57 protein-coding genes (1 of these 57 cut by a window edge) are annotated in these 56257 nt (G+C 62.2%); 26 read left to right on the forward strand and 31 right to left on the reverse strand.

Annotated elements, in window-relative coordinates; translation table 11 throughout:
• The first annotated feature begins 255 nt into the window (after positions 1-255).
• The gene (locus tag ACVWZA_RS18790; RefSeq protein ID WP_457312887.1) at positions 256-915 is read left to right on the forward strand and encodes a TMEM175 family protein; all 660 of its coding nucleotides are present in this window, start codon (positions 256-258) and stop codon (positions 913-915) included.
• A gap of 7 nt (positions 916-922) precedes the next feature.
• Entirely contained in the window at positions 923-1513 is a 591-nt protein-coding gene (locus ACVWZA_RS18795; protein WP_457312888.1) for a DUF4126 domain-containing protein, read from the forward strand.
• A 161-nt stretch (positions 1514-1674) separates the two neighbouring features.
• On the opposite strand, the gene ACVWZA_RS18800 is transcribed toward ACVWZA_RS18795, so the two are convergent.
• The 3 genes from ACVWZA_RS18800 to ACVWZA_RS18810 all read right to left on the reverse strand — a co-directional run bounded on the left by ACVWZA_RS18800 (position 1675) and on the right by ACVWZA_RS18810 (position 2881).
• Positions 1675-2097 carry a glycine zipper 2TM domain-containing protein gene (locus tag ACVWZA_RS18800; protein WP_457312890.1) on the reverse strand — a complete coding sequence of 141 codons (423 nt, stop codon included), beginning with the start codon at positions 2095-2097 and terminating at the stop codon, positions 1675-1677.
• Positions 2098-2204: 107 nt separating this feature from the next.
• Positions 2205-2597 carry a hypothetical protein gene (locus ACVWZA_RS18805; protein WP_457312891.1) on the reverse strand — a complete coding sequence of 131 codons (393 nt, stop codon included), beginning with the start codon at positions 2595-2597 and terminating at the stop codon, positions 2205-2207.
• A 32-nt stretch (positions 2598-2629) separates the two neighbouring features.
• The gene (locus ACVWZA_RS18810; protein ID WP_457312892.1) at positions 2630-2881 is read right to left on the reverse strand and encodes a hypothetical protein; all 252 of its coding nucleotides are present in this window, start codon (positions 2879-2881) and stop codon (positions 2630-2632) included.
• Positions 2882-2959: 78 nt separating this feature from the next.
• Here ACVWZA_RS18810 and ACVWZA_RS18815 point away from each other — a divergent pair, with 78 nt between their 5' ends.
• Positions 2960-4066: a phosphatidylinositol-specific phospholipase C1-like protein gene (locus ACVWZA_RS18815; protein ID WP_457312893.1), complete on the forward strand. Its 1107-nt coding sequence runs from the start codon at positions 2960-2962 to the stop codon at positions 4064-4066.
• Between the two features lie 89 nt (positions 4067-4155).
• Here the strand turns inward: ACVWZA_RS18815 and ACVWZA_RS18820 are convergent, their stop codons facing one another.
• Positions 4156-4668 (reverse strand): hypothetical protein, encoded by a 513-nt coding sequence (locus ACVWZA_RS18820; protein WP_457312894.1) that lies wholly within the window; start codon positions 4666-4668, stop codon positions 4156-4158.
• Complete coding sequence (locus ACVWZA_RS18825; protein ID WP_457312895.1) at positions 4643-6046, reverse strand: hypothetical protein; 1404 nt, start codon at positions 6044-6046, stop codon at positions 4643-4645. The genes ACVWZA_RS18820 and ACVWZA_RS18825 overlap by 26 nt, the downstream gene beginning before the upstream one ends.
• A gap of 631 nt (positions 6047-6677) precedes the next feature.
• On the opposite strand from ACVWZA_RS18825, the gene ACVWZA_RS18830 reads away from it, so the two are divergent.
• Entirely contained in the window at positions 6678-7193 is a 516-nt protein-coding gene (locus tag ACVWZA_RS18830; RefSeq protein ID WP_457312896.1) for a hypothetical protein, read from the forward strand.
• A gap of 129 nt (positions 7194-7322) precedes the next feature.
• Here ACVWZA_RS18830 and ACVWZA_RS18835 read toward each other — a convergent pair whose 3' ends face one another.
• On the reverse strand, positions 7323-7781 hold the full coding sequence (locus ACVWZA_RS18835; RefSeq protein ID WP_457312897.1) for a PA2169 family four-helix-bundle protein: 459 nt from the start codon (positions 7779-7781) through the stop codon (positions 7323-7325).
• 191 nt (positions 7782-7972) lie between these two features.
• Between ACVWZA_RS18835 and ACVWZA_RS18840 the strand changes: the two genes are divergently transcribed.
• Positions 7973-8314, forward strand: a complete 342-nt coding sequence (locus tag ACVWZA_RS18840) for a hypothetical protein (RefSeq protein ID WP_457312898.1) — start codon at positions 7973-7975, stop codon at positions 8312-8314.
• Between the two features lie 76 nt (positions 8315-8390).
• On the opposite strand, the gene ACVWZA_RS18845 is transcribed toward ACVWZA_RS18840, so the two are convergent.
• Positions 8391-8987: a hypothetical protein gene (locus ACVWZA_RS18845; RefSeq protein ID WP_457312899.1), complete on the reverse strand. Its 597-nt coding sequence runs from the start codon at positions 8985-8987 to the stop codon at positions 8391-8393.
• Between the two features lie 350 nt (positions 8988-9337).
• On the opposite strand from ACVWZA_RS18845, the gene ACVWZA_RS18850 reads away from it, so the two are divergent.
• Together ACVWZA_RS18850 and ACVWZA_RS18855 are read left to right on the forward strand one after the other, a co-directional pair.
• Entirely contained in the window at positions 9338-10003 is a 666-nt protein-coding gene (locus ACVWZA_RS18850) for a hypothetical protein (RefSeq protein ID WP_457312901.1), read from the forward strand.
• A gap of 15 nt (positions 10004-10018) precedes the next feature.
• Positions 10019-11050, forward strand: a complete 1032-nt coding sequence (locus tag ACVWZA_RS18855; RefSeq protein WP_457312902.1) for a RelA/SpoT domain-containing protein — start codon at positions 10019-10021, stop codon at positions 11048-11050.
• A gap of 321 nt (positions 11051-11371) precedes the next feature.
• On the opposite strand, the gene ACVWZA_RS18860 is transcribed toward ACVWZA_RS18855, so the two are convergent.
• The 3 genes from ACVWZA_RS18860 to uvrA form a co-directional block, all read right to left on the reverse strand.
• Positions 11372-12055 (reverse strand): hypothetical protein, encoded by a 684-nt coding sequence (locus ACVWZA_RS18860; protein ID WP_457312903.1) that lies wholly within the window; start codon positions 12053-12055, stop codon positions 11372-11374.
• A 5-nt stretch (positions 12056-12060) separates the two neighbouring features.
• A complete protein-coding gene (locus ACVWZA_RS18865) occupies positions 12061-12924 on the reverse strand; it encodes a DUF4747 family protein (RefSeq protein WP_457312904.1) in 864 nt (287 codons plus the stop codon).
• Positions 12925-13001: 77 nt separating this feature from the next.
• A complete protein-coding gene (uvrA, locus tag ACVWZA_RS18870; RefSeq protein ID WP_457312905.1) occupies positions 13002-16082 on the reverse strand; it encodes an excinuclease ABC subunit UvrA in 3081 nt (1026 codons plus the stop codon).
• A gap of 209 nt (positions 16083-16291) precedes the next feature.
• On the opposite strand from uvrA, the gene ACVWZA_RS18875 reads away from it, so the two are divergent.
• Positions 16292-17158, forward strand: coding sequence for a hypothetical protein (locus tag ACVWZA_RS18875; protein ID WP_457312906.1), 867 nt, complete (start codon positions 16292-16294; stop codon positions 17156-17158).
• Positions 17159-17234: 76 nt separating this feature from the next.
• Positions 17235-17591 carry a hypothetical protein gene (locus ACVWZA_RS18880; RefSeq protein ID WP_457312907.1) on the forward strand — a complete coding sequence of 119 codons (357 nt, stop codon included), beginning with the start codon at positions 17235-17237 and terminating at the stop codon, positions 17589-17591.
• 266 nt (positions 17592-17857) lie between these two features.
• On the opposite strand, the gene ACVWZA_RS18885 is transcribed toward ACVWZA_RS18880, so the two are convergent.
• The 6 genes from ACVWZA_RS18885 to ACVWZA_RS18910 all read right to left on the reverse strand — a co-directional run bounded on the left by ACVWZA_RS18885 (position 17858) and on the right by ACVWZA_RS18910 (position 25842).
• Complete coding sequence (locus ACVWZA_RS18885) at positions 17858-18637, reverse strand: SapC family protein (protein ID WP_457312908.1); 780 nt, start codon at positions 18635-18637, stop codon at positions 17858-17860.
• A gap of 107 nt (positions 18638-18744) precedes the next feature.
• The gene (locus ACVWZA_RS18890; protein WP_457312909.1) at positions 18745-20217 is read right to left on the reverse strand and encodes an FAD-binding oxidoreductase; all 1473 of its coding nucleotides are present in this window, start codon (positions 20215-20217) and stop codon (positions 18745-18747) included.
• Between the two features lie 625 nt (positions 20218-20842).
• Positions 20843-21208 (reverse strand): hypothetical protein, encoded by a 366-nt coding sequence (locus ACVWZA_RS18895; RefSeq protein ID WP_457312910.1) that lies wholly within the window; start codon positions 21206-21208, stop codon positions 20843-20845.
• Positions 21209-21240: 32 nt separating this feature from the next.
• Positions 21241-21978, reverse strand: a complete 738-nt coding sequence (asd, locus tag ACVWZA_RS18900; RefSeq protein WP_457312911.1) for an archaetidylserine decarboxylase — start codon at positions 21976-21978, stop codon at positions 21241-21243.
• 508 nt (positions 21979-22486) lie between these two features.
• Entirely contained in the window at positions 22487-24613 is a 2127-nt protein-coding gene (locus ACVWZA_RS18905; protein WP_457312912.1) for a hypothetical protein, read from the reverse strand.
• Positions 24614-24840: 227 nt separating this feature from the next.
• Positions 24841-25842 (reverse strand): hypothetical protein, encoded by a 1002-nt coding sequence (locus tag ACVWZA_RS18910; RefSeq protein WP_457312913.1) that lies wholly within the window; start codon positions 25840-25842, stop codon positions 24841-24843.
• Between the two features lie 231 nt (positions 25843-26073).
• Between ACVWZA_RS18910 and ACVWZA_RS18915 the strand changes: the two genes are divergently transcribed.
• The 4 genes from ACVWZA_RS18915 (at position 26074) to ACVWZA_RS18930 (ending at position 30433) form a co-directional block, all read left to right on the forward strand.
• Positions 26074-27681, forward strand: a complete 1608-nt coding sequence (locus ACVWZA_RS18915) for a reverse transcriptase domain-containing protein (RefSeq protein WP_457312914.1) — start codon at positions 26074-26076, stop codon at positions 27679-27681.
• 429 nt (positions 27682-28110) lie between these two features.
• A complete protein-coding gene (locus ACVWZA_RS18920) occupies positions 28111-28575 on the forward strand; it encodes a hypothetical protein (RefSeq protein ID WP_457312915.1) in 465 nt (154 codons plus the stop codon).
• A 122-nt stretch (positions 28576-28697) separates the two neighbouring features.
• Positions 28698-30233: a DEAD/DEAH box helicase gene (locus tag ACVWZA_RS18925; protein ID WP_457312916.1), complete on the forward strand. Its 1536-nt coding sequence runs from the start codon at positions 28698-28700 to the stop codon at positions 30231-30233.
• Between the two features lie 32 nt (positions 30234-30265).
• Positions 30266-30433, forward strand: coding sequence for a DUF1289 domain-containing protein (locus ACVWZA_RS18930; protein ID WP_457312917.1), 168 nt, complete (start codon positions 30266-30268; stop codon positions 30431-30433).
• A gap of 170 nt (positions 30434-30603) precedes the next feature.
• Here ACVWZA_RS18930 and ACVWZA_RS18935 read toward each other — a convergent pair whose 3' ends face one another.
• From ACVWZA_RS18935 to ACVWZA_RS18950, 4 genes are all read right to left on the reverse strand, one after another.
• Positions 30604-31128: a TIGR00645 family protein gene (locus tag ACVWZA_RS18935; RefSeq protein ID WP_457312918.1), complete on the reverse strand. Its 525-nt coding sequence runs from the start codon at positions 31126-31128 to the stop codon at positions 30604-30606.
• 78 nt (positions 31129-31206) lie between these two features.
• Positions 31207-31899: a hypothetical protein gene (locus tag ACVWZA_RS18940; protein WP_457312919.1), complete on the reverse strand. Its 693-nt coding sequence runs from the start codon at positions 31897-31899 to the stop codon at positions 31207-31209.
• Complete coding sequence (locus ACVWZA_RS18945; RefSeq protein ID WP_457312920.1) at positions 31896-32519, reverse strand: glutathione S-transferase family protein; 624 nt, start codon at positions 32517-32519, stop codon at positions 31896-31898. The genes ACVWZA_RS18940 and ACVWZA_RS18945 overlap by 4 nt, the downstream gene beginning before the upstream one ends.
• A 207-nt stretch (positions 32520-32726) precedes the next feature.
• On the reverse strand, positions 32727-33602 hold the full coding sequence (locus ACVWZA_RS18950) for a dienelactone hydrolase family protein (protein WP_457312922.1): 876 nt from the start codon (positions 33600-33602) through the stop codon (positions 32727-32729).
• On the opposite strand from ACVWZA_RS18950, the gene ACVWZA_RS18955 reads away from it, so the two are divergent.
• Positions 33592-34110 (forward strand): type II toxin-antitoxin system RelE/ParE family toxin, encoded by a 519-nt coding sequence (locus ACVWZA_RS18955; protein WP_457312923.1) that lies wholly within the window; start codon positions 33592-33594, stop codon positions 34108-34110. The genes ACVWZA_RS18950 and ACVWZA_RS18955 overlap by 11 nt on opposite strands.
• On the forward strand, positions 34094-34417 hold the full coding sequence (locus ACVWZA_RS18960; RefSeq protein WP_457312925.1) for a helix-turn-helix domain-containing protein: 324 nt from the start codon (positions 34094-34096) through the stop codon (positions 34415-34417). The genes ACVWZA_RS18955 and ACVWZA_RS18960 overlap by 17 nt, the downstream gene beginning before the upstream one ends.
• A 27-nt stretch (positions 34418-34444) precedes the next feature.
• Here the strand turns inward: ACVWZA_RS18960 and ACVWZA_RS18965 are convergent, their stop codons facing one another.
• Entirely contained in the window at positions 34445-35548 is a 1104-nt protein-coding gene (locus ACVWZA_RS18965) for an MBL fold metallo-hydrolase (RefSeq protein ID WP_457312965.1), read from the reverse strand.
• A gap of 117 nt (positions 35549-35665) precedes the next feature.
• Positions 35666-36346, reverse strand: a complete 681-nt coding sequence (locus tag ACVWZA_RS18970) for a cell cycle transcriptional regulator TrcR (RefSeq protein WP_457312926.1) — start codon at positions 36344-36346, stop codon at positions 35666-35668.
• 376 nt (positions 36347-36722) lie between these two features.
• Here ACVWZA_RS18970 and ACVWZA_RS18975 point away from each other — a divergent pair, with 376 nt between their 5' ends.
• Positions 36723-37100: a VOC family protein gene (locus ACVWZA_RS18975; RefSeq protein ID WP_457312927.1), complete on the forward strand. Its 378-nt coding sequence runs from the start codon at positions 36723-36725 to the stop codon at positions 37098-37100.
• A gap of 12 nt (positions 37101-37112) precedes the next feature.
• Here the strand turns inward: ACVWZA_RS18975 and ACVWZA_RS18980 are convergent, their stop codons facing one another.
• The 4 genes from ACVWZA_RS18980 to ACVWZA_RS18995 form a co-directional block, all read right to left on the reverse strand.
• Entirely contained in the window at positions 37113-38138 is a 1026-nt protein-coding gene (locus ACVWZA_RS18980; protein ID WP_457312928.1) for a glycosyltransferase family 4 protein, read from the reverse strand.
• A 5-nt stretch (positions 38139-38143) separates the two neighbouring features.
• A complete protein-coding gene (locus tag ACVWZA_RS18985; protein WP_457312929.1) occupies positions 38144-39046 on the reverse strand; it encodes a UDP-2,3-diacylglucosamine diphosphatase in 903 nt (300 codons plus the stop codon).
• Positions 39047-39137: 91 nt separating this feature from the next.
• Positions 39138-39755, reverse strand: coding sequence for a glutathione S-transferase family protein (locus tag ACVWZA_RS18990; RefSeq protein ID WP_457312930.1), 618 nt, complete (start codon positions 39753-39755; stop codon positions 39138-39140).
• A gap of 137 nt (positions 39756-39892) precedes the next feature.
• Positions 39893-40462: a hypothetical protein gene (locus ACVWZA_RS18995; RefSeq protein WP_457312931.1), complete on the reverse strand. Its 570-nt coding sequence runs from the start codon at positions 40460-40462 to the stop codon at positions 39893-39895.
• Positions 40463-40571: 109 nt separating this feature from the next.
• Between ACVWZA_RS18995 and ACVWZA_RS19000 the strand changes: the two genes are divergently transcribed.
• Positions 40572-41630, forward strand: coding sequence for a helix-turn-helix transcriptional regulator (locus ACVWZA_RS19000; RefSeq protein WP_457312932.1), 1059 nt, complete (start codon positions 40572-40574; stop codon positions 41628-41630).
• Here ACVWZA_RS19000 and ACVWZA_RS19005 read toward each other — a convergent pair.
• The 4 genes from ACVWZA_RS19005 to ACVWZA_RS19020 form a co-directional block, all read right to left on the reverse strand.
• Positions 41627-42139, reverse strand: coding sequence for a hypothetical protein (locus ACVWZA_RS19005; RefSeq protein WP_457312933.1), 513 nt, complete (start codon positions 42137-42139; stop codon positions 41627-41629). The two genes, ACVWZA_RS19000 and ACVWZA_RS19005, sit on opposite strands and share 4 nt — an antisense overlap.
• On the reverse strand, positions 42136-43845 hold the full coding sequence (locus ACVWZA_RS19010; RefSeq protein ID WP_457312934.1) for a flotillin family protein: 1710 nt from the start codon (positions 43843-43845) through the stop codon (positions 42136-42138). The genes ACVWZA_RS19005 and ACVWZA_RS19010 overlap by 4 nt, the downstream gene beginning before the upstream one ends.
• A gap of 5 nt (positions 43846-43850) precedes the next feature.
• A complete protein-coding gene (locus tag ACVWZA_RS19015; RefSeq protein ID WP_457312935.1) occupies positions 43851-44462 on the reverse strand; it encodes a YqiJ family protein in 612 nt (203 codons plus the stop codon).
• 160 nt (positions 44463-44622) lie between these two features.
• Positions 44623-45627: an NAD(P)H-quinone oxidoreductase gene (locus ACVWZA_RS19020; protein WP_457312937.1), complete on the reverse strand. Its 1005-nt coding sequence runs from the start codon at positions 45625-45627 to the stop codon at positions 44623-44625.
• 87 nt (positions 45628-45714) lie between these two features.
• Between ACVWZA_RS19020 and ACVWZA_RS19025 the strand changes: the two genes are divergently transcribed.
• The 6 genes from ACVWZA_RS19025 to ACVWZA_RS19050 all read left to right on the forward strand — a co-directional run bounded on the left by ACVWZA_RS19025 (position 45715) and on the right by ACVWZA_RS19050 (position 53218).
• Entirely contained in the window at positions 45715-45912 is a 198-nt protein-coding gene (locus tag ACVWZA_RS19025; protein WP_457312938.1) for a DUF1192 domain-containing protein, read from the forward strand.
• 139 nt (positions 45913-46051) lie between these two features.
• Complete coding sequence (gene clpA, locus ACVWZA_RS19030; protein WP_457312939.1) at positions 46052-48370, forward strand: ATP-dependent Clp protease ATP-binding subunit ClpA; 2319 nt, start codon at positions 46052-46054, stop codon at positions 48368-48370.
• 204 nt (positions 48371-48574) lie between these two features.
• Positions 48575-50281: a GGDEF domain-containing protein gene (locus tag ACVWZA_RS19035; RefSeq protein WP_457312941.1), complete on the forward strand. Its 1707-nt coding sequence runs from the start codon at positions 48575-48577 to the stop codon at positions 50279-50281.
• A gap of 77 nt (positions 50282-50358) precedes the next feature.
• A complete protein-coding gene (locus ACVWZA_RS19040; RefSeq protein ID WP_457312942.1) occupies positions 50359-50568 on the forward strand; it encodes a hypothetical protein in 210 nt (69 codons plus the stop codon).
• A 39-nt stretch (positions 50569-50607) separates the two neighbouring features.
• Entirely contained in the window at positions 50608-52332 is a 1725-nt protein-coding gene (locus tag ACVWZA_RS19045) for an AMP-binding protein (protein ID WP_457312943.1), read from the forward strand.
• A 154-nt stretch (positions 52333-52486) separates the two neighbouring features.
• Positions 52487-53218, forward strand: a complete 732-nt coding sequence (locus ACVWZA_RS19050; RefSeq protein ID WP_457312944.1) for a class I SAM-dependent methyltransferase — start codon at positions 52487-52489, stop codon at positions 53216-53218.
• 152 nt (positions 53219-53370) lie between these two features.
• On the opposite strand, the gene ACVWZA_RS19055 is transcribed toward ACVWZA_RS19050, so the two are convergent.
• Positions 53371-54729: an NAD-dependent succinate-semialdehyde dehydrogenase gene (locus ACVWZA_RS19055; RefSeq protein ID WP_457312945.1), complete on the reverse strand. Its 1359-nt coding sequence runs from the start codon at positions 54727-54729 to the stop codon at positions 53371-53373.
• 138 nt (positions 54730-54867) lie between these two features.
• Between ACVWZA_RS19055 and ACVWZA_RS19060 the strand changes: the two genes are divergently transcribed.
• From ACVWZA_RS19060 to coaD, 3 genes are all read left to right on the forward strand, one after another.
• Positions 54868-55107 carry an exodeoxyribonuclease VII small subunit gene (locus tag ACVWZA_RS19060; RefSeq protein ID WP_457312946.1) on the forward strand — a complete coding sequence of 80 codons (240 nt, stop codon included), beginning with the start codon at positions 54868-54870 and terminating at the stop codon, positions 55105-55107.
• Positions 55108-55111: 4 nt separating this feature from the next.
• Complete coding sequence (locus tag ACVWZA_RS19065) at positions 55112-56011, forward strand: polyprenyl synthetase family protein (protein WP_457312947.1); 900 nt, start codon at positions 55112-55114, stop codon at positions 56009-56011.
• A 129-nt stretch (positions 56012-56140) separates the two neighbouring features.
• Positions 56141-56257, forward strand: partial view of a pantetheine-phosphate adenylyltransferase gene (gene coaD / locus ACVWZA_RS19070; protein WP_457312966.1) — the beginning only. Its footprint extends 384 nt past the window's final position; the window shows 117 of its 501 coding nt (coding positions 1-117); it begins with the start codon at positions 56141-56143; its stop codon lies beyond the right edge, outside the window.

The raw sequence follows: 56257 nt of genomic DNA on the forward strand, positions 1-56257 counted from the left end.
CGACATCGCCGCCGCGCCGGGGTGGGTGGCCACCCACCCCGGCGCTCAGTCGCTTCCAGCAGAAACGAGCCGTGCTCGTCTAGATACAAGGGGGTGGGCCGGCATCGTGACGCTGCTTGGCACGCCCCCTCCACCACACGCTGAAGGAGCGCGCGGTCCCCCTCCCCGTTCCGGGGAGGATTAGCTTGACCGCTTGCACCCTGTCCCGCCCCGGTTAAGTAATGCGAGCGACGCTCCCGGGGGAAAAAGCCGATCATGACCACACGTGCAAAGGGCGACCGGCCGAGCGGCCCCGAGCATTCGCTCGAACGGCTGATCTTCTTCTCCGACGCGGTGTTCGCGATCGCCATCACGCTGCTGATCATCGAAGTGCATGTCCCCGACCTGCCGTACGGCTCAACGGATCAAGCCTATCTCGAGGCGCTCTGGCATCTGATGCCGAACTTCTTCGGCTTCGTGGTCAGCTTCTTCGTGATCGGGGCCTTCTGGGCGGCGCATCATCGCATGTTCGGGCTCGCCGCGCATTATTCGGAGCGGCTGGTCGGCGCCAACCTGATGGTGTTGTGCACGATCGTCTTCATGCCGTTCGCGACCGCGTTCATGAGCGCCAATACCGGTACGCTGGTGCCCTCCGCGCTCTATGCGGCGACCTTGTTGCTGACCGGGCTGCTCAACCGGCGGTTGATGTTCATCGTGACCTCCGCGCCGGTCGTCGCGACCGATGCCTCGCCGGAGGTGATCGCTTATGTCCGGGCGCGTAGCGGGACGGTGATCTTCGGCGCGCTGTGTGCGCTGCTGATCGCGTTCATCGACCCGCGCTTCAGCCAGATGGGGTTGCTGACCATCCCGATCTGGCAGCGACTGTTCCTGCGCCGGGTCGATCGCCAGATCGCGCGCAAGGCGGCGGCGGCATGAGCCCCGCATGAGCATCATCGAAATCCTCGGCGTGGCGGCGAGCGTCAGCTTGCTCGCCGGGTGGCGGCTGTATCTGTGCGTGTTCGCGGTCGGCGTGGCGATGCGCAGTGGATGGGTCGCGCTGCCGGGTCATTTGATGCAGCTCGACGTGCTGGCAAATCCCTGGGTGCTCGGCGTCGCGGGCTTGCTGGCGGTGATCGAGTTCGCCGCCGACAAGGTGATGTGGATCGACAGCGCTTGGGACGCGGTGCACACGCTGGTGCGGCCGGTCGGCGGTGCGATGCTCGCGCTGGCGATCGTCGACCCGAGCAAGCCCGAATGGCAAGTGATTGCGGTGCTGCTAGGCGGCGGCGCGTCGCTGCTCACGCACAGCGCCAAGGCGGGCACGCGCGCGTTGGTCAACGCCAGCCCGGAACCGGTGAGCAACATCGTCGTATCGACCGGCGAGGATGTCGCAACCGGCGGGCTGCTGGTCCTCGCACTGGCCAATCCGATCGCGGCGGTGGTGATCGCGGTGGGAATATCGGGCGGCGCGGTGGCGGCGCTGGTCGTGCTCGGACGCATATTGAAGAGGGTGATGCGGCGAAGTTCTTCTTAGCCCCTCCCCTTTCAGCGCGGGGGGTTCGGGGCCGACAGCGAGCGATCCGCGATCCGCTGTCAGCGCTTGCCAAACGATCGCTCATAACCGCATTCCTGCCCTGCCCCGTCCTGCGAATATTACGGGACGGGGCGAGGGGTCAGAACGCGGCTAGTACTTTCTCAGCGGCAACGGGCGTTGCTGCCGTTCTTGTCGATCGCCTTGCCGGCGATCGCGCCGCCGATCGCGCCAAGCACGGTGCCGAGCACTTCCGAACCACCTGGCGCGATCACGTTGCCGAGCACGCCTCCGGCGACGCCGCCGACGATCAGGCCGGTCGTGCCATCGTTGCGGCGGCAATAATAACGGCCATCCTGACCGCGATAGACACGGTCGTTGCGGGTCAGGCGGCGTTCGCGATAGCGGCGATTGTCCTCGCGATAATAGCGCCCGGCGTCATAGCCGTTATAGGACGGATCGGGGCGGTTATAGTCGTACTGGCTGTAGCTGGAATAGCGGGGGTCGGCCCCGCCATCACCATAGGTTTCGCAGCCGGATACCAATGTGGCAGCCACCGCAACCAGGCCGAGGGTAAGTGCGCGCATTTCGTCTCTCCCGTTGTTATGAAGGCGTAATGCACGGAATTGGAATTCGTTGCGGGGGCGTTCATATTAGGCGCGACCGGCGGGTCGTACATGGGAAGGCGTTCCCGTCAGTTCGCCGCGCCGGTTTGCGAATTCATCCCTCCGCGGTCCTCGACCGGGCTCGGCGCGGGACGTAGCGCCTCGCGTTCGGCAGGGGACATTGGGGCGTCCATGTCGGGGCGGAAAGCGACCGGCGCGCGGTCTTCGCCATTCGGCCGGGGTCGATCGAGCGCAAGGTCGGGTGCTTCATGCTCGGCCGAGCCGGGCGCGGCCCAGGCGGCGATCTGACGCCGGGCCAGCCAGCCGGCAACCGCCGCGCCGACGGTCAGCACGGCGGCGCCGACCGACAATATCGTCGACGTATTGAGCGCCGATCCGCGCGGCGATACGGGCTTGCGCGGGGCGGGCTTGCGCGGGGCCTTTGCTGCGGCACGTGTAGGGGTGCGAGGTTTGGCGGCCATGGTCGGGCTCCGGATCGTTCGAGATTGTTGTCTCAACGGGCGGCGCGCGCGGCTGTTCCGGCAAAGTGCCAGGCTCGTCGCACCACAGGAGCGGGCGAGCCAAATCCCGCCTGACCGCCCGCCTGACCAATGGTCTGCACGACCTGGTCCTGGGCGTCCGCGATCAATGTCTGGCGGATATCCGAGCGTACCGAATCGAGGCCGGGCACGGTATAGGTGCCGGCGACGGGGCGCAGCGTCCCGCCAGTCAGGACCAGGCCGAGCTGTTGCTGCTCCGCCGTCACGGCGTTGGTCGCGCCTGTTGCTCGTCCCGCTGTAAAGGGGCAGTTATCCAGCACTGACCCGATCGGCGGAGAGAGCGGATGATTCTGTCCCTGATGGCATTGCTTGCGACGGGGCTTGCGACGGGTGCGGCGCAGGCCGCTACGACCCCAGCCGCTCCCGCCCCCGTCGCCATCCGCAAGGGGCCGTTGCGGTCGAACGACATCAGCGTCGTCGGCACGCATAACAGCTACAAGCTGGCGATGCCGGCCAGGACCATGGCGATGGTCCGCGCGGTCGATCCGGCGATCGCGGAGTCGCTCGATTACGCGCATCGCCCGCTGACCGAGCAGCTCGACGCTGGCGCGCGGCAGATCGAGATCGACGTCAATTACGATCCGAAGGGCGGCCATTACGCCAGGGGCTCGGCCGATCCCGTCTTGCGACGTCCCGGATTCAAGGTGCTGCACGTGCCCGGCATCGACAATTCGAGCAGCTGCGTGCTGCTGACCGAGTGCCTGACGATCCTTAAGCGCTGGTCGGACGCGCACCCCCGGCACGTGCCGATCCTGTTGCTGTTCAATGCCAAGGACGAACAGCTCGCGGCGCGCGGCGGGGTCGATGCGCTGCCGTTCGACGCGGCGGCGTGGGACGCGCTCGATGCCGAAATCCGCGCGGTGCTGCCGCCGGCCAAGCTGATCGTGCCCGACCAGGTGCAGGGCAGATATCCGACGCTGCGTGACGCGGTGCGCGCGAACAACTGGCCGACATTGGACAATGCGCGCGGCAAGTTCCTGTTCGCGCTGGACGAAACGCCGGCCAAGGTCGCGGCGTATCGCGGCGCGCGGAGGTCGCTCGAAGGCCGGGTGTTCTTCATCAACACCGACGAGGAATCGCCCGCCGCCGCCTATCTGACGATCAACGACTCGATCGCGGAAGGCGCACGCATCGCGCGCGACGTCGCGGCGGGTTACCTGGTGCGCACCCGCGCCGATGCCGACACCAAGGAAGCGCGCGTCAACGACACGCGGCGGCGCGAGGCAGCGCTGGCCAGCGGCGCGCAATATGTCTCGACCGATTATCTGTGGCCGGACGCGCGGTTCGCCGGAGGCTATGCGGTGCGGTTGCCGGGCGGGGTCGTAGCGCGGTGTAGTCCCGTACGGCGAAAGAACGGCTGTCCTCGCGGTGATCTGGACCGGACGCGGTAGCACATCGGCGGCCGCCAGCCGCCACCGCTCAAGATACTGGGGCCGGTAAGCAGGCGCCATTGGGATGCGCCAGGACCGGAGAGCGGCATTCACTGGCGCAACAAAGCGCGACATTTCGGGTCATTGGCAATGTCCTCAAGCACGTAGTTATTATACTGCTCGGAATATTTTTTCATATTCTCGTCCTGATCCCGGCAAACATACTCGTCCGGGCGCGCCATTTGGTAGAGTATTCCCTTCGCAGATCCGATGCCGGATATCTTGACATTGCATTGCTTCTTATATTCTTCGCTATTTCTATCGATACTCATCCACAGCTTGGAGTATTTATAATCGTGCAGTGCGTTGAATCCTTCGAGGTCGCTGGGGGTCAGGATCAACAGCCGTTTTCCGCGACGAATATGGTTTCTGGCATCTTCTTCCGCATTCCACGGCTTCCGCAAGTCCAGATATTGCTTCTCGTCAAACTGGAATAGTACCGGGCATTTTGCATTGGACTCTTCGATTTTTTGTTCGGACAATTTAGACGAATCCGCGCACGATATTAAAGACAGGGTGATTAACGCTGCACCAATGTTACATATCGTTGTTATATGCTTCATAGTATGGCCTCCATTCTTTTTCTCTCAGATATGAGGTCCTGGGAGCAACACCCAATTCGTGCCTGATGGCATTCTCTACATACCTGACGCTGTCGCCCATCGCGTTTGGAATTACGCGATCGAGAATGCCCTTCTGTGTCGACCTTGGCAATTTTCGAAAGACTTCCATATGAGGAGCGTGACGTCCTCCCATTTTTGCCGGATCCGAATATCCAAGAATGGAATGGCCCAGCTCATGTGCGAGAGCTATAGAGAAACGATAAATCGGATCTGTTCCGTCTGGTATGTCCCCAACTTCTCCAGCCTGTCGGAAGTTGAACAATATGTCGCTCCCCTGTCCAGAAATGGCCTGCGTCTCTCCAATGGTGCTCAGGATTATCTTCTGTCTCACTCCTTTATAAGCCATATTCATTATTATCCTCTTTCCGACACTGGTTCGGACAAGAAGCCTTAGGCTATCAATTAAATTCTTTTGCGCTTCCCTACGGAGTGGGTTTTCCGGGCTGAAATCGCGACCGATTACTATTTGAAAATATTTCGATATGATATCGTCCGTCTTATTATCTTTAAATAACCCTTCCAGCTCGGCCCTTCTTCGTCCGGAAGGAAGAAGGTGATTTTCGACAATGTCGTTATCGAACGGGATCAGGTTGTTTTGATAGGCCGTGTCTTTTGGCCCCAGCTTGACATCAGCAACCTCCTTTGCCGATCCCGCCAGCTGAGCATGGATACCGGCTGCATTCCCGTATCGTGAATTTCCAGGAGATTGGCCGTCGATGCCTGACTCCAGTGCACGGATCGGCGGACTGCCGAGCAGGCTGTCGGATTCAATTTGACCAACAGGCGTTCGGACATCCAGGAATGACTTGTTCAATACTGCCCGACGATCGCTCGAAAATACCGCTGCGTCACTCAACTGCGGTCGCGCGATTTCCCCATTTAGCTCATTGATCACCGGCTTGCGCCACACTGCGTCACGACGCGCCGGCTGCCACACACCCAGCGCCCGCACCGCGCGGTTCAGCGCCTCGTCGATCTCCGCGTCGGTCGCGAGGCGTTCGTCACCGGTCAGGACCTTCAGGTCGGTCATCATCCGCGAATAGAGCTGCATCGTGATGCGCCGCTGTGCCGCGCCGGCGTCGGGCGTAGCGGGCGACCTCATGGGCGGCGCGATCGCCTCGTCCGGCTGATCGGTTGATCGAGCGTCGACCGGCCCGCTGTCGACCGGCCCAATGTCGATCGGCCCGGTATCCACCGGCTCGTCGGCGACCGGGTCCTCGACCTGCGTCGGCGTGTCGGTTTGCGTTGCCGCCTGATCCGTCGGCTCGATCGGCGCGATCAAATCGGCCGGCATGTCGTGTTCGAATGGTATGCGCACCAGTGCCTCCTGCAACCCCATGCGCGAACGTGGCCGATCGGCTCATCCGGCAGGACAAGGCGCGGCTTTAGCGGCGGGGTGGAGATGTTGAATCGGCACGGAGAGCCGGGGCGGAGACCCGGGCGCGGCGGACGCGGTTGAATCGGGATGATCCGCCGCGATGCGGCAGCGCATTCGGTGGGCGTTGGCGTCGTTCGGATTCCCGTCGTTACGGGAATTTTTTCGGGAAAAGCTTTTTTGGCGGTCCTGCGGGAAACCACGGGAAAAACTGCGGGAAAAACGGTGTGACACCACGGGAAAATTACGGGCGCGCTGCGGGAATATCGGGAAGTGGCGGGGCTGATCATGATCTGCTTTATTCGGCCTGCTCGATTCAAACGGTCGGGTGGGATGCGCGGCATCGATCGCGTACGATGCGTGCTTCGCGGGTCAGGTGTGACGACGCCGGCGGGAGATTTGAATCACCGCTCCCCTAACGGCAGCGCCGACGAAACGGAGCCGCGACCTGATCTGTCGGCGTGCCGAACATCGATCGACCGGGCGTAGCCGGGCGATACGCGCCTCGCCCGAATGGCCGATTGCGGCAGAGGGCGATGCGCTTATCGTGGCCACGTCAGCCGGGGGAATATGAATGAAGAAAATGCTTGTCGTCGCGGTCGCCGCGGCCATGTGCGGCACCGCGCCAGTCCATGCGCAAGACACCAATCAGCAGATGATCGAGGCCGCGCGACAGATGCGCGACCTGGCCAATATGATGGAGGGGAGCGCCGCCGACGACATGCGCAAGACGGCGGACGATCTGGAAGCGTCGGCACGCGCCGAGATGGCGGAGGCCGCAAAGAAGCCGGCACCGGCAACCCCCGCGACGCCGGAGCCCGTTGCGATGCCGGGCAAGGGAGAGAATTGGCTTGCCGACAAGCCGTCATGCGCCGACTTCACGGTGAGCAATTACCAGACCTATCGCTTGTCCGGCCCGGGCGACGAGCAACTCCGTACGCTGTGTGCGGGCGCGTATAATTATTGGGCGATGTACGAACGTGCGCTGACCACCGGCTACACCGTCGAGACCGCGCGGCCGACATGGGAGGCCTATAACAAGGCGGCGCTGGTCGCGGATAATTTCTACGAGACGACGAAGACGCAATAGCGGTCATTCGGTGGTCGCTGGGTTCGGGGATCGACTGAGTCGATTCAGCAACGCCGAACGGGGCGGCGACAGGGCACCGACCGGCGGCATGGATGGACACCCATGCCGCCGATCCAGGCCGATCGTAACTTAGTTGGTACCCTGCAGCGAATGCTTCAGGTCGCGCATTTCGTCATGGCCCTGACGTACCGAACCATAGGCGGTGTCGATCGCCGAGCGGGTTTCCGGCGACAGGTCGTTATCGGCGCGGGCGTCCTCGAACTTGGCCTTGATATGATCCTCGCCGCGTTCGACTTCGCTGACGATCGCCTTGTCGTCATTGCCGGTGACGGCGGCCTTGAGGTTGAGGAACATGCGGTGCGCACCGGCCAGGATCGTGCCGTCATCCTCCGGGTTGCCGCCGAGCCGCGAGACTTCGCCCTGCAATGCGGTGACAACCTGACGGCGCTCGCCGGCGCGCGCGGTGAACATCTCGACATAGCGGCTATTCTCCGCGTCCTTTGCCGCCTCGGTATAGCCGTCCACGCTGTCGAGCGTGGTTGCGATCAGGCCGTTGAGGGTGCGGATGTCGTGGCTGGTATCGGTCATGGGGTACGCTCCTACATGCTGGGAGCGGGGATAACTGGCGGGCGGCGAAAAGGGTTCCGGAAGCTTTGTGATGGCTGAGATTGTGGGCTACCAACTTGGGGATTGTTGCGGGTGTCACCGTCACTCACCGTCACAATTGTGGCTGAAGTAACTGAAATCTCTCTCGCCATGAGCACGAAAGGACCAAGCAGATGATCTGTCGCACCTGGCATGGCTGGACGACGCGGGAAAACGCCGCCGCCTATGAGGATGTCGTGCGCAATATCGTCATCCCCGGGATCGAGCGGATGAAGATCAAGGGATTCCAGCACATCGACCTGATGAAGCGCGATTGCGGGGATGAGTTCGAGTTCCAGACCATCATGTGGTTCGACAGTTTGAAGTCGATCGTCGATTTTGTCGGGGAGGATCCCGAGCGGAGCCACGTTCCCGATCAGGCTCGCGCGGTGCTCTCGCGCTTCGATGCACGCGCGACGCATTACGAAGTGATCGATCGGCGCTCACAAGGTTTGGACAACGAGGACATCGAGTAAGGCGGCTCGTTAAACCGCGATATCTCCCGGGTGCGGCCGGAGTGGCGCTGACCGTGCGCCATGGGGTAATCGCCGCTCAGCCAAGCCGATCGTACCAGGCGAAGAAGAAGGCGAGCTGCGCGAGGATCGCGACATAGGCCAGGCCGATCTGGAAACGGCGCGCGGCGATCGCGGCGCCGAACGCGCAGGCGACGATCGAAAGCAGGGCGCGGGCGATATAGACCGGCCCGAGCGCGTGCGCATAGGCGGCCCCTTTGAGCAATGTATCGCCGATATCGAGCGCGAAGCTCAGCGCGACCAGCCCAAAGAACCATTTGCGCCGGGAGAGGAAATAGCCGGCATACCCGTCATAATCGTCGAGATTGCCGGGGAACAGCATCGCACAGATGAGGAAATAGCAGGACGCATAGGCGAAGATGAACAGATAGCGGCCGAAGGTCCAGTCGGTGATGTGGTTGAGGCTGAATTCCCACCACCAGTAACCGATGACCGAGAGCAGCGCCCAGATCACCCAACCGAGATGGATCGCGCTGACCCGGGGCTTGCCGGGATGCTCGATAAAACCGGCCAGACCCTGAAGCAGGCGGCCGATGCTCAGGCCGAGGATCACGCTGATGATGACGCGAACATGCAGGAAAAGGTCATTTGCCTGAGCGAGCGCCTGTGCCGTCACGATCGGATCCCCGAGTTGTTCGATGGGCCGTGAGTTGGTGATGGAGGGTGGCAGATGTGGTGGTGGCGGGCAACGGTGTGGGGCGGGGGCTGGGTTGTTGCGGGCGGCGGTGCGATTTGGGGAGGTGGCAGTTCCGTCTATTCGATCACGGAGAGGTAAAAATTGGTCGCAACCCGAGTTTAGGGGCTAAACAAGCTGCCGCAACACGTTGGCGACAGATTCAAGCGCTAATTTGGAACTGCCACACCACCCGATAGGGAATCCGCCGCGCATAACGCGCCATGTTGGGGCGCAAGGCACTTACCTCCGACCGTCATATGTTGTAGCATCTATGCCCACGGAGATGCAGAATGTCGTTGAAGATTATCCACCTCCGTAAGCTTTTAAAGATACTTTACCTTGAGCCCAACAAACGTACCTCCGCCTTGAGGAGCGAAATTCGCGAAGACGTTGCCAAAGAAGGTGGGGGTTTAGCTGGTGGAGGGGATTTTTACGGCCCCTTTTGGAAAGACGCCAAGGACCATGTTTTCGAAAAGACCGACCTGCGAGACACAACAAAGACCCGCATGGAGAGCAATGGCGGCCGGGCAAACCTTTACCCGCAGCTGAGAGATGGTTTTTTGCTCTGGTGGGAAAAACGTAGGCGCTGGACCAATGTTCCCTTCGAGCAAGCTCAAAGCATTAAGGCAAAGTTTGAGTTTCCCGGCTTGGATACGGTCGTCAAGATCGACAACGTCCTCTCGGTAAAAGACGCTCGCAACGAAGATCGTTTCATCTATCCATACTTCTCTCCTACGCCACAACTTTCTGAGGAAGCCGCTCGGTTAGGATTGTGGCTTCTTGGAAAAGCTTTGCCAAACATTCCTGCCGAGGAAATTAGAATCCTCGATGTCATCCGAGGGCGAACTTTTTCTATAGATCGCTATCCATTATCGGGAAATGAAGAACATTTATTTTACCAGAAATATGAATCAGCCCTGAAGCAATGGATCGACCTTCGCAAAGAATACTATTAAACTTGGATTCTTATCATGGTTAGTTGGGTATCTCCCGCATTCTCGAAGAATCGGGTCAATATAGCTGGGCACGCTATAAGCCAAGGGAGCCCAACCCAAGAAGATATCGAAGTGATGGAAAATTGGCGCGCTTCTCATGCATATATCTTAAACACTTTTCAGGCAAATCTACGAAACCGCTCCCGAGATACCACTGCAGCGGTAGGCACTAGACTGAAACGACGAGTCACAATAGAAAACAAGCTTGGCCGATTTCCTGATATGCAACTAGCTCGTATGCACGACATTGCAGGATGTCGAATAATATTCGAGACGATTGAGGAGCTTCTTTCATTTAGGCAGTCTTTTCATGGCGCCAGATTCAATCATAGAAGAAGAGGGGGTGACGACGACAAGCGCTGGAACTATTTAGTATACCCAAAAGGAGACGGATATCGCGGAATACATGAAGTATATGAGTATGATGTGCGATCTGAAGGTGGAAAAACGTGGAATGGCCTTCTTGTAGAGATTCAATTTAGAACTTATGCACAACACTCTTGGTCGACGGCGGTAGAAGTCGCCGGGCTACTCACGTTGAATAAACCAAAGTTTGGTCAAGGAAGCCCGGAGCTAATTGAGCAATTTAAAGCAGCGAGCGAGCTTATCGCTCGTCATTTTGAAGGAAGTAAATCCTGCCTTCCCAATCTTTCCCTTCGTGAGCTAAAAGATAAATTTCAAGCGTACGAATTGCGGACTCGCATTGTTGATCTATTTCGTAGAGTTAACACCAAAGTTGTAGACATTGATTTCCGAAAGAACAATGTTCTTGTTTTTCCTTATGTCCAGTCTGGGGATGAAAACTATAACGACCTGGAGATATACTCTTACGACAATATTTTTAGGGCGATTGATCGCTATAATGCGCTGGAAGAAAAATTTGCCAGCCAAGCTGACGTCGTACTCGTCAGAGCTGATTCTTTCGATAATATGAGAGTAACTTTCAGGAACTATTTTGCTGACACTACCGATTTTGTCGCAATGATCGATGAGGCACTAGCAGCTTAGTTACAATAGCGGCGGGCTACCCGGTCGGCTAATCTGCCAGGATGTTATCGTGGAGGTCCCACGCGTACGCACCGGCATAACGATGCCCGGAAGCTAAAGAAGCGGGTGCCTTGAAGACATCGATACCGCCATTATATCGTGAGGGCTGTCGTCTAAAGGTAGGACGCGCCGTTTGCACCGGTTCAATCTGGGTTCGATTCCGAGCAGCGCATCACCCAAATCGAGAGCGGTCGCCATAGGTACGCCGCAGCTCAAGGTGCGCGCTTCGCTCCAACTTAAGGTCATTGGACTTTTCGCCGTAATCGAAAAAGCGCTGCATAGTTAAGCCGGGAGGCGCAGGGCCCGCCTTATCAGTTTTAAAATGGTCTCGCGGATACCGGGGTGATCGGGCAGTTGGAGCACCACAGGAGTCTGTGTACTGGCCTCTGCGACAGGTTGTGGCGAAGCCGCAACAGCTGATGCCGAACCCGACAAGCGGCCCAGCCTGAGCATCGCTATGGCAATCGATAATAACAAACACACCGCATAAACGACGAGAAAACAACCTACAAAATTTGACAGCGACACAATAAATTTCGCAAGAAAAATAAAGCTCGACCTGTAGAAGCTAATAGTAGTCAAATTCCTGTATATGAAGTCTCCGCTGGTGATTATTGAGAATAGAAGTGCCAAGATTTGAAAAAATACCACATGAAAGAAAGTGACATTTACCATCTTATGCAGCGATATCCCCCGTTTTTCATTTATCGCCGAGCGTAAAGCAGTATGAAGGGTGCTGCCCATTAGCGTAAATGTAATTGTATAAGCAGCCAAGCTAAACCCCAGGATTGTCGGCAGTGATTCTCTTGCCAGAGATCTCCAATTAATGGAGATCACTTCCAGTAAATTTGCAACGCTAATTGCTAAACTAATATGAAAGAATGGCGATGAAGCCCAATCATACCAGCCGCCATACTCACGCCAGTAAGTTTTAATAGTATTATACAGGGCACGATATTGTTCCAAAAAAACTACCGCCTTCTGAATCTTTCTGCCAATTGCTCAAACATTTGGTTATCACTCATATCTTCCGGATTGAATCGATCCTGCATCACCTTGGGATACATATCAGTTGTCACGACTTCGTGACCATTAGGACCATAGCCTCTTGCGATCGTGCGGCCGTTTCGCACGCTCGTCCTGACCAAGGCACTCAAATCATCATCTCTAACAATTTGACCACCGCTCTCAGCCTTATATATGACCGTCATGCTGCGAGCGCCCTTCTCTTCTAGATGCTCCTCTGCCAATTCCTCAAATTCACCCTCCCATATATCGGCATTGGGACGTTCAATATAGACTTCAAGGCTTGTTATCCGGGGTATAGAAAACACCCGGTCCACACTCCCCCGAGATTGTAAGATTGTTACTTTTACGTCACCGAAATCTTTAATGATCTTTTTACGAGTGAACAGCTCCTTAAAAAAGATTAGTGCCGAATTATGCGTAAGCCTCTTACCATTACTGTAATTCTCAAATATGAGCTCATGATTCTGAACATCGAATCTAAAGTAGAAACTCATCATATTGGGACGTAAATTTTCCGGGATCCTCACACTTTCAACATCGTTTTCCGATGCGACCTCAAGCGTTTCTGTATTTAGCCAATTTCCATCAAGATCTATTTCAAGAAATGTAGTTATTACACCCCTTATGAAATCATCTTTAGGATTGATGCGAGATAGCGAGGTTACCATACCCGCGCGATCTCCCCTGATATTAACTATCTTCTTAAGAGCAAACGCCGTTTTGAATAACTCTCTGTATCGCTCCGGCGAATGTGGATGAATTCTAATGTTCAAACCACTCGCTTCTGACTTAACTCGTTGAACCATCAGCCCCTCCTGCTCAGTTGCAGGGACGAGGGAAAACTCGACATGTCAAGTAAGTCCAACCTATCTGGATACATCCCTCACTCCGCCGCCACCGTCTCCTCTCGCGCGCCGCCCTTCGCCAGCAACGGCGCCAGATAATGCCCTGTAAACGACCCCTTCGCCTTAGCGACCTGCTCCGGCGTGCCCTCGGCAACGATCTCGCCGCCCTTGACCCCGCCCTCGGGCCCAAGGTCGAGCACCCAGTCGGCGGTCTTGATCACGTCCAAGTTGTGCTCGATCACCACGACCGTATTGCCCTGCTCGACCAGCTGATGCAGCACCTCGAGCAGTTTGCGTACATCCTCGAAATGCAGGCCGGTGGTCGGTTCGTCGAGGATATATAAAGTCTGACCCGTCGCGCGGCGTGACAATTCCTTGGCGAGCTTGACGCGTTGCGCTTCGCCGCCGGACAGGGTCGTCGCCTGCTGGCCGACCTTGACGTAACCGAGACCAACCTCCGCCAGCATCGCCATCTTGTCGCGGATTGGCGGGACCGCCTTGAAGAATTCCACCGCGTCCTCGACATTCATGTCGAGCACGTCGGCGATCGATTTGCCCTTGAACTTCACCTCCAGCGTTTCGCGATTGTAGCGCGCGCCGTGGCACACGTCGCACGTCACATAGACGTCGGGCAGGAAGTGCATCTCGATCTTGAGCAGGCCGTCGCCCTGGCATGCCTCACACCGGCCGCCCTTGACGTTGAAGCTGAAGCGGCCGGGTTTGTAGCCGCGCGCCGCGCTTTCGGGCAGGCCGGCGAACCAGTCGCGGATCTGCGTGAAAGCGCCGGTATAGGTCGCCGGGTTGGAACGCGGGGTGCGGCCGATCGGCGACTGATCGATGTCGATCACCTTGTCGAGATATTGCAGGCCGGTGACCTTGTCGTGCTTGCCGGCGAGCATGCGTGCGCCGTTGAGGCTGCGCGCGGCGGCGGCGTAGAGCGTGTCGATGGTGAAGCTCGACTTGCCCGAGCCCGACACGCCGGTGATGCAGGTGAAGGTACCGAGCGGCAGGCTGGCCGTGACGCCGCGCAGATTGTTGGCGGTGGCGTTGTGCACGGTCAGTTTCTTGCCATTGCCCTTGCGGCGCTTGTCCGGGATCGGGACTTCGCGCGTGCCGTTGAGATAGTCGGCGGTGATGCTGCCTTTGGTCGCGAGCACCTCCGCCAGCGAGCCTTGCGCGACGACTTCGCCGCCATGCACGCCGGCGCCGGGGCCCATGTCGATGACGTAATCGGCGGTGCGGATCGCGTCCTCGTCATGTTCGACCACCAGCACGGTGTTGCCGAGATCGCGCAGGCGGCGCAGCGTCTTGAGCAGCATGTCGTTATCGCGTTGGTGCAAGCCGATGCTCGGTTCGTCGAGCACATAGAGCACGCCGGAGAGCCCTGAGCCGATCTGCGACGCGAGGCGGATGCGCTGGCTTTCGCCGCCCGACAAGGTGCCGCTGGTGCGGTTGAGGTTGAGATAGTCGAGCCCGACATTGTTGAGGAAGCCGAGCCGTTCGAGGATTTCCTTCAGGATGCGTTCGGCGATCGCGTTCTGCTGATCGGTCAGGTCGGCGGGGACATTCTGAAACCAGGTCAGCGCGTCGACCACCGACAGGCGGGTGACGCTGGAGATGTCGCGCATGCCGATCTTGACCGCCAGCGCCTCGGACTTGAGGCGCGCGCCGTGGCACACTTCGCACGCGGCGCTGCTCTGGTATTTGGACAGTTCCTCGCGCATCCACGCGCTTTCGGTCTGCAGCAGGCGGCGGTTGAGGTTGCCGATCACGCCCTCGAACGGCTTCTTGACGTCGTACGACTTGCGGCCGTCGACAAAGGTCAGCGTGACCGGACGCCCGCCGGTGCCGTGGAGGATGATCAGCTGCACCTCGCCGGGCAATTCCTCCCATGGCGTATCGAGGCTGAAGCCGAATTCGCGCGCGAGGCTGCCCAGCACCTGCATGTAGTAAGGCGATGGCGGATTGGACTTGGCCCAGGGCACGACCGCGCCCTTCTTGATGCTGAGCGCGTGGTTGGGGACGACGAGATCCTCGTCGAACAGCATCTTTTCACCCAGGCCGTCGCACGCCGGGCACGCGCCTTGTGGGGCATTGAAGGAGAACAGGCGCGGTTCGATCTCGGCGATGGTGAAGCCGCTGACCGGGCAGGCGAATTTTTCGCTGAACACGATGCGGTTTTCGGGGACGCCGGCGCCCTTCATCGCGCCGCCGTCGATAGCCCTCTCCCCTTGGGAGAGGGTTGGGTGAGGGTGACCGGAGGCGGCGGAGTTGGTCACCCTCACCTTCCCAGCCTGCGGCTGGGCCCCTTCCTCTCCCGAGGGGAGAGGAGACTGGCCTTCCGCGAGGAACTTCTGTGGGGCTTCCCTCACCCGGTTCGAAGACAGCTCCGCCACCGTGGTATCGACCAGATCGACATAGGCCAGCCCGTCCGCGAGCTTCAGCGCGGATTCGAAACTTTCCGCGAGGCGCGTGGCGATGCCCGTGCCGATCACCAGGCGATCGACCACGACTTCGATGTCGTGCTTGTATTTCTTATCGAGCGCGGGGGCTTCGTCGATCTCATGGATTTCGCCGTCGATGCGCACGCGGGTGAAGCCGGCCTTTTGCCATTCGGCCAGTTCCTTGCGGTATTCGCCCTTGCGGCCGCGCACCACCGGGGCGAGCAGATAGAGCCGCGTCCCCTCCGGCAGGGTCATCACGCGGTCGACCATCTGGCTGACGGTCTGCGCGGCGATCGGCAGGCCGGTGGCGGGCGAATAGGGAATGCCGACGCGCGCCCAGAGCAGGCGCATGTAATCGTAGATCTCGGTCACGGTCGCGACGGTCGAGCGCGGGTTGCGGCTGGTGGTCTTCTGCTCGATCGAAATCGCCGGCGACAGCCCTTCGATATGGTCGACGTCCGGCTTCTGCATCAGTTCGAGGAACTGGCGCGCATAGGCGCTGAGCGATTCGACGTAGCGGCGCTGACCCTCGGCATAGATGGTGTCGAAGGCGAGGCTCGATTTGCCCGATCCGGACAGGCCGGTAATCACCGTGAGCGTGTCGCGCGGGATGTCGACCGACACGTTCTTGAGGTTGTGTTCGCGCGCGCCGCGGACGCTTATGTGGGTCAGCATCGCGAACACGCGCGCTTGGGAATATGAGTCAGCATGCGGTGACGTGTTCCATATTTGTTCGGATTGGGCAAGGAGAAGCATGGCATGTGGGATGCCGGTGCGTGACTAGCAACATCGGGCGGATCACAGATGCGATCGGACGTGGAAAAGCACTTGCCCGCGATGGCCGCGGGCGCGAGACGGAGAGTCGCCGATCGAAGGAGCGCCGCATGAGCATGAGTCTGTTGACCATAATCCCATTGCTGCTTGCTGGTTCCGCTCCGACTGATTCTGCGGGGAGCGCCGCCATACAGACGGATCGGGCGGGCAACCGGATCGAGGCGTTCGCGGCGATCAAGCCGCAGCCTGGCGATAAGGTGGCGGGCAAGAAGGTGGTGGACGAGGCCAGCGCCAGTGCATCGGCGCTGCACTGTACCGCCGACCGGAAATATTGCGCGCAGTTGAGCCGCGACGTGGATGCCAATGTCTGGACGCTTCATGTGTTCGACCGCCTGCCCGCGCCGGACGGTGCGGTGCCGGTCGCAAGCTTCGCGATCCCCGACGAAAGCGGCGATGCGCGCGTCGCGATCTGGCCGCATATCGTGGTCGAGGCGTCGGCCGGGGCACGCGTGCTGATCGGTGTCGAGACGACCGCCTCGACCTCCTATTCCGGCGGCGGAGCCAGTGCGACGATGCTGCAGCTCATCGCGCTGAACTCCGCTGCCGGTATGAAGCCGGTGCTGAGCGTTCCGTCTGGCGGATGGGCGATGATCCGGGCGTGCTTCAGCGAGGCGGACATGGCGAAGCGCGCGGGCGCGTGTCATGACGAATATGCGTTCGACGGCGACCTGACGCTCGACCCGGCGGTGGCGAGCGGGCCGCCGCGTTTCCTGTTCACGACCAGCGCGAAGAGCTTCCCCGGCCGCGTGTCGCGCCAGGCGGATTCGCTGGCGGCGGCGCCCTTGCGCAAGAAGGATGTGAAATGGGCCGTCGATCCGCTGTGCAGTTACCGACGCACCCTGTCGTTCGATGCGGCGACGGGCAGCTATGCCCTCGATAACCCCCTGCCGACATGCGACGATTACCTCGTCCCATGAGTTATCCCCGCGCCGTCATGGACCTGCGGTGCGCTTTCGTGTATTAGATACGCAATACACATGGTAAGGACCGATGATGGCGAAGAAGGACAAGGCAGCAAAGGCGGCAAAGGCCGGCGGTGCGGCCAAGGCGGCGAAGCTGCCCAAGCGGATCGCCGGGATCAAGGTGCCCAGGGAATTGCGTAAATCGGGCGCGGCGCTGCTCGAAAAGGCCAACAGCCCGATCGGGCGCGAAGTGATCGCCGCCGGGATTACCGCGATCGTGGCCGCCGCCGCGCGCAGCCAGGCTGGACGCAAGGTCACAGCGAAGGCGACCGAGACGGCGAGCAACGCCGCCCAGACCGGGGTGGATGATGTCCGGCAGATCGCCGATGCGATCAGCGTCGCGGCGAGCGCGGTGATGCAGCGCCTGTTCGAGAAAAAGGCCGGTTGAGCGCAGCTTAACGGAGTCCGGGACGCCACCCAAATCCGTTCGGGCTGAGCCGGTCGAAGTCCCGGTGCCACAAGCGACGCCCGCTTATGGGCGCGCCCTTCGACAAGCTCCGGGCGAATGGTCCGTAGACGACGCCTTTAATCCCGGCCCCGCACCCAGGGCAGCATCCGCACCAGCGCGCCGTCGCGCAGCACCAAATGGTGGCGCAGCGCGCCCTTGCCGTAACGGTCGGTGCCGGCAAGGGCGCCGCGCATTCGCCTGTGTCGTCAGACCGTCAGTTGAGGGGCCGGCATCTTGCCGAGCTGTACCTGACGGGCGAAGATGTCACGCATCAGCGAGAGCGAGAAGAGGTGCGCATAAAGCAGCGGCAGCATACCGTTCTTCTGGATCTTGCGCAGTTGATCGCCGCGCATCTCGTTGAGCTTTTCCTCATTGACCATCTGGAAACCGCGATAGAGGAACGGCTGATCCGCGCCATCCGGCTGGATCGAGACTTCGCCCTCCATCAACAGGCCCAGTTCCTTCAGCTCGCGCATGAAGTTGTTGGTGCGCGCACCGGCCTGTTCGAACGATTCGTTGAACGCCAGGATGTCCTTGACGAAGGGGGTCGGCTGACCGTCCTCGAACATCGCCAGGCCGTCCTCGAAATTGCCGATCGCTTCCGACGTCGGATCGAAGCAAAGCGACAATTCCTGCGCATCGGGGCGCAACCGCGCGAGCATCCACGGGTAACGGCGGACATAGGCCGGCACGTAGAAATTATTCTCGATCAGCTTGCCTTCGTCGTCGATGAAGACGTTGACACCTTCGTTCAGGCCCATCAGCGCGATCGGGATCGAATCGTCACCGGCGGTGAACACGATCGGCATGAAGCGCTGCGCCAGCGGGAATTCGTCGACCGTGACCGGAATCGCGTGCTGGTTGATGAGGAACGGCGCGCGATCCATCTGCCGCGAATGGAACGCGGCATGGGCCTCCGACGACAGGGGCTCGAGCGCGTTGTAGAAAAGCGGCAGTTGCGATTGCTGTTGTGGCGCGCTGGCCATCGGACTCTCCATCGAAATTATCGGGCTGAATTGTACGCCCCGGACCCCCAAGGGCGATACCTTTCCCAAGACGATTCTGGGGCGCATGAAACGAATGGTTCGTGGCTCTATGATGTGGCGGGCGCGGGCGCAAGCGTCACGAGCTTTCCGGGGTTGAGCAACCCATGCGGATCGAGCGCGCGTTTGATCGCACGCAACGTCGCCATCCGCGCGGGCGAGGACAGGCGTTCGAGCTCACCCAGCTTCATCTGGCCGATGCCGTGTTCGGCCGAGATCGACCCGCCACTGGCGACGACCAGGTCGTTGACGAAACGCGTCACGCGCGGCGCGTCATCCGCATACCAGCGCGCCGCGTCGATCCCGACCGGCGCGCGGACATGGAAATGGACATTGCCGTCGCCGAGATGGCCAAAGGCGCTGGCATGGGTGCCGGGAAATGCCGCCTCGCTTTGCGCCGCGGCCTCGATCATGAAGCGCGGCATGGTCGCGACCGGCACCGATATGTCGTGCTGCACCGCGGGGCCGGCGGCGCGTTCGGCCTCCGATATCGAATCGCGGATGTGCCAGAAAGCCTCAGCCTGCGCCTCGCTCGCGGCGATCACCGCATCGGCGGCGAGCCCGTCGCCAAGCGCGGGCGCGAGCAGGCGTTCGAGCAAGGCGGCGGGCGGTTCGCCCCCCGCATCGCCCCCCGCGTCGCCACCCGTATCGGTCGTGACCGCCTCGATCAGGACGTGCCAGGGATGGTTGCCGTCGAGCGGCGCGCGCGTGCCCGGGATATGACGCAGGACCAGGCCGAGCGTATCGGCGGGAACGATCTCGAAGCTTTCGACCGCCTGCGTCGCGGACTCGAGCCGGCGGAGCAGGCGCAGCGCCACCTCCGGGCTGGCCACGCCGACCCAGGCGACGGCGCGCGCGGCGATCGCGGGCACCAGGCGCAGCGTGGCGGCGGTGATCACGCCGAGCGTCCCCTCCGCCCCGATCAGCAGCTGATCGAGGTCGTAACCGCGATTGTCCTTCTTGAGCGCGGCGAGCCCGTCATGGACCGACCCGTCGGGCAGCACCGCCTCCACCCCGGCGACCAGCGCGCGCATCGTGCCGAAGCGCAGCACCTGAGTCCCGCCGGCGTTGGTCGAGACCAGCCCGCCGATCGTCGCGCTGCCGCGTGCGCCCAGCGTCAGCGGAAAGCGCCGCCCCTGCGCCAGCGCCGCGGCATGGAGATCGGCAAGGATCACCCCCGCCTCCGCGACCACGAGATTGTCGGCCGGCGACAGGCTGCGGATCCGGTTGAGGCGGCGCAGCGACAGGATCAGCGCGGTCCCGTCCGCCGGCGGCACCGCGCCGCCGACCATCCCGGTATTGCCCCCCTGGGGCACGATCGCGACGCCATGTTCGCCGGCCAGCGCGACGATCAACGCCACGCCATCCCGGCTGTCGGGTGCGAGGATCGCCGGCGTGGTGCCGTGATAGCGCCCGCGCCAGTCGTGCAGCCAAGGTTCGATATCGGCCGCGTCGGTCAATACCGCCTTGGGGCCAAGCGCGGTGCGGACGGCGTCGATCAGCCGGGATTGTGCGGGCGTCATGGCGAAGCGCGCTATCACGTGCGGGGATGTGAGCCAAACCTGGTGTTTGGGTGGGGGTGTGGGTGGTGTGGTTTGTGGTGGCGGTGGCGTGTTCGTTTGGCGCTTGGCGAAGGCGGACTCGTTCAACGGGTCGCTCGTTTTTCCGCAACGAAGGATCGTGGTTGTTTCTCGTCATGTGAAAGAGCGGGTCGGCGGTGGTGACGTGCCGTTCATCGGTGGGGCTAACGGCAGAACTGGCGAGATTGAATCGGCGGGTTCATTCCGTTCGGCGCCCGGGTGTTCGGTGCGCGGCGATGGCCCCGAATTCCCGTGGCTACGGGAACCGCTACGGGAGAATGCATTTTCGAGCGTTCTACGGGAATTTACGGGAAATCTTACGGGAATTTTGTTGGAACGGCGCGGGAATTTTCGGGGTCCTTACTGGAATAGCGGGAGATATCGTGGGCGGTGTTCATGGGTCAGCTCGAATCCTGGTGGGCACGCCTAGGCGACCGCCCGAGAAGACATAACGAGGGCGCGATTTGAATCTTGCCGATATTCAATCAAGGCGAAAAGCGGAGCGGTGCAACGGCTGTGGCGACTGGCTCTTCGCGGCAATGCCCGACACACGGGGGTGGGCGTGACACTATATGTCTATATGCTCGGTGAAGGTGCCCCCAATGCCAAGTATAACCGCACCAGCCCCAGTATAAATGAACATCGAGCTCAGGGGCAGTTCTGCACCGAAGACCGCATTTATCACCGCCAATATCGGGAGGACGATAAGACCCGCGAAGAAACAAAGCAGTCCGCGTTTTGGGTTGAAGTCAAAGGCCTTTGCCCCCGGATCGGCCCGCTCCCGAAATGTCGACAGCGCCCAAAGCGCGGGCAACAGGAATGGAAGCCAGACATAGATCGGCCACGAACTCTCGCTGAAAACCCAAACCTTCAACAGAACAGCGACGCAAAGGGCGAAAATCGCGACATAGGCCAAAGGGTTCTTGCTTATCATAATCGACTTTCATCGATGGTTGTCCGCTTGTGTCAACCCTGAGCACGCGACGCCGGAAGGCGCTCAGCCCGGCTATTGCCCATCATTTCGCCGAGGCGCACCGGCCGTTCGGGCGCCCAGTCCCGGTTGAAGGCGATGGTGTCGCGCCCGAACAGCATCACGATCGTAGAGCCGAGAAGAAAGCGACCCATTTCCTCGCCTTTCTTCAGCACGATGTCTCCATCGACGTAGGTCCATTCCGAGACCTTGCCGGTGCGCTTCGGATTGACCACGCCGTGCCAAACGGTGGCCATGCTGCCGACGATGGTCGCGCCGACCAGCACCATCACGAACGGACCATATTCCAACGACTCAAACACGCACACCACGCGCTCGTTGCGCGCAAACAGGTTGGGCACGCCGCGCGCCGTGGTCGGGTTCACCGAGAATAGTGTGCCCGGCACATAAATCATGCGCGTCAGCTTGCCGTCGCAGGGCATGTGCAGGCGGTGATAATCCTTGGGCGACAAGTATAAATTGGCAAAGCTGCCGTGGCGAAACCGGGCTGCCAGCGCAATGTCGCCGCCGACCAGGTCGGTGGTGGTAAAGCGATGGCCCTTGGCCTGCAGCATGTGATGGTCGTCGATGGCGCCGAACTGGCTGATCGCGCCGTCTACCGGGCAGACGAAATCGGCCGCGGCCAGAGGCCGGACACCAGGTTTGAGCGGACGAGTGAAGAACTCATTGAAGCTGTTGTAGCTGGCGATGTCGGGATTTGCGGCCTCGTTCATATCGACGCCGTATTTGCGAACAAACCAGCGGATCAGCGGGAGGGTTATCGCGCTTCCCTGCGCCCCCGCGACCCGGCCGGCGAGGCTGGTCAGGTGCTGCTTGGGCAACAGATGCTGAAGCAAAATCTTGAATCGGTCGGACATGGTCAGGCTCGAATAATGGACATCACCGCACAAATGTATGGAGCGCATCGCGCGCTTTTCGAGAAGGTGCGTGCGGCTCCTTAGACACGGTTGAGGCGGCTGGACAATTGTCCGCCGGTCAGGCGGGGGGGCCATTGCCATCTGGGGGCCTTTGGCGCCGGGTGGCCCAAGCCGGGGTGCGGGCCGTGTCCGCTTCGCGCCCTAACTTCGGTCGTACACGATCAGCGCAATCGATCCCTAAGGCGGCCGTTCGTTCATCATGGCTCGGTTGTGCGGATGAATGGCCAAGTTTAGAAGCTTGGAGAGTTTCCATCAGGCATCTGGGTGTTTGGCTTCGGCCCGGGCCTAATGATAAATGGGTGCGTTACTTTTTCGAAAAATCGATTTGCAGTTTTTCACGGTAGATACCGATCCGCTTGCTCGCCCGATCGACGATATCGTTGAAGAACAATGTCTCGGCGTACAGTTCGCCGAGATTGCGGCCCGTTTCCGGATCTTGCAATGGCGTAGACCGGAAATACCCTTGGCCGGCAGCGAAACGCGTCCACCCCGCCATCCTCAGTGGCGCGATCTCGTCTCCGATCAGATAGCCGTAAAACTTCTTGAGTTTTCCGTTCGATTTTGCCGCAAGCAAATGAGCATATTCCGACAGGTCGCCTGTATGGTCGTCCAGGCTGACGCCGGGCGCTTTGAACTCGATGATGATCGCTGAACCTTCCTTGTTGAAGATCGCAATGTCCGGCCGCATCGCGCCATTCTCCTTGGCGCGGCGGCGGAGCGTCTCCGTCAACTCATCATCGATGCTCGGATCGAACAGCTTCTCGCCATCGCACCACTCGATCTGCGCGAGCGGTTTGTCCGAGGCGATATAGTCGTAATATTGATACTCTTCGCTCAGCAGCCAGATATCGTGGTCCGACGTCTCGGTGCTGTCCCTCCTCATTGGGAAGAAGATGCTGTGAATGATGCGCTCGTCTTGGCGCCGCGTACCTTCGGGGACAGCCTGGATCGCAAGCTGCCGTTGCCGTGCGAGGTTGAGGATCTCAACGATCGCCGTCCGGCGCACCACCAGCTGCGACAGGTTTACCATGTCGAACGTCTTGAGCGATGACGCGTATTTCCATGACAGCTCGTGGATCTTCTGCCGAAACTCGGCCGTGTGAGGTTCCGCATTCTCGATCCCCTCCCTCAGGTCGAAGATCTCGGCAGTGTCGGAAATGATCCGTTCCTGATACTTGCGCAGCACGCGCTCGGCGACACTCTTCGCGCTGTCGCCATATACGACCCTGGTCGTGGTGTCTTCGAGCATGCCAGCATTGAGCCCGAATTTCGCAGTGATGTCGGCAAGGACCTGATCGCGGCTCCAGCCAGACGGGGACACCATTTCGTCGATGATCGGGTCGATCTGCTCGTAGACGTCTGCATAAGATACTGTCTCATCCGCGAAGAGGTCGCCGACCGGGATTTCGTCGGGGATTCCGTCGAACCCATCACGTTGCTCGTTCACTCGCCGGTCGAGAAGCTCGCCTTCGATCAGAACAATATGATGGAACCCGTCAATCGCTCGGTTCTGCTCAGCCACGGTTCGCAAATAGCGTCGGGTGATATCCTCCACAGGTGACGATTTCGCGCAGAAAGAGATCGCGTTTCTCGGGAGGTCGAACGTCGCTGCGTCAAGCTTGTAATGCGATAGCGTTAAGCCGGCTGTCCTTCCAAGCGGATCGCCGGATCGCGGGTCTCGCTCTTCGACTTGCGCTTCTCTCACTTCGGTGACGGGCGGCAGATCGGCCGCGCTGAGGCTCGCGGTTTCGATTCGATCCTTGGGAAATTGGGTTTCGAACGCGATGGTGAATGCGCCGAGCTCGCTTTTCAGGCTGACGAGGCGCTGCAGAAAGGCGATCAGCATATAGCGGCGAATGTTTGCGGCCGAGAACACGTCGGTCAGCGGATCGGTGCGATAAAGCCGCTCCTGCGCGGCTGGAATAAGGCCAGCCAGCGTGATGGTCGTCCCGATATCCGCACCATTGCCGCTCGATGTCGTGAAGTCCGCAAGCTCGATCCTCTTGCGGCCGGCAAGCATAGGCAGCGTGCGCGTGAGCACCTCGGCCCCGTCGCGATAGGTGCTACGGATGCCGACTCGTTCGAAATGGTGGAAGAACTGAATGCGTCCGGCGCCCTTGCACTTGCCGATACCCGCGATCGACAGGTCGTCCTTATAGGACGTGTCTTTGGTGAGAAACGCTTCGGTTTGCTCGTCGCCCAGCCCGCAGCCATTGTCGGCGCAGGAAACCGACATGACGTGTCCATCACCGAGTAAACCACTCGCCACGATCTCGACGACAAGCTTGACGTCAAGGCTCCGCCTCGCCGGGTCTTGATGTTGCCGAATCAGGAAGGAGTCGATTGAATTGGAAATCAACTCTTCAAGAACGACATAGCGGTTCGAGCTGATTTTGGTGTTCTTCAGGCTTCCACGAATGTCGAGGGTCATCAGATATCCGTTGCGAAACCTGCCGTTTGGCATGTCTGGGAGGGGCGGCCCGGCGAAGTCAAGTTGGTTCGCGCGTTGGTGCTATGCCAAGCTCCGGCAAGTCGCAACATCGATCGCTCCCTCGTGCCTGGGTGAGATCAAAACCTTCGGCCTGACGCATTGCCGACAGGTTGGAAATGTGGGTCCGCATGGCATAACTGACAGGAAAGAGGCGGGTCTCTACAGGTTCAGGAGGCCGCCTCCTTCGCGGACTCGGCCGCGATCCGCCCATCCATGAATGCGCCAAATCTGGTGCGGCGTTCCGGTTCACGCGTCTCGTTAACTTGGTTGCAATGGAGGCACTTTCCCCAGTGATATCCGTCGGATGCAAGCGCATCGCAGCGGCATCCTTCCACACCGCAGACTTCCCGCAATATAGTGTGGATCTGGGTGCAGACCGCACAGAATAGCTGATCGCTGCTGCCATCGACCAGCTGCGCGAAGCGGGAGCCTGCCTCCCAATCGAGTTGGTCGCTTGAGCAGCTGAGGCACATGAATGCCCGACGTTTGCGGTCGAACCCGAAATGCCGGCGTATATGGCGCGGCTCGATTACCTTTTGCAACAAGGCGAAGTCATTGAGCAAGCCGTGCTCGACGCCGGTTCCGATCGCGATCGCGTACCCGTCGTTAAGCTCGTAATGCATCCGCGCGGTGGCCCAACGTTGACCGGGGTAGAGCGCGGCGTGAGTCTCCAGAATGAGCAGAAGGACATCGCGCGCTTCCGACACTATGCGGTGCCCGCCCAGATGTACGATCTTGTTGCGGGCCCGGCGTCCCTCCTCGAACAGCCGTGCGAAGTTCGGGTCGAGCCGCGCCGTGCAGACCGTATCATGCACGCGTAAGAGGTCCGAAGCGTCGATCGTCCGAAATTCCTCGAACGAGGTAGGCCGTCGATCGCATTTCGCAGGCCATAGTCGCGGTTCGCCGGTCAGCAGTAGATAGGGGCTGACTTCGGCGATCCGCGCCTTTAGGCCGAGCTCTTGCGCCTGATGGACCATGACCAACGCGTGGCGCAGCGCCGGCTGGCGCGATTGGTGATATTCAGCGCGGACGCTCCCGTCATCATCCCAGTTCTCGAGTTCGCTATTCTTGAGGAGGCGAAAAACGCCGAGCGCAGTCTCCCAAGCCATATTTAGCAGCGCATGGGCTGATCCGTTTATGTCTTCCACAGTCGGCAGGTCGGTGATCATCGTTATGCCCTGTCGGCGATATGGTCGCTTCTGCCGGTTTGGCGTCTTGCCCTGATGGTAGATTATGTAAGTCGTGCTGGAAATGCCCGAACTGCGGTGATAATAGCGCCGTACGAGGTCTCCCCTCGCATACGCGCTGTAGCAACTGCGGCGTAAGAGCTAATGTCTAGGCATGTCGTGCGCGCCATGATGATTGATGATTGACCGTGGCGTGATTGGAAGGGAGACCTCGTGCCTCAAGGCTGGCCAGGTTTGGGCGTCACTGTTCAGGTCCCGATCCCGCCCGAGCTGTCAAGTAAGGCCGCCTTGCTTGAATGTCTCGACGTGTCCCCGGCCGAGCTGAAGAAGATCTGGTATCACCGCGAAAAAATGTATCAGAATTTCGATGTGGCAAAGAAGAATGGCAAGCCGAGGCTGATTAACGCGCCCGACCGCCGTTTGAAGTATCTGCAGCGACGCATCGCCGAACAGCTCGACAAGCTCTACCCTGTGCGCAACCCAGTGCACGGCTACATCATCGGCCGCTCGGTGAAGTCCAATGCGACCTCGCACGTCAGGCAACGCTTCATCCTCAATCTGGATATCAAGGACTTCTTCTCCTCAATCACGGAAACACGCGTGCATGGCGTGTTACGCAGTATCGGCGTGCCGAGCGCCGTCGCGGAGACGATCGCCCGCATCTGTTGCTATGGCGGCCACTTGCCACAGGGCGGTCCGGCCAGCCCGGTGCTCTCGAACATGGTCTGCTTCCGGATGGATCGCGCTCTGTTGAAAGTCGCGAAGGACGCGAAGTGCATCTATACCCGCTATGCTGACGACATCAGCCTCTCGAGCCTGCGACCGCTTTCCCCATTGTTCGAGGGCGTCTTGCCTAGCGCCGGCCCTGTTTTACCTGAACTGCTGTCTACGAACTTGCAGGCTGCGTTTTCCGGTAACGGGTTCACTCTAAACCCCGAAAAGATCCACTACGCCGACAAGCATTCGCGGCGCGTGGTAACTGGCCTCAAGGTCAATGAAGGGCTCAACGTCGATCGCCGCTTCATCCGGAACGTCCGTGCCGCATTGTTCGAGATCGAGAAAGACGCCGCAGCGGCCCAGACCCGCTATGCTGCGGGCTTCGGCGGAAAATCGACCATCTCCGCCCATCTCAAAGGCAAAATCGCCTGGCTCGGCAACGTGAAGGGCCTTGCCGACCCAGTCTATCGCGCGCTCGCGCTGCGCTTCAACAAGGCCTTCCCGGATCAGCCGATCAAGGTCCAGCCGACGCGCGACGAGCGTATCGATCGCTCGGTGTGGGTTATTGAAATCAACCTCGACGACCTCGACCATTACCTTCAGGGCAGCGCGTTCTTCCTGGAAGGGGTCGGGCTCGTGACCGCCGCGCACTGCGTCAAGGGCGTCAAGGAAGCGACCCTTCACCACCCATCTAGACCGTCGAATACGTTCAAGGTCGAGATCGCGCATTATTCTAAACAGCGCGATGTGGCGGTCCTGTCGCACGCCATCCCGGCAACCGATTATTACGAGCTCGCGGAGAGCATCATAGCGGCCGTGACCGGCGATTCCGTGTCCGCGATCGGCTTTCCGGACTTTGGTCCTGCGGACAAGATCAATGTGCGAGGAGGGACCGTCAGTTCGACGACCAAAAAGAGCGGCATCCAGCTGTTCGAAGTGAACTTTAAGCTCGCCCAGGGCATGTCGGGCGGGCCGGTAGTCAACGATCAGGATGCGGTGGTCGGGATCACCCATAAAGGTGGGCCGCACGAACCGCGCGACTTCGCGATCGTGATCGCGGAGCTCCGAAAATGGATCGATGGCGGGTTCGGCAACGACTATTGAGGCTCGTCGCTATCCGGCACGATGAGGAGCGGCTCACATGCAAATGCCGCTCACGCTTTTAGGACGGCAGAAAGTGCTAGCACGTGGTGCCAGCAATCGCGGCGCTGCTCTCTACCTCCTTAAGTTCGCAGGCGGCGCCCATCTTGCGCCAATTGGACGTCGTGTCCTTCGGGCGGCAGTGACAAAGCTGCGGCCACTTTCCGTCCCCGCAGGCCGATCGGCAGCATCCAGACGAATGGCGGTTTCGTTGTGGAGGTTGCTGGAATCCCGACAGACTGCTTACGGCCCAAGTCCAGCCGAGCAGCGCCGGTACCAGCTATATCGACCGCCGCCTCTCGCTAAGGGCAACACCAATACCTCCCCTCCCCCAATCCCCCAACCCAACCTAGTTCATCGACTGTTCAAGCATTTGCGCTACGGCTGGTGGCAATGCCGAATCCGATCGTTCCCACCCTGATTCTGTTGCTCGCCGCGCCCGCCCCGACCGAGGAGCAGGGGCACGTCGATGGCGTCGTGCTGGCCCAGCTGACGATCCGGCAGCGGATCATCATTCGTATTCCGCGCCCGCCGGTCGGCCCGATGGCGGAACCGCGCGTGCCGATCGAACAGGATGTGCGGCGTATCGCCGAGAAGAAGGGGCCGAAATGCGTGCCGGTGCAGCGGCTCGCCGGCTCCGCGGTGGCGCGCAAGGACAGTGTCGACCTGATGATGGCCGATGGCAGCATGATGCGCGCGAAGCTCGACGATGATTGTCCCGCGCTCAATTTCTACAATGGTTTCTACATCAAGCCGACGTCCGACGGGATGCTGTGCGCGGATCGCGATGTCATTCGCGCGCGTTCCGGAAAGGCCTGTCCGATCGCTTCGTTCAAGCGGCTCGAAACGAAGCGCTGATTTCAATTACCCCATGCCGGGGCATGGGCTGACGCGTTTACCTTGACTTTTGCGCTCTTATCCGCAAGCGCAACATGGCTGGCCGGTGGCTTTTCCCGAGCCTTGTTTTTTCCGGATACCGCATGACTTTTGCCGATCTCGGCCTCTCCGACGAACTTCTCAAGGCCGTGAACGAGTCCGGCTATACCGAGCCGACTCCGATTCAGGCGAGCGCAATCCCGAGCATCCTGATGATGCGCGATATCGTCGCCATCGCACAGACCGGCACGGGCAAGACCGCCGCCTTTGTCCTGCCGATGATCGACATCCTGGGCGAGGGGCGCAGCCGCGCGCGCATGCCGCGATCGCTGATCCTGGAGCCGACGCGCGAACTCGCCGCGCAGGTCGCGGAGAATTTCGAGAAATACGGCAAGTATCACAAGCTTTCGATGGCGTTGCTGATCGGCGGCGTGTCGATGACCGACCAGCAAAAGGCGCTGGAAAAGGGCGTCGACGTGCTGATCGCGACGCCGGGCCGGCTGATGGATTTGTTCGGGCGCGGCAAGATCCTGCTCAACGGTTGTTCGCTGCTGGTGATCGACGAAGCCGACCGCATGCTCGACATGGGGTTCATCCCCGATATCGAGGAAATCTGCACCAAGCTGCCCAAGCAGCGCCAGACCCTGCTTTTCTCCGCGACGATGCCGCCGCCGATCAAGAAGCTGGCCGACAAGTTCCTCGACAATCCCAAGACGATCGAGGTCGCGCGGCCCGCCACGGCGAACATCAACATCAAGCAATGGATCGTGCCGGTCACGTCGTCCAAGAAGCGCGAGAAGCTGACCGAGCTGTTGCGTGCCGAGGATGTGCGCACCGCGATCATCTTTTCCAACCGCAAGACCACGGTGCGTGAGCTCAACAAGGCGCTGCAGCGCCAGGGTTTCCGGTCGTCGGAAATCCATGGCGACATGGAACAGTCGCAGCGCATCGCCGAACTCGACCGGTTCAAGGCGGGCGACGTCAACATCCTGGTCGCGTCCGACGTTGCCGCGCGCGGGCTCGACATCAAGGGCGTGAGCCACGTCTTCAATTTCGACGCGCCGTGGCATCCGGATGATTATGTCCACCGCATCGGCCGCACCGGCCGGGCGGGCGCGACCGGCGTCGCCTTTACGCTGGTGACGTCGGAAGACGCCGAGAATATCCAGAATATCGAAAAGCTGACGGGCCTGAAGATCGACCGTTACGAAGGCGCGACCGATATCGCCGCGGCCGACGATGATGGCGCGACGCCGCGCGGCCGATCGCGCGCCAAGCCGGCCGCCAAGGGCCGTGCGCCCAAGGCGGCACCGGCCGAGGCCGATGCGCCGGCGGATGAGGCCCCTGCCCGCACCCCACGTGCGCCGCGCGAGGCACGGCCCCCGCGCGAAGAGCGTCCGGCGCGCGAAGCCCGGCCCGCTCGCGAGGAACGGCCAACTCGTGAAGAGCGGCCTGCTCGCGAAGAGCGGCCGGCGCGTGAGGCTCGGCCGCCCCGTGAGGAACGTGCCGCACGTGAAGAACGTCCCGCGCGCGATGACCGTCCGGTGCGCGACACCCGCCGCGAGCCCGACGATGGGCCCGATGATGGCTGGAACGGCCCGATGCCGAGCTTCCTGAACGCCAAGCTCATTATCGACTGATTGGCGTGGACGGCATTTTCGAATTAATGCCCGTGGTTCGGATTGAAAGTCCGTGCATCAATATCTGCGAGATCGACGACGTGACCGGATTGTGCGCGGGATGCGCGCGGACGATCGACGAGATCGCCGGCTGGACCAGTGGATCGGCGGCGTGGCGCGATGCGGTGATGGCGGCGTTGCCGGGGCGGCGTGAAAGCTGACCCTCGCCGCTCCGCTCAAGGAGGGTGTTTCAGAGCATTTGTCTGCTGAACAGTATCACCCCTTTCCGTTCGTTTCGAGCGAAGTCGAGAAACCTTTCGCAGCGTTTATGGCCTGTTTCTCGACTTCGCTCGAAACCAACGGGGGTGGATCCAACCAGCTCGAAAACGCCCTATCCCACCGCGCCCTTGCTGCGGGCGGACAGGAAGTCGGTCAGCGCGGACAGCACCGCGGTGATCACGAAGGCGAAGTGGATGATCGTCATCCACATCAGCGATTCGCCGTCGACCGGCTTGCTGGTGATGCCCATGAAGGTCTTGAGCAGTTGAATGCCCGAGATCGCGACGATCGACGCATAGAGTTTCAGCTTCAGCCCGGCGAAGCTGGTCGTGCCCATCCAGCCCGGACGATCTTCATGACCGGCGGTGTCGATCTTCGACACGAAATTCTCGTAACCGGCGAGAATCACGATCACCACTAGGTTCGCGGCGAGCACCAGGTCGAGCAGCGACAGCACTTTGAGGATCGCCGCCTCGACCGACAGGCCCATCATATGCGGCACGGAATAGAGCAGTTCACGCGCGAACACGCCGAGCAGAATCAGCACCGCGACGATCAGCCCGACATAAAAGGGCGCGAGCAGCCAGCGCGAGGCGAACAGGCCGTTTTCGAACCAGCGTTCCAGATTAGCGAGCATCCAGGTGTTCCCGTACCATGACATCCGGTTCCTGCCGCCCGCCCCGCGGCTTGGCAAGTCACCTGGGGCGACCCGAAGTCAGCGCGCTCCGGCTTGCGCGCGCAAGCTCGCGATCAGAGTTGCCGGTGCGGCATCGACGCGGCGATAGACGCTGGGCCCGGCGGTGATGTCCCGGACGCGGCGTGGTGCGCTCCAGCTACGGCCGCCATCGCGTGTGGTATAACGATAGGACCAGCGTTGCGGCTTGCCGTCGCGCTCGATCACCGCGGTGCCGGTCAGGCTGCCGCGCCCCTTTGCGTCGAGCGCGAAATTGTCGAAGCCGAGAAATTCGCTTTCATAGGCTGGGCGGTTGAGTTCTGCGGGCCAGTCGATCGTCGTACAGCGCGGCCGCGCACCATTGGCCGGCAGCATGATCTGGGTCAGGCCCGGTCCAGCCCCTTCGACATCGATCATCGCCCATATGAACACGTTGCCGTTCCGTGGTGCGCGATAGGCGGCAACGGTGGACGCGCTGCCGAGGACCGCCCAGCCGCGCCAGCGCGGACCGCTGCGCATGAATGCGACGCTGCCGTGATGCACAGAGTCGAGATCGCCGATCAGCACTGCGCCGCCCTTTGCCATGCCCGAACCGATGAAGCGGCCGTTCGGCAATTTGCCGAGCAAGGCACGGGTGACCGGCATCGCGGTGCCGCAATCGGGCACGAGCGAGCCCCTGTCGTCCTCCGGCCGCACCAGCGCGGCGGCGAGCAGCGCCAGTGCGGTGATGATCAAGCGGCGGGCGCCGGCGCGGGCATCAAGGCGTCATCCTTGGCACCGGCGCGCTGATAGGCTTCGCGCGAGACGAGCCGCGCTACATAGGCGTCGAACGCGTCGCGTTTGGGCAAGGTGCCAAACTGCAAACCCCATGCGACCTGCGATCCGACATAGACATCAGCGGCAGTGAAACGGTCGCCGGCGATATAGGGATGCGCCGACACCGCCTGTTCGAGCACATCGACCATCAAGTCGAAATTGCCGTAACCGGCCGTGCGGCCCTGGTCGGCGGTCGGGGTAAATCCCATCGCCTTGTTGCTGACCGCCTGTTCGGTCGGACCCGCGGCGAAGAACAGCCAGCGATAATAATCCGCCCGGTCGGCGGTCGGCGGGGCAAGGCCCGCATCCGGAAACACATCGGCGAGATAGGCGCAAATCGCCGCGCCCTCAGTCACGACATGGCCGTTATGGACGATCGCCGGCACTTTCCCCATCGGATTGATCGCCAGATACGCGTCGTCCTTCATGGTCGAGGCGAAGTCGAGCACGACGGTTTCATAATCGGCGCCGGTCTCCTCCAGCATCCAGCGAATGATCCGGCCGCGCGACATCGGGTTGGTATAGAAGATCAGGCTCATCGAACTCTCCGCTTCATTGTTCTGGAACACAAGTGGAACATTTGCGCGTCAGAGTCTGTTTAAAAATGCGCTGAAGGCGCATTTCGGCGGTTCCGGCCCGCTCCCCCTCCCGACCACCCATTCAGGATACGCTGTGGGTGGTCGGGAGGGGGAGCGGACCGGAACCGCCTTCAGAACTCGCTCTCCCGCGAGTTTTCAAACAAGCTCTCAGCCGTCAAGATGGCTGTGGAAGAACGCTACCGTACGATCCCAGGCGAGCCTGGCCGCCGCCTCGTCATAGCGTTCCTTCGACGTGTCGTTGTTGAAGGCATGATCGACGCCATCATAGGTATAGGCGGTCACATCCTTGCCCGCCGCCTTGAGCGCCTCGGTCCAGGGACCACCGGTCGCGGCGACGCGGGTGTCCTTGCCGGCATAATGGAGCAGCAGCGGCGCCTGTACCTTGACCGCTTCCTCCGGCGCGGGGGCCGGCCCGTAATAGGACACGCCCGCCGACAATGCGTCGCCGGCCGTGATCGCGACGCGGTCGACCAGCGCGCCGCCCCAGCAAAAGCCGACGATCCCCGCCTCGCCATTGCCGTGCTCACGCGTCTTCAGCCGTGCGATCGTGCCGATCGCATTGGCGATTACCGCGCCGTAATCGGCCTTGCCGATCAGGTCGCGCGCGGCGTTCTCGTCGGCCGGCGTGCCACCCTGATCGGACAGGAAATCGGGTGCGACCGCGAAGTAACCGGCCAGCGCGACGCGCCGCGCGACATCCTCGATATGTGGAGTGAGGCCGCGATTTTCATGCACCACGACGACCGCGCCCGCACCCCTGGCATCGCGCGGCGCGGCGAAATACCCGGTCATGTTCCGGCCCGGACCGATATTATAAAAGTCCTTGCGCGTGACCAGACGCGGGTCGGCGGGGTCGATCATCGCGGCGGCGGCGGGCGACGCGGCAATCCCCGCGATCAGTGTCTCGGCGGCGGCGACCGATCCGGCGAGCACCGCCATCTGGCGCAACAGGGTGCGGCGATCGCGATGTTCATGAGTGAAGGCGTCGTAGATCTGAATGGCGCGGTCGCGGATGTCGGACATCGGTGGCTCCGGATACGAGTCGCCCCCCGGCGTATTCTTCATCCCTACCCCGTTCGCACCGAGCTTGTCCAAACGCCATAGTGAGCGCGGGGACAAGCACCGGCTTGAATTATATAGCACCCAGTGCTATATTTTTGAGATGCCGGTGGAGCGGACTTTCAAAACCTCATGGTTCGCAAAAGCAGCGCGCAAAGCGCGCATCGCGGATGCCGAACTTTGCGACGCCATTAGACAGGTCCGCGAGGGAAAGGCCGACGACCTTGGCGAAGGGGTGTTCAAAAAGCGCCTGAACAAAAATATGCATCGAAGGATCGTTCTTGCGAAAGGCGGCGATTATTGGATCTATGCCTATCTTTTCGCGAAAAAGGACCGGGCCAATATCGACGATGGTGAGTTGCACGCCTTTCGCGAACTCGCCGATTTATATGGCCAAAAGACGGATGCCGATATCGCAACCGACCTTCGGGCAAAAGTTATCACGGAGATTTGCCATGCCGACAAAGCGTAAGTTCAAAAGCGATGCCTGTGAGGCAATCCACAGCAATGTGTCGGACATGTATCGCGCCGGGACCGCCGACAAGGCGACGATGAGGCGTTTTGATGCCGCCTGCCTCGACGTTCCGGTCGAGATCGTTCCCGCTGACATCAAGGAGTTACGCGAAAGCCACCATGTCAGCCAACCAGTCTTCGCGCGCTACCTGAATACTAGCAGGAGTACGGTGGAAAAGTGGGAAAGCGGCGCCAAGCGACCGAGCGGCATGGCGCTGAAATTGCTGACCATCGTACAGAAACACGGTCTGGAAGTGCTGTCCTAAACGACGCGCACTGACCCGCCGCACGCCTCAGATCGCGCGATACCACCACACGCCGTCGACCACGTCCTTGACCGCCCGACCCTCTACCTCGAGCCGGCGGAGGTGCGCCTGCGCCTCTCCCGTCGCCATGCCGAGCATGTCCGGGCCGATCGCGCGGCGGAACAGGCGACCGAAGACATCGACCGCGCGGCGCGGTTCGGCGAGGAAAACTTCGAGTTCGTCGAGCCGCTCGCGATGTTCGCGGTCCATCGCATCGAGCCGCGCATGAAGGCCGGTGAACGGGTCGCCATGTCCGGGCAGCACGAGCAGATGATCGGGCAGCAGTTTGAGCTTTGCGATCGAATCGAACCATTCGCCGAGCGGGTCGGCATTGGGTTCGGTGACGCCGAGCGAGACATTGGGGCTGATCCGCGGCAGCACCTGATCGCCCGCGATCAGGATTCCGGCGGCTTCGTCGTACAGGCAGGCATGTTCGGGGCTGTGGCCGGAGCCGACCACGATCCGCCAATCGCGCCCGCCGATGGTCAGCGTGTCGCCATCCTTGATCCGCGTGAAGCTGAGCGGCATCGGCGTGACAATGCGACGGAAGCCGGCCCAGCCGCGCTCCGCCGCATGAGCGATCTGTTCATCGCTCCAGCCGGCCGCGACGCGCATCGCGGTGACCTCCGTCGGAATCGCGTCGCGCGCATCGGCGACGAGCATCTGCGCGGTCAGCCATTCGCCGCGCGTCATCACCAGCGGTGCGCCGTGATGATCGCACATCCAGCCGGCCAGGCCGATATGATCGGGATGGAAATGCGTGCCGATCATCCGCGTGACGCGCATGCCGGCAAGCGGGCCCTTGAACACCGTCTTCCACGCGGTGCGCGCATCGGTCGTATTCATGCCGGTGTCGATCAATGCGACGCCCTCCCCCGCTTCCGGAGTGGCGTCGTCGAGCAGCCAGCAATTGACGTGTTTGAGCGGCCCGGGGACCTTGAGCCGGACCCAGCGCACGCCCTCGGCGACGGTCATCACACCGCCATCGGCCGGCTCCGCGCCGCCGAACGGGTAGGTCAGCCCCTTGTGGCTGGTGGGCACGAAGCTCTCGTCGGGAACGAAGGCGGCATCGGATTGGGGCGCGGTCGACATAGGTTGCGGGTAGCAACGGAATGCGAGGTTAGTCACGCGCGAATTGTTGCCGGATCGCTCGGCACCGCATCCTGCTGTCCTCCTGGAAGGGAGGAAGCAAGATGAGCGGGAACAGCTTTAGCGCTTGAACAGCGTGTCGGCGGTCGGTTCGGCGGAGACCGGCACGTCGCCCGCCTCGACCGCCTCGGCGTCGAGCGCGGCCTGTGCACGCTGCGCGCGCAATTCGATGATCAGCGCCTCGCGGTCGCCCTCAAGCCGGGTATCGACCGGTGCTTCGAGGCCGGCCGCCTTGGCCGCCTTGCCGACCGCCGCGTCGAGTTCGCGCTGTGTCGTCAGACCCAGGGTCACCGGATCCTTCGGCGTGATATTGGCGATATTCCAGTGACTGCGGTCGCGGATCGCGGCGATCGTGGTGCGGGTCGTGCCGATCAGATTGCCGATCGCGCCATCGGTGATCTCCGGGTGGTTACGGATGATCCAGGCGATGCCGTCGGGCTTGTCCGAACGCTTCGAAACCGGCGTGTAGCGCGGCCCCTTGGTGCGGCGGACCTGCTCGGGCCCTTTGAGGATCTGCAGCGAATAATCGGGGTTGGCCTGACCCTTGTCGATTTCTTCCTGCGTCAGTTCGTGTGCGCGCACCGGGTCGCGGCCGGTAAGCTTGGTCGCGGCGGTATCGTCGGCGATCGCCTGGATTTCGAGGATGTGCAGGCCGCAGAATTCCGCGATCTGCTCGAACGAGAGCGAGGTATTGTCGACGAGCCACGACGCGGTCGCATGCGGCATGAGCGGCTGAGCCATGGGGGAACTCCTTAAAAACAGAAAGGGCCGCCCCTTTCGGAGCGGCCATGTGCTGACGCCCGACTTACTGCGGATGACGCGGGGTGGCAAGCGTAGCGCGTTCGGTCGTCTAACCGGGTTTGGGAATCGGGCGGTTTCGTGCAATCGACAAGATCGTCATGCTTCGGGTTTGCGCTGTCCGGTCCGAAAGGTTATCATCACCCCGTCGAAAAAGGCAGGGTCGGATCACGGTAAGCCCGACCCCTTCCAATCGGAAGCTCTGCTCCACGCATCCGCGTGAGAACCCACGACGCGAGCCCGGCCTGTGCCCGGGGGCTCGCGTTGGGTGTGCCGGTCGTCCCTGGTTCCAGCGCGAGCTCTTTTTTGGAGCGATACAATGCGACTGAACCATCTCGACCTTCACGTGCCCGATATCGCCGCGACCCGCGATTTCCTGATCGACCATTTCGGCTTCAGCGAAGTCGAAACGCGCGGCAATGACGGATTGGCGATCCTGACCGACGATGCCGGCCTTGAGCTGGTGATCAGCCGGCCGATCGCGAAATTCGGTGGCTCGGACCAGGTGTCGATCGGCCGTGCGACCTATCATATCGGCTTTATCCTGCCGCAGCGCGAGGCGGTGGACGCGCTCCACGCCAGGCTGGCCGCGGCGGATGCGGAGATCTGGAATACGCCCAGCGCGATCCGCGGCGGCTGGGTATTCTATTGCTTTGCCCCGGGCCGCATCCTGATCGAAGTCGGGTGGCGCCCCTGAAACCTTTTTGCCTCAGGCCGCGATCGACGCCGCGTCGAACGCGGGGACGAGCGCGCTCAGGAATTGATGCGCGCTCGCTTCCCAGGTGAAGGTCCGGCCATAGGCGGCACAGGCGGGGCGGTCGCGGGTCAGCGCGGTGGCGATCGCCATGTCGAGGTCGACGTCCATCGCGCCGGTCCCGGGCGTCAATATGTCGATCGGGCCGGTTACCGGATAACCCGCGACCGGCACGCCGCAAGCCAGCGCCTCGATCATCACCAGCCCGAACGTGTCGGTCTTGCTCGGAAACACAAACACGTCGGCGGCGGCATAACAGGCGGCGAGATCGGCGCCGAAGCGGGGCCCAAGAAATTTCGCTTCGGGATATTTCGCCTCTAGCGCCGCGCGCGCCGGGCCGTCGCCGATGATCACCCGGGTGCCGAGCTGGCTCGTCTGCAGGAACGCCTCGATATTCTTTTCGACCGCGACCCGACCGACATAGAGCTGGATCGGGCCGGGCAGCGCCATGATCTCCGGGTCGGGTACGACATGGGTGCCGAACACCGATAGATCGACCCCCCTGCCCCAATGCTTGATCCGCGTCAGGTCATGTGACTTCAGCGTCTCGACGATCGACGGGGTCGAGGCGAGGATCGATTGCGCGGGCGAATGGAACCAGCGGATGTAGCGCCAGATCCATTCGGGATTTACACCCGTGCGCGCCGCGACATAATCCGGAAATTGCGTGTGATAAGCGGTGGTGAAGGGAAATTCCCGCGCTAGGCACCAGCGTCGCGCGGCGACGCACACCGGCCCTTCGGTCGCGAGATGGATCGCGTGCGGCGCGAAATCCTCAAGCATCTTGCCCACCGCATGAGTGCTGGCAAAGGCGAGGCGGATTTCAGGATAGGTCGGGCACGGCACCGAATAGAACAGATCGGGCGAGACGATCAGCACCTCATGTCCCTGACGTTCGAGTTCGGCACGGACCATTTGCAGGGTCCGCACGACCCCGTTTACCTGGGGCGTCCACGCATCTGTGGCGATCGCGATCCGCACCTTGGTCAGGCCGCCAACATCTCGATCTCCGCGGTCGCTCGGCCCGGCGGGTCATCGGGCAGCTCGCGCCTGGCGATCTCGTCGGCCCAATGAAGCAATTCCATGCGGCCATCGAAATGCTCGACCAAAGCGGTGCAGCCCTCGACCCAGTCGCCGTCATTATAATATTCCACGCCGCCGATGTCGCGGAACTCGGCGGTGTGGATATGGCCGCACACCACGCCGTCGACGCCGCGGCTGCCCGCCGCCTGCGCCACCACTTCCTCATAATTGGAAATGAATTCGACCGCGTTCTTGACCTTGGCTTTCGCATGCTTCGACAGCGACCAGTAAGGCAGGTCGAAAAAGCGTCGATACGCGTTTACCCAGCGGTTCAGGGCCATCATGAATTCATACGCCACATCGCCGACATGCGCCAGCCAGCGGTGGGTGAGCGTGATCGCGTCGAACTCGTCGCCGTGCAGGACCAGCAGGCGGCGGCCATCGGCGGTTTCGTGGATCGCCTTGCGGCGGATCGACACGCCGCCGAAATCGAGCCCGGAGAATTGCCGGAAGACCTCGTCGTGATTGCCCGGAATATAAATCATCCGAGTGCCGCGCTTGGCGCGCTTGAACAGCCGCCAGACAATGTCGTTATGCGCCGACGGCCAGTAGAACTTCTTCTTCAACCGCCATCCGTCGATGATGTCGCCGACCAGATACATCGTCTCGCTGTCGACATGGTCGAGGAAATCGATCAGCAACGCGGCGTTGCAGCCGCGCGTGCCGAGATGCACGTCGGAGATCCAGATCGTGCGATATTGCCGCCGCTGCGTCACGATCTTCTCCGGGATCACCGGGTCGGAATTCGCGAAATCGCCGAAACTCGCAAGTGAACCATCCATCGCGATCTTGGTGACGACGTTCATGACGTATCCCCGAATAGCTGCCCCAATGGATGCCGCTATGACGAGATCGTGTTACATTTAGAATCGTGAAGCGTGACAGTTTCGTGGCATTTCAGGCATCTAGTGTGACGTGCCCAGGTGTCGCCGCGACGCGGGCGAGCCATTTGCCGAGCGCCGGATAGCGTGCGAGATCGAACCGCCCCTCGTCCGCGACATGGGTATAGGCATAAAGCGCGATATCTGCGAGCGTCAGGCGATCACCGACGAAATAATCGTGGGTCGCGAGATGTTCGTCCATCAAGGCAAGCGCCGCGTCGCCCGCCGCGCGCCTGGCCGGCAGCTGCGCCTGTCGCACCTCGTCAAGTGCATCCTCGCCGATAAAGACATACCAGAAGCGCAGGGTCGCGACATTGGGTTCGTGATTATATTGTTCCCAGAACATCCAGCGCATCATGTCGGCGCGCTCGAACCTGTCTTCGGGGATCAGCGCCGATCCTTCCGCGAGATACAGGCAGGCCGCACCACTCTCCGGCAGGAAACGGTCGCCAACCTGGAGCACCGGGATGCGGCCATTGGCATTGACCCCGCCGAGGAACGCTGGCGTACGCGTCTCGCCCGCCATGATGTCATATTCACGCCGCTCGATCGCAATGCCGAGATGCGCGGCGGTCAGGCGGATCTTGTAGCAATTTCCCGAATTGGCGAATTCGTGAAGGATCAGGCTGGACATATCGGCTCCCCGGCTGGCGTGCCTTTAATGACGTGGCGGCGTGATGCGTCAAATCAAACGAACGCGACGATCGATAAGCAGGCCTTGTCTAACATTGCCCCGAACCCTCGGGCTCCGGATCCTCAGGCCCCCAGCCCTCAGGCGACCCGGGCCCAATCCATGAACCAGTTCTCCTTCCAGCGCTTGCCGCCGTCTCGCGACATGCGCTGATACCAGCGGCACGAGGTCGGCGTGATCCGGTCCCAGATGCCGTGCACCGTCACCTGCGTATCGCCATCCATTTCCTCCGACATAAAGGTGCCGACACCATCGACGAACACGCCGGTCTGGCCAGGCACGGTGACCACGCCCGACCGGCCATCGACCCAATGATCCGACCAGATCTTTTTCTCGACGTCGAGCAGGCGCAGCCCCATGCCGGAGAAATTGCGTGCCGGAATGCGCAGTTCCTCGACGCTGCATACGCCGGCCAGGATCGGCCGGACCGTCGCCTCACCGGGGAATTCGATCCACTCGCTATCGGTGCCGGGCTTGATCATGCGGTTATGGATTCGCCATTCGCCGGTGAGGAAGTCGAAATCGCCCGGCTTGCCCAGCGGCTGGGGCGGCGGCGACGCCGCGCTTGCCGTCGTGCCGCTCAGCGCGATTTGTGCGACCATCAATCCTGCCGCACCCTGCAGAACCATCCTGCGTCCGATATTTGCCATTGCCCTGTCCTTTTGTCGTTCGATGCGAACAGCTATGGACCGTGCTACCTGACACTTTTCGTCAGTTATTATAGGGCCGTCAGCTATTATCGGGGATAGTGCAAAAATCATGCGCGCCAGCCGGCTCCTCTCGATCCTGATCCTGTTGCAGCTCCGCACGCGGCTGACCGCCAGGGCATTGGCCGAAGAATTCGAAGTATCGGAGCGGACGATCTATCGCGATGTCGATTCACTCAGTGCGGCCGGGGTGCCGGTTTATGGCGATCGTGGTCCGGGCGGCGGGTTCCAGCTGCTCGACGGGTATCGCACGCGACTGACCGGGCTCGCCAGCGACGAGGCGGAGGCGATGCTGATGATCGGCTTGCCCGGGCCGGCGGCGGCGCTCGGCCTGGGGCCGGCGGCATCGCGCGCCAGGGGCAAGCTGCTCGCGTCGCTGACCCCCGGCGCGATCGACGGCGCGGCGCGGATCGGTGCGCGTTTCCATCTCGATCCGATCGACTGGTACCGCGACGACCAGCCGGCCGAACATCTGCCGCGCCTGACACGCGCAGTGCTCGATCAGCGGGAGGTCGAAATGCGCTACGAAAGCTGGACCGCGACGCATGACTGGCGGATCGAACCGCTCGGTTTAGTGATGAAGGCCGGCGCCTGGTATTGCGTCGCCGCGGCGCGCGGCAAGACCCGCATTTTCAAGGTATCCAATATCCTGTCGGCGACGACGCTCGACACGCTATTCGAACGACCCGCGCGGTTCGAGCTTGCCGCTTTCTGGTCGGAGGCAACCGAGCGGTTCGAAAACGAGCTGCGACAGGAGCATGCGCTGCTGCGCGCGTCGCCGATCGGCTTGAAGCGGCTCACCCGGCTCGGCGGCTATGCGGTTCGCGCGGTGCAAGCCGCCGGGCCGGTGGAAAGTGATGGCTGGGTGCGGCTGAGCCTGCCGGTCGAACGGCCCGAACAAGCGGCGCTCGACCTGCTGGCGGTCGGGCCGGAAATCGAAGTGATCGACCCGCCGGAGCTGCGTGCGGCGTTGCACGAACTGGCTGAGCAGATGATCGACCGAGCCGCACCGCGCCGCGCCGAGTTCGAACAAGCCGTAGCCGCCGACCGCTGGCACGAACAGCCGGGCACCGCTCTCTGCCCAAGCGGATATGGCCCGCACGTTACCTAGATAATCCCGGATGCCTCGCGCGCCGCGCGCTCGGCGCGACGTTGCAGCAGGTACCAGCCGATCAGCGCGACTGCGAACAGCCAGCCCCAGGCATATTTCCACCACGGGAAAATATAGTTGGTGTCGAGCCGCGCGCCGGGCTCCTTCTCGAGCTCAGCGATATAATCGTCGTTGAGCGGCACCATGCGATAGCCGTCCGCCTGCTCCTGGTAGAGCGCCAGACCAAGCTCACGATAACCGATCAACGGCAGGCGCATCACGCTGATCTGACGGAACGAATAACCAAGCTCGACCGGACTTTCGCTCGTGACCGGCGCCTTTGCCGCGCGGGTTACGGCAATGCCGGTATAGCGGAGAAATTCGCCGAACTTGGCCTGATCGGTTTGTGGCGGCAAATCGGCGACATGCGCGATCTCCGGCACGCTCCGGGCATTCCATTCCAGCGGCGAGAGATAGGCCGTGCCGGCATAGGCCAGCACGATCAATGCCAGCACGACGTGACGAATCACTTGTCATCTTCTCCCGAAACCGGGGCTGGGACCACAGCCGGGCTCGCCACGGGCACGGCCACCACCACTGATCGCGTCATCGCCTCAAGCGACGAGCCGTCGATGCCCAGTTCCTTCATCAGCCCGTCGATCAACGGCGCCTGGGCACGGTAGCGCAGCGCCGCCGACACCGCCGAATTGGCGAGGTTGCCCCCGCTATTCCCGCCATCGCCGTCGATCGCCACGCCGGCACCGCCATTGCCTTGCAGTCCCTCGACCTGGACGATCTTGATGCTGTCGATCGCCTCCATCGGCTTGGCCGCCTCGCGGATCATTTCGGGCAGCACTTTCAACAGCGCGAGCCTGGTCGCCATCGATATCTGGTCCGACGACAACAGGTTCGCCGCCTCGTTGACCGCGCGTTGGCCCGCCGCCTCGACTTCGAAACGGACCCGGTCTCCTTCGGCCCTGAGCTTGGCTGCCTCGGCCTCGCTTTGGGCGGTCAGCCGTACCGCCTCACCGCGGTCGGCTGCGGCTTGCTTCTCGGCCTCGGCCTGCACCTTGATGCCGATCGCGGCGCGTTCGGCTTCGCGCGACGCGTCGATCAGCTCGATGCGCTTCTCGCGCTCGGCGATCTCGGTTTCGCGCGCCGTGGCGACCTGTTCCTCCGCAGCGACGGCTTCGGCACGCGCCTTGTCGGCCTCGGCGCGCGACTGGCTCTCTTCGCGGCTCTTGTTCTGCACCGCGATCTGCTGCTCCTGCCGGGCCAGCGCGAGCGCCTGTTCCTGTGCGATCTGCGCTTCCTTGACCGCGCGATCGGCCTCGATCTGCGAGCTGTCGACCTTTTGCTTGGCCTCGATCTTGGCCTGATCGGCTTCGCGCGTGCGCAGCGCCTGTTCGCGCGCGACCTCGGATGCCTGGCCGGCACGCTTCAATTCGATCTCGCGCTCCTGTTCGAGCCGGGCGAATTCGGTATCGCGGCCGATCAGGAAGGACTGGCGCTCGGCCTCGAGGTTCTTGGTCTCGATCTGGATCCGCGTGTCCTGCTCGATGTCGTTGCGCGCTTTCTTGCGCAGCTCGATCTGCTCGGTCAGCTTGGTCAGGCCCTCGGCGTCGAACGCGTTATTGGCGTTGAAATGCTCGATCGAGGTCTGGTCGAGCCCGGTCAGCGAGACGGATTCGAGCTCAAGGCCGTTCATCGCCAGATCGGCGGACGACACTTGCTGCACCTTCTGCACGAAATCGGCGCGCTGTTCGTGCAGCTGGTTCATCGTCATGCCGGCGGCAACCGAGCGCAGCGCATCGACGAACTTGCCCTCGACCAGCTCCTTCAGCGCATCGGGATGCATGGTGCGCATGCCCAGCGTCTGCGCGGCGGTCGCGATCGACTGCGCGTCGGGACGCACGCGGACGTAGAATTCAGCCTTCACGTCGATGCGCAGCCGGTCGAGCGTGATCAGCGCGTCGGTGTTCTTGCGTTCGACCGCAAGGCGGACCGTGTTCATGTTGACCGGCATCGTCTCATGGAACACCGGCAGGACCAGCGCGCCGCCGTTGATCACGACCTTTTCACCACCGAAACCGGTGCGCACAAAGCCGATTTCCTTCGAGGCGCGCTTGTAGAGTTTGGCGAGGATCAAGCCGAGAATGAGCAGCGCGGCAAGGCCGACGCCGGCATAGATCAGATAAGGTATGATCGACCCGGACTGGGTTACGACGTCGTTCATTGCGATCAGACTCCGATATACGGCAGGCGATGGTCGCCGCGGGAAATGGCACGAAAGATCTGGCCCTCGCGGCGCACGAGCAGGATTCGCTCGTCTTCCTCGAAGACCTGGTCGGGCGCGTTGGGCTCGACCATGACGTAATGGGCCTGGCCATGCTCGTCCTCGACCCGCGCACGGGCGGGCGAGCCATAAGCGGCACGACCCGTGACGATGCTGCCCGCCTCCCCCACCAGATCGTCGAGCGAAATGGCGGTGGTGTGATCGCGCGGCAGGATGCGCGCGAGTCCGCGGGCGGCGAGACCGGTTGCGGGTAGTGCGGCGGCGAGTGCGGCGGGAATTGCGAACCACGGATCGAGCAACGCGCCGGTGCTGTCATGGATCGCCTGCTGCCCGATCAGCCCGATCATGCCGAACATGGCGAGGAACACGACCAGCAGCATCAGCAGCGGCAACTTTCCGACCCCAAGCCAGCTGAGCAGATCGGGATGCGAATCGAAATCGCCGTCGATGTGCGCGTCATGGCCAAGCCCGACCAGTTGCACGACGCCGATCAACAGCATCAGGACGATGGCCGAAACGAAGACGAAATTTTCCGGCGCCCCGAGAAACGCTAACATGCCACCCTGCCCATGGCGGCAATTGTAGTGCCCCATGCTGCGCGCGCTACCGAAATCGGAACCAGAGTGGCGATACAGATGGTTAGCGGAGCCTCTCCACAGCCGTCATGCCCGCGCACGCGGGCATCCCGCTTCTTCTCCGCAACCCGCGAGGCGCACTCTACGCCATCATCACCAGTACGATCTTGCCGACATGGTCGCCTGCCTCCATCCGCTCATGCGCGGCCGGTGCCTCAGCCAGCGAAAATGTCCGGTCGATCACCGGCTTCAGCCGCCCGGCCTCGACATGCGGCCACACCGTGCGCGCCAGTTCGTCGGCGACCAGGCTCTTGAACACGGTGTCACGCGGACGCAGCGTCGATCCGGTCAGAGTCAGGCGGCGGCGCATGATCTCGAAGATCGGGATCGTCGCAGTCAGGCCGCCCTGCACCGCGATCGAGACGTGGCGGCCGTCATCGGCGAGGCACTGCATGTTGCGCGGCAGGTAATCGCCACCGACCATATCGAGCACCACCGCGCAGCCCTTGCCATCGGTGATCGCCTTCACCTCGGCGACGAAATCCTGCGTCTTGTAATTGATCGCATGATCCGCGCCCAACGCCCTGGCTGCGGCGCATTTCTCGTCCGAGCCGGCGGTGACGATGATGGTCAGGCCAAATAGATTGGCGAGCGCGATTGCCATCGTGCCGATGCCGCTGGTGCCGCCATGGACCAGCACCACGTCGCCCTCCGACGCGTAACCGCGCTCGAACAAATTGGTCCACACGGTGAACAGCGTCTCGGGCATCGCCGCCGCCTCGACCATCGACAGCGCTTCGGGCACCGGCAGGCACTGACCCCAGGGCGCGACGGCGTAGTCGGCATAAGCGCCGCCACTGATCAGCGCGCACACCGGCTGGCCAAGTGCCTCGGCCATGACACCATCGCCAAGCGCCACCACCGTCCCGGATATCTCCATGCCGAGAATCGACGGTGCGCCGGGCGGCGGCGGGTAGAGGCCCTTGCGCTGCATCACCTCGGGCCGGTTGACCCCTGCGGCGGCGACGCGGACCAGCACTTCGCCGGGACCGGGCACCGGCACCGGGCGCTGGACGACGCGCATCACCTCCGGCCCTCCGGGAGCTTCCGGGTCGATCGCCTGCATCATCGTTGGAATATCGTTCATCGATCCGCCGCCCCATTTCGCCGGATAAAATCACTCTGGCCGGTCGCGTTATTGACATCGCGGTTCGTGCGGTCAACGTTGTCGATCATGGATTTGGACGAGATCCTTCCGAAAAGAGGCGGCGACCCGCTGGCCGAGCTGACCCGGCAGGATCTCGACCCGCTGTCGGTTGCCGAGCTCGAGGGGCGCATCGCGGCACTGGAGGCGGAAATCGAGCGCACGCGCGGAAAGATGCAACGCGCCGTTAACCATCGCGAAAGCGCTAACGAGCTATTCAAGCGATGAGCATTGGCGCTCCGGCAGGCTGGAAGAGCCGGGGCGTTTTTCAAGTGCTTGATGCGGGCGCCTTGCCTTCCAACATTAGTGGAAAGGGCCGTCCGCATTCGCAGCGGCCCGCCCCGATGCCCGAATGGGAGTAACCTGAATGCCTAGTTTCGCTTCCGCGCTCGAGACCACGCTGCACAAGGCGCTCGAAGCCGCGTCGTCGCGTCGCCACGAATATGCGACGCTGGAGCATCTGCTGCTCGCTTTGGTCGATGACGAGCATGCGTCGAACGTCATGTCGTCATGCGGCGTCGATCTCGGCGAGCTCAAAGCAACCGTCGCGCACTATCTCGACACCGAGCTTGAGGCGCTGAAGGTCGACGCGGCCACCGATCCTTCGCCGACCAGCGGTTTCCAGCGCGTCGTGCAGCGCGCCATCCTCCACGTGCAGTCTTCGGGCCGCGACGAAGTAACCGGCGCCAATGTTCTCGTCGCCTTGTTCAGCGAGCGCGAAAGCTACGCCGTCTATTTCCTCCAGCAGCAGGACATGAGCCGCCTCGATGCCGTCAGCTTCATCTCGCACGGCGTCGGCAAGGGTGGCGCTGTTCCCGAAGCGCGCGAAGTGAAGGGCGCGGAAGAAGAAAAGGCGCAGAAACCGGGCGGCGATAAGGGCAAGAGCGAAAGCGCGCTCAAGCAGTTCACCGTCGATCTCAATGAAAAGGCCAGGAACGGCAAGGTCGATCCACTGATCGGGCGCGGGCCCGAGGTCGATCGCACCGTGCAGATCCTGTGTCGCCGTTCGAAGAACAATCCGCTCTATGTCGGCGATCCCGGCGTCGGCAAAACCGCGATCGCGGAAGGCCTGGCGCGCAAGATCGTCGAAGGCGACGTGCCCGAAGTGCTGCTGCCCGCGGTCATCTATTCGCTCGACATGGGCGCGCTGCTGGCTGGTACGCGGTATCGCGGCGATTTCGAGGAGCGGCTGAAAGCGGTCGTCAACGAGCTCGAAAAGCTGCCCGATGCGATCCTGTTCATCGACGAGATCCACACCGTGATCGGTGCGGGCGCGACCAGCGGCGGTGCGATGGATGCGTCGAATCTGCTGAAACCGGCTTTGTCGGGCGGCACGATCCGGTGCATCGGATCGACCACCTACAAGGAATTCCGCAATCACTTCGAGAAGGACCGTGCATTGCTGCGGCGCTTCCAGAAGATCGACGTCAATGAACCGACGATCGAGGACACGATCAAGATCCTGACCGGCTTGCGCACCGCGTTCGAGAATCATCACTCGGTCAAATACACTCCCGACGCGATCAAGTCGGCGGTGGAACTGAGCGCGCGCTACATCAACGACCGCAAATTGCCCGACAAGGCGATCGACGTGATCGACGAAGTCGGCGCGATGCAGATGCTGGTGCCACCGAACAAGCGCAAGAAAACGATCACCACGCGCGAGATCGAGGCAGTGATCGCAACGATGGCGCGCATTCCGCCGAAATCGGTCTCGACCGACGACACCAAGGCGCTGGAAAGCCTGGAGACCGATCTCAAACGAGTGGTATTCGGCCAGAATGCCGCGATCGAGAAGCTCGCTTCGGCGATCAAGCTCAGTCGTGCTGGCTTGCGCGATCCCGACAAGCCGATCGGCAATTATCTGTTCACCGGCCCGACCGGCGTCGGCAAGACCGAAGTCGCCAAGCAGCTTGCCAGCATCATGGGCATCCCGCTGCAGCGCTTCGACATGTCGGAATATATGGAACGCCATTCGGTCAGCCGGCTGATCGGTGCGCCTCCCGGCTATGTCGGTTATGACCAGGGCGGTCTGCTGACCGACGCGGTCGATCAGCAGCCGCATTCGGTGCTGCTGCTCGACGAAATCGAAAAGGCGCATCCCGACCTGTTCAACATCCTGTTGCAGGTGATGGACAACGGCAAGCTGACCGACCACCACGGCAAGACCGTCGATTTCAGGAACGTCATCCTGATCATGACGACCAATGCCGGCGCGTCCGACATGGCGCGCGAGACGCTTGGCTTCGGTCAGCTGTCGCGCGAAGGCGAGGACGAACAGGCGGTGCAGAAGATGTTCACGCCGGAGTTCCGCAACCGGCTGGATGCGATCGTGCCGTTCAGCTACCTGCCGACCGACGTGGTCGCGCGGGTGGTGGAGAAGTTCATCCTCCAGCTCGAACTGCAGCTTGCCGACCGCAATGTGCACATCAATCTCGACGACGAATCCAAGGCGTGGCTGACCACCAAGGGTTATGACAAGCTCTACGGCGCGCGCCCGATGGGCCGGTTGATCCAGGAAAAGATCAAACAGCCGCTCGCCGAGGAATTGCTTTTCGGCAAGTTGGTCCATGGCGGCGAAGTGACGGTGAAGATGAAGGACGGCGCCTTGGTCTTCGAAGTCATCGCCGCGGCACCGAAAAAGCCCAAGAAAAAAGGCAAGGCCGAAACCGTCAGCGCGAAGTAACTACGTTCGCTAATGATGCAGGAGGGCCGGGCGAAAGTCCGGCCCTTTTGTTGTATGCGGAACGCATCCATTCGATGGTTTAGCTGCGCCCTCCCCTGTCACCCCCGCGAGAGCGGGGGCCCGCTGCCTTGCCCCGTAGATCGATCGGCCCGGCAAGGCGCCGCTCTTTACCTTCTGTTCGGCATCTCGGGTTACAACACCCGCATGCTTCGGGCTTTGTTTTTCAATCTGTTGGCGTTGATCTGCCTAAGCTTCGCGACGTTGTTCGCGACAAGCACGCCCGCGCACGCTCAGGCCGGAACGGTGGGCAAGCCGATCCACACCTGCATCCTTCGCGCCGCGCCTGGCATGACCGCCGCGACCCTGTTGCGGTCGCCCGCCGCTTTCGATTGCACGACACCGCAGCCGAAATTCGGCTCAGGGGATTTCTGGGCGATCAGCCAGCCGGTCTCGGTCGCCGATACACGCCAGCGAATCGGTGTGCGCGTGCTCAGCCAGTGGCAGGACAGCATGACACTCTATGCGCTCTATGCCGATGGCAAGGTCGCGACGATCCGCACCGATGCCCATTCGGCGACGCGCCATCTGCAACTCGGCGCGATCGTACACCGCTGGCTGCCGCGGCGCGACGCCCCCGTGGTGCGGCTGTTATGGCATGTCGAGGGCAGCATGAACTTGCGCGGCATCGTGCTTGGCGCGACGATCGCGACCGGGACCGAAACGGCGATGTCCAATATCGTCCTGGCCGCGATCTACTCCGGGTTCGGCGGCCTGTGCCTCGCGCTGCTGCTCTACAATCTCGGCCTGGCCCGGGCTCTGCGCCAGGACTATCTGCCGCTCTATTGTATGATGCTCGTCGCGCTGATGCTCTATGCCTTCTCGTCGTCGGGCGCGCTGGCCTGGGCTTTCAACGACATCGACAACCGGGCACGACTGCGCATCAATTACGTGACGCTGGCGATGGTCGGCGTGTCAGCGGTCGCATTTCTCGGCTATTTCTTCGAACAGGGCGTGATGACGCCGCGCCTGCGTGCGCTGTCCCGGATCGCTTCAGTGGCGGTGGCGCTACCGTCACTTGGCCTGGCGCTGCTCGCGCCCTGGGGAATGCGGGTGTTCGACACCGCCTATTCGCTCGGCTTCGGCTTTTTGATCCTGTCGATCATGCCGATCCTGTACAGCGCCTGGCGGCACCGCAGTCCCTATCTGTGGCTGTTCGTGGCCGCCTGGTCAGTGCCGATCGGGCTCGCCGCGACACGCACCGCGTACAGCTTCAACCTGCTGCCCTATAGCTTCTGGCTCGATAATTCGACCGTCGCTTCGATGGCGATCGAGGCGGTGCTGTCGTCGATGGCGATCGCCTATCGCATCCTGATGATCAGCCGGGAGCGCGATGAAGCGCGCGAACAGGAGATTGCCGCGCGGCTCCTCGCCGATACCGACCCGCTGACCGGCCTGCTCAACCGCCGCGCTTTCCTCCACCGCGCGATCGGGCGTGCGGGAGACCAGACGCTGCTGTTGATCGACATCGACAATTTCAAGCGCGTCAACGACACGATTGGCCATGACGGCGGTGACGAGGTGCTGCGCGTGGTCGCGCGGATCCTGCGCGCGACCACGCACCCGCACGCGCTGGTGGCGCGGATCGGCGGCGAGGAATTCGCCGTGGTCACGCAATGCGACCGCCCGATCGAACCCGAAGTGATCCTTGCCGGATTCCGCAGCGGGCGGATGCCGTTCGATCTGATGGTCACCGCCAGCATCGGCGTGTGCGTCGGCCCGCTGCACAAAGAGTCGGACTGGAAAGCGCTATACCGCGCCGCCGACCGCGCGCTGTTCGCCGCCAAGGAAGCTGGTCGCGACCGGGTCCGCGCCGCAGGATCACAGCAACTGAAAAGGGCCGCTGCGGCCTGAGCTTCACTTGCCGTCATGCCGTTCGATCGGTACACCCGGATCGTTACGGGGGCTGATCTACGGAAAAGGAGCGTCTGGTGCGCGACCGTCGAATTGGCCTGATCGTTGCCGCGGCTTTGCTGCTGACGCTTGTCGTGCGCCATCCGACCGCCGATATCCGGATCATCACCCATGACCGCGCCGACCTGACGCCGCAGCGTGTCCTGGCCGCGCTTGATCTCGGCATCTTCGCGGTGTCGGTGCTGGTCACCTGGACCAGGCATCTGCCAAGGCAGCTGAAGGTCTGACTCTTGCACGGTCCGAAACCGCTGCTTACACCTATGTCAATGACCGACCCGACCCCATCCCCGACCTCAACTCCGGCCGGCGCCTGGACCGAAGCCTATCGCCACCCGACGCGCTGGGATACGCCGATCCCGCCCTTGTCGATGGTCGAGTTGTTCGACCGCGCCGCCGCGCTCGCCGGACAGGCGCCACTGATCGATTTTCTCGGCCGACATTACAGCTTTGCCGAGACGCTCGACGGTGCCAATCGCGTCGCGGCGGGCCTGGCCAGACTTGGCTATGGTCCGGGCGACCGGATCGGGTTGTTCCTGCCCAATGTGCCGCATTACGTCGCGGCCTATTACGGCGTCCTCAAGATCGGCGCGACGGTGGTCAATTTCTCGCCGCTCTACACGGTCGACGAACTGGCGCACCAGGTCGCGGATTCGGGCACGCGCATGCTGTTCACCGTGTCGGCCAGCGCGGTGCTGCCAACCGCGCTGAAAGTGCTCGAGCAAAGCGGGCTCGAACGGCTGGTGGTCGGGTCGGTCGCGGGTGCGCTGCCCCCGGCCAAGTCTTTGCTCTACCGCCTGTTCAAGGGCAAGGAGGCCACCAGGCGGCCGGACGATCCGCGCATCATCGCCTTCTCCGCGCTGATCGACAATGACGGCCAGCATACGGCCGTGGCGATCGATCCGGTCGAACATGTCGCGCTGATCCAGTACACCGGTGGCACCACCGGCACGCCCAAGGGCGCGATGCTGACGCATCAGAACCTGTCGGCCAATGCGCGTCAGGTGATGGGACTCGATCCGCATCCCGGCGCGGCCGACCGCATCCTTGGCGTGCTGCCGCTGTTCCATGTCTTCGCCAATACCTGCGTGCTCAACCGCACCGTGCTCAATGGCGGCTGCATCGTCATGCTGCCGCGCTTCGATGCGGGGCAGGTGCTCGCCGCGATTCACCGCACCAAGGCGACCGCGCTGCCCGGCGTGCCGACCATGTACCAGGCGCTGCTCGACCACCCCAAGGTCGGGCGGACCGATTTCTCCTCGCTGCGGATATGCATTTCGGGCGGCGCGCCGCTGTCGGCCGAGTTGAAGGCCAAGTTCGAAACCGTCACCGGCGCCACCGTGGTCGAGGGTTATGGCCTGTCGGAGAGTAGCGGCGTGGTGTCCGCCAACCCGTACGAGAATGAAGGCAAACCCGGCACGATCGGTCAGCCGATCCCTGGCACCAGCGTCGCACTGGTCGACAAGGGCGATCCCGCTGTGCCAGCGCCCGCGGGCGAACCCGGCGAACTGGTCATTGCCGGCCCGCAGATCATGAAGGGTTATTGGGGTAAACCCGAAGCGGATGCTGAGGTGTTCGTCACCGATGACAAAGGCACACGCTGGCTGCGCACCGGCGATGTCGGGACGATCGACCCCGATGGCTTTATCCGCATCGTCGACCGGCTGAAGGACATGATCGCGGTCAGCGGCTTCAAGGTCTTTCCGAGCCAGATCGAGAATATCCTCTACCGCAACCCGGCAGTGAAGGAGGCATTGGTGATCGGCATTCCCAATGTCTATCGCGGCGAACAACCACGCGCTTATGTGACGCTCGCCGACGGGCGCATCACGACCGGCGAGGAGTTGCGGGACTGGCTCAACCCGCAGCTCGGCCGGCACGAGCGGGTCGATGAGGTCGTCATTCGCCTGACCATGCCCAAGACGATGATCGGCAAACTCAGTCGCAAGGACCTGGTCGCGGAGGTCATCGCCGAGATACCACCCGGCGGCTGATCCGATGCGCCGGGATTTATGGCGGATGCATCCGTGCCAGTCCGGCACGCTTTCCTGTTCGGCGCGTTAACCGTCTCCATTAGCCTTGTTTTATCCATCTTTCGATGGCGTGATGACCTAATCCTTGATCGCGGACCAAGGGAGCACAGATGAAATGCGATCGATTCGTTCGCGGTTGCGCAACCGTAGTGCCGGCCAGGTGTTGCAACTGATCTTCAAGAATATTCGGCACGGCATCGCCGGCCTCTCGCGCGGACGGCGCGCACTGCGCGTTGCCGATCTGGCATTCGACCGGCGCTGGGGCACGGAAACCAGCCGGAGCGTCAGCATCCATGATTTGGGAATCGCCCGGTCGCGCATGGCGCGGTGTTGCCGCTACGATCCAAGCAGCACAACCATGCTGACCGATCCGCTCGCCGCGCTCGACGTGGACCCGACCGCCCATGATTTCATCGACTATGGCGCCGGCAAGGGTCGGGTGATGATGCTGGCGATGGAGCTCGGCTTTGCGCGCGTGACGGGAATCGAATTGTCGTCACGCCTGTGCGATGTGGCGCGCGCCAATATCGAGCGCTTCAGGGGACAGCACGCCGGCATGCCGACCGCGCGGGTGATCGGCGCCGACGCGACGATGTTCGTGCCGAGCGGACGCGACATCATCGCCTATTTCTACAATCCGTTCGATGCGACGATCATGACCGTGGTTCGGCACCGGCTGGAAAGCGCGCTACGCCATCGCACCGGCCGGGTGCTGGTGATCTACGCCAATCCCGAACATGGCGCGGTGTTCGACGCGCCGGGCTGGACACACGGGCCTTCCACGCCGGGCGTCGCGACGTTCATGGGCCAGGCGGAGAATTTCGGGCGGCAAGCGCTGGCGGCATAGGCGTAGCCGGCCGTCGTTCCCCAATCGCTACCCGTCCGTCACCCCGCGAAAGCGAGGGTCCCGCTGTCTTGGTTCCTGAACCGGCCACGGAAAGAGAAAGAAGAAGCGGGATCCCCGCTTTCGCGGGCGTGACCGGTGGAGCCGCTTCCTCCCTACCCCACCACCGTCTTCAAATTCATGAATTCGTGCAATCCATACGGCCCAAGCTCACGCCCATGGCCCGACCGCTTGATCCCGCCGAACGGCGCCTCGGGATTGCTCGCGAGCATCTGGTTCACTGCGGTCATGCCCGCTTCGATATAGCGCTCGAACTGCTCGCGCTCGGCCGGGTCGTTGGTCCAGACCGACGATCCCAGCCCGAACGGGACATCGTTGGCGAGGCGGATCGCCGCATCGATGTCCGCCGCCTTGAAGACCATCGCGACCGGCCCGAACAATTCCTCCTGCGCGACCGCATGATCCATCGGCACATCCACCAGAATGCCCGCCGACATATAGGCCCCTTTGCCGGGCAGCTTCTCGCCGCCAAGGATCAGCCTCGCGCCTTCCTTTTTGATCGTCGCGATCTGGTCGAGCACGGTCTGGCGCTGCTCCTCGCTCGACAATGGGCCCATATCGGTGTCGGCCGCCATCGGATCGCCGGCCTTGACCGCCGCCATGCCCGCGGTAAACTTTTCCAGGAATTCGTCATAGATGTCGGCATGGACGATCATCCGCTTGGCGCAGATGCATGACTGGCCGGTGTTCTGGATGCGCGCGGTGACTGCGGTCTTCACTGCCTTGTCGAGATCGGCCGAGGGCATGACGATGAACGGGTCCGAGCCGCCCAGTTCGAGCACGACCTTCTTCAGCGCGCGCCCGGCAGCCTCGGCGACCTTCATCCCCGCGCCTTCGCTGCCGGTCAGCGTCACCGCGACGATACGGTCGTCGGCGATCAGCGCATCGACCTTGTTCGATTTGATCGCGAGATTCTGAAACACGCCGGCCGGCGCGCCCGCCGCGACGACCATTTCATCGATCGCCGCCGCGACACCCTGCACGCTCGATGCATGTTTCAGCAGGCCGACATTGCCCGCCATGATCGTCGGCGCGAGGAAGCGCACGACCTGCCAATAAGGGAAATTCCACGGCATCACCGCGAGCACCGGCCCGATCGGCAGCCAGCGCGCGGTGGCGGTGCCGGTCGCGGTGGTGAACTGACGCGAAGCGAGCATGTTCGGCCCTTCCTGCGCGTAATGGCGGAAACCGGTGGCGCATTTCTCGACTTCGGCGAGCGAGGATTTCAGCGTCTTGCCCATTTCGCGCACCGCGATCTCGGCCAGGCGCTGGCGGTTGGCGTCGAACTGATCGGCGATCGCCGACAGCAGCGCGGTGCGCGTCGCATAATCGGTCGTGCGCCATGCGTGGAACGCGTCATGCGCCCGCTGCACCCTGGCTTCGATCTCGTCGGCGGTCAGCTCGGCGAACGATTCGCCGGCCTCGCCCGTCGCTGGATTGATGCTGGTGAACATGGGGCACTCCGACTCTCGGGTTCTGCCCGCCGACGGCGCGGCGGTGTTGTGACCTCCCATAAAAGCCTCCCCCACAAAAGTCTTGGGGGCCAGTGGCTATCCTTGACCCCCTGATATCGCCTGCCGCATAGCGGCACGATGGAACAAGCGATCGAAGACTTGTCGTTCGAAGCGGCACTGAGGGAGCTGGAGGCGATCGTCTCCCGCCTCGAAAGCGGGGATGCGCCGCTCGAAGAGGCGATCCGCCTGTACGAGCGCGGCGACCAGTTGCGGCTGCGTTGCAAGGAGCGGCTCGACGCGGCGCAGGCGCGGATCGAGGCGATCCGGCTCGACGGCGAGGGCCGGCCGGTCGGCACCGCACCCTTTGCCGCCGGCTGATCGCGTGATCGCAACCTCTCTGACGCTGCAGGCCGCGCTGGGCGAGGTCGCGACCGATATCGACCGGCGCTTCGAAGCGCTGCTGACCATTCCCGACGATCCCCGTGCCGATCTGTATCGCGCGATGCGCCATGCCGCGATCGGCGGCGGCAAACGGCTCCGCCCGCTGCTCGCGCTGGCGACCGCGCAGCTATTCGGCGTCGACCGCGATTGCGCCGGTCGCACCGGCCTCGCGATCGAGTGCATCCATGTCTATTCGCTGATCCATGACGATCTGCCGGCGATGGACGACGACGATCTGCGTCGCGGCAAGCCGACCGCGCATAAATTGTTCGGCGAAGCGGCCGCGATTCTCGCCGGTGACTGCCTGCACGCACTGGCGTTCGAGATCCTCGCCGACCCCGCCACGCACGGCGACCCGCATGTCCGGGTCGAATTGATTTCCGACCTGTCGCGCGCGTCCGGGCCCAACGGCATGGCCGGCGGCCAGATGATGGACCTGGAAGCGGAGAAATCGAGCTTCGACCTGCCCACCGTCACAAGGTTGCAGGCGATGAAGACCGGCGCGCTGATCGCCTGTTCGGTCGAGGCCGGCGCGATCCTCGGCAAGGTCCCGCCCGAACAGCGCACGCCGCTGCGCGGTTATGCCCGCGACCTCGGCCTCGCCTTCCAGATCGCCGACGACATCCTCGACGTCGAGGGCGACGAGGCCGTTGCGGGCAAGAAGCTCGGCAAGGACGCGGCGGCGGGCAAGGAAACCTTCCTGTCATTGCTTGGGCTCGACCGTGCACGCGGTCAGGCGCGCATGCTGATCGATCAGTCAATCGAGCATCTGCAGGGCTTCGGGTCCGAGGCCGACCTGCTCCGCGATATCGCCCGCTTCGTGATGGACCGCGACCGGTGAGACATTCTGCCGTCACCCCAGCGAAAGCTGAGGTCTCTATGGGACCAGCGCTACGGCCCGAACCAAGACTCGGACCACGAGATGCCGGCCTGCACTGGCATGACGGCCTGTGGGAGGCATGACATGACCATTCGCACCGGCGTCTATCCCGGCACTTTCGACCCCGTCACGCTCGGGCATATGGACATCATCCGGCGCGGCGCGAAGCTGGTCGACCGGCTGGTCATCGGCGTCACCACCAACCCG

This window comes from Sphingomonas sp. UYAg733, assembly GCF_054057355.1.

Bases quoted from the DNA above. Each gene is read 5' to 3' on its own strand.
- ACVWZA_RS18790 (WP_457312887.1), top strand. From the start codon at position 256: ATGACCACACGTGCAAAGGGCGACCGGCCGAGCGGCCCCGAGCATTCG.
- ACVWZA_RS18795 (WP_457312888.1), top strand. From the start codon at position 923: ATGAGCATCATCGAAATCCTCGGCGTGGCGGCGAGCGTCAGCTTGCTC.
- ACVWZA_RS18800 (WP_457312890.1), bottom strand. From the start codon at position 2,097: ATGCGCGCACTTACCCTCGGCCTGGTTGCGGTGGCTGCCACATTGGTA.
- ACVWZA_RS18805 (WP_457312891.1), bottom strand. From the start codon at position 2,597: ATGGCCGCCAAACCTCGCACCCCTACACGTGCCGCAGCAAAGGCCCCG.
- ACVWZA_RS18815 (WP_457312893.1), top strand. From the start codon at position 2,960: ATGATTCTGTCCCTGATGGCATTGCTTGCGACGGGGCTTGCGACGGGT.
- ACVWZA_RS18820 (WP_457312894.1), bottom strand. From the start codon at position 4,668: ATGAAGCATATAACAACGATATGTAACATTGGTGCAGCGTTAATCACC.
- ACVWZA_RS18830 (WP_457312896.1), top strand. From the start codon at position 6,678: ATGAAGAAAATGCTTGTCGTCGCGGTCGCCGCGGCCATGTGCGGCACC.
- ACVWZA_RS18835 (WP_457312897.1), bottom strand. From the start codon at position 7,781: ATGACCGATACCAGCCACGACATCCGCACCCTCAACGGCCTGATCGCA.
- ACVWZA_RS18840 (WP_457312898.1), top strand. From the start codon at position 7,973: ATGATCTGTCGCACCTGGCATGGCTGGACGACGCGGGAAAACGCCGCC.
- ACVWZA_RS18850 (WP_457312901.1), top strand. From the start codon at position 9,338: ATGTCGTTGAAGATTATCCACCTCCGTAAGCTTTTAAAGATACTTTAC.
- ACVWZA_RS18855 (WP_457312902.1), top strand. From the start codon at position 10,019: ATGGTTAGTTGGGTATCTCCCGCATTCTCGAAGAATCGGGTCAATATA.
- ACVWZA_RS18865 (WP_457312904.1), bottom strand. From the start codon at position 12,924: ATGGTTCAACGAGTTAAGTCAGAAGCGAGTGGTTTGAACATTAGAATT.
- uvrA (WP_457312905.1), bottom strand. From the start codon at position 16,082: ATGCTGACCCACATAAGCGTCCGCGGCGCGCGCGAACACAACCTCAAG.
- ACVWZA_RS18875 (WP_457312906.1), top strand. From the start codon at position 16,292: ATGAGCATGAGTCTGTTGACCATAATCCCATTGCTGCTTGCTGGTTCC.
- ACVWZA_RS18880 (WP_457312907.1), top strand. From the start codon at position 17,235: ATGGCGAAGAAGGACAAGGCAGCAAAGGCGGCAAAGGCCGGCGGTGCG.
- ACVWZA_RS18885 (WP_457312908.1), bottom strand. From the start codon at position 18,637: ATGGCCAGCGCGCCACAACAGCAATCGCAACTGCCGCTTTTCTACAAC.
- ACVWZA_RS18890 (WP_457312909.1), bottom strand. From the start codon at position 20,217: ATGACGCCCGCACAATCCCGGCTGATCGACGCCGTCCGCACCGCGCTT.
- ACVWZA_RS18895 (WP_457312910.1), bottom strand. From the start codon at position 21,208: ATGATAAGCAAGAACCCTTTGGCCTATGTCGCGATTTTCGCCCTTTGC.
- asd (WP_457312911.1), bottom strand. From the start codon at position 21,978: ATGAACGAGGCCGCAAATCCCGACATCGCCAGCTACAACAGCTTCAAT.
- ACVWZA_RS18905 (WP_457312912.1), bottom strand. From the start codon at position 24,613: ATGACCCTCGACATTCGTGGAAGCCTGAAGAACACCAAAATCAGCTCG.
- ACVWZA_RS18910 (WP_457312913.1), bottom strand. From the start codon at position 25,842: ATGATCACCGACCTGCCGACTGTGGAAGACATAAACGGATCAGCCCAT.
- ACVWZA_RS18920 (WP_457312915.1), top strand. From the start codon at position 28,111: ATGCCGAATCCGATCGTTCCCACCCTGATTCTGTTGCTCGCCGCGCCC.
- ACVWZA_RS18925 (WP_457312916.1), top strand. From the start codon at position 28,698: ATGACTTTTGCCGATCTCGGCCTCTCCGACGAACTTCTCAAGGCCGTG.
- ACVWZA_RS18935 (WP_457312918.1), bottom strand. From the start codon at position 31,128: ATGCTCGCTAATCTGGAACGCTGGTTCGAAAACGGCCTGTTCGCCTCG.
- ACVWZA_RS18945 (WP_457312920.1), bottom strand. From the start codon at position 32,519: ATGAGCCTGATCTTCTATACCAACCCGATGTCGCGCGGCCGGATCATT.
- ACVWZA_RS18955 (WP_457312923.1), top strand. From the start codon at position 33,592: ATGTCGGACATCGGTGGCTCCGGATACGAGTCGCCCCCCGGCGTATTC.
- ACVWZA_RS18950 (WP_457312922.1), bottom strand. From the start codon at position 33,602: ATGTCCGACATCCGCGACCGCGCCATTCAGATCTACGACGCCTTCACT.
- ACVWZA_RS18960 (WP_457312925.1), top strand. From the start codon at position 34,094: ATGCCGACAAAGCGTAAGTTCAAAAGCGATGCCTGTGAGGCAATCCAC.
- ACVWZA_RS18965 (WP_457312965.1), bottom strand. From the start codon at position 35,548: ATGTCGACCGCGCCCCAATCCGATGCCGCCTTCGTTCCCGACGAGAGC.
- ACVWZA_RS18970 (WP_457312926.1), bottom strand. From the start codon at position 36,346: ATGGCTCAGCCGCTCATGCCGCATGCGACCGCGTCGTGGCTCGTCGAC.
- ACVWZA_RS18975 (WP_457312927.1), top strand. From the start codon at position 36,723: ATGCGACTGAACCATCTCGACCTTCACGTGCCCGATATCGCCGCGACC.
- ACVWZA_RS18985 (WP_457312929.1), bottom strand. From the start codon at position 39,046: ATGAACGTCGTCACCAAGATCGCGATGGATGGTTCACTTGCGAGTTTC.
- ACVWZA_RS18990 (WP_457312930.1), bottom strand. From the start codon at position 39,755: ATGTCCAGCCTGATCCTTCACGAATTCGCCAATTCGGGAAATTGCTAC.
- ACVWZA_RS18995 (WP_457312931.1), bottom strand. From the start codon at position 40,462: ATGGCAAATATCGGACGCAGGATGGTTCTGCAGGGTGCGGCAGGATTG.
- ACVWZA_RS19000 (WP_457312932.1), top strand. From the start codon at position 40,572: ATGCGCGCCAGCCGGCTCCTCTCGATCCTGATCCTGTTGCAGCTCCGC.
- ACVWZA_RS19010 (WP_457312934.1), bottom strand. From the start codon at position 43,845: ATGAACGACGTCGTAACCCAGTCCGGGTCGATCATACCTTATCTGATC.
- ACVWZA_RS19015 (WP_457312935.1), bottom strand. From the start codon at position 44,462: ATGTTAGCGTTTCTCGGGGCGCCGGAAAATTTCGTCTTCGTTTCGGCC.
- ACVWZA_RS19020 (WP_457312937.1), bottom strand. From the start codon at position 45,627: ATGAACGATATTCCAACGATGATGCAGGCGATCGACCCGGAAGCTCCC.
- ACVWZA_RS19025 (WP_457312938.1), top strand. From the start codon at position 45,715: ATGGATTTGGACGAGATCCTTCCGAAAAGAGGCGGCGACCCGCTGGCC.
- clpA (WP_457312939.1), top strand. From the start codon at position 46,052: ATGCCTAGTTTCGCTTCCGCGCTCGAGACCACGCTGCACAAGGCGCTC.
- ACVWZA_RS19035 (WP_457312941.1), top strand. From the start codon at position 48,575: ATGCTTCGGGCTTTGTTTTTCAATCTGTTGGCGTTGATCTGCCTAAGC.
- ACVWZA_RS19045 (WP_457312943.1), top strand. From the start codon at position 50,608: ATGACCGACCCGACCCCATCCCCGACCTCAACTCCGGCCGGCGCCTGG.
- ACVWZA_RS19050 (WP_457312944.1), top strand. From the start codon at position 52,487: ATGCGATCGATTCGTTCGCGGTTGCGCAACCGTAGTGCCGGCCAGGTG.
- ACVWZA_RS19055 (WP_457312945.1), bottom strand. From the start codon at position 54,729: ATGTTCACCAGCATCAATCCAGCGACGGGCGAGGCCGGCGAATCGTTC.
- ACVWZA_RS19060 (WP_457312946.1), top strand. From the start codon at position 54,868: ATGGAACAAGCGATCGAAGACTTGTCGTTCGAAGCGGCACTGAGGGAG.